The sequence below is a fragment of the Mannheimia indoligenes genome (genome assembly GCF_036880405.1).
In the GTDB taxonomy this organism is placed as follows: domain Bacteria; phylum Pseudomonadota; class Gammaproteobacteria; order Enterobacterales; family Pasteurellaceae; genus Mannheimia; species Mannheimia indoligenes.
Window position 1 is genome coordinate 1 of sequence record NZ_JBAJJM010000002.1, and the last position, 57,671, is coordinate 57,671.

A 57,671-nucleotide genomic window follows, 5' to 3' on the forward strand; every position below is an offset into this window, starting at 1 on the left:
ATCCTAGTACCCCAGCCATATCTCCCTATTCTTTTTTTAATTTCTGTACTGTATGGTTAATTCAGGGCATAATGTAAGCTATTATTAATTTTCAATAAGTAATTAAAATGAAAAAATTTGTTGTGTTAATTTCAGGTAATGGCTCAAATCTCCAAGCGATTATTGATCGTCAAAAATCAGTTAATGCAAGCGGTCAAATTTGTGGTGTAATTTGCAATAAAGCTGATGCGTATGGCTTAGTTAGAGCTAAACAAGAAGGCATTCCAACCTTTGTATTCTCTCGTAAAGATTATGAAAGTAATTTAGCAATGGATTTGGCTATTGCTGAACAAATTGAAAAATTAGGTGCAGAATTAATCGTGCTTGCAGGTTATATGAAGATTTTAACGCCTGAATTTACCCAACGTTTTGAGGGAAAAATTCTAAATATTCATCCTTCATTATTACCAAAATATCCAGGATTAAACACTTACCAAAGAGCGATGGAAGCAGGTGATTCTGAACACGGAACAACTATTCATTTTGTAAATGAAGAAGTTGATGCAGGAGCGATTGTGCTACAAGCAAAAGTGCCTATTTACCCTGATGATGAAGTTGAAGATGTGATGGCTCGTGTTGTTGAACAAGAGCATCAATATTATCCATTAGTTGTTGAGTGGTTTTGCTCAGGGCGTTTAGTTGCCAAAAATAGAAAAGCATATTTAGATGGGAAAGAACTGTCTGCTACAGGGTATGCAGAAGAGTAATTGCATTACCATAAAAAAAGAAGCTGCAATTGCAGCTTCTTTTTTATAGCGTTATTTACAAATTAGAGGCTAAAATTAACCGCTTGGTATAGGCTTGTTGTGGGGTTTCGAAGATCTGCTGTACAGAGCCACTTTCCACAATATCGCCTTGACTCATTACAATCACTCGATCGCTTAATGCTTTAATTACCGCTAAATCGTGGCTGATAAATATATAACTTAAGCCATATTTTTTCTGTAATCGATTGAGCAATTCAATCACGGTAATTTGTGTTGAGCGGTCAAGTGCAGAGGTTGGCTCATCTAAAAGCACAAATTTTGGTTCTAAAATGATTGCTCTTGCAATCGCAATACGCTGACGTTGTCCGCCTGAAAATTCGTGCGGATAGCGATTGATCATTGCAGGATTTAAGTTTACTTCTTCCAAAATTTTCATCACTTTTTCACGGCGTTCTGCTTTGCTCATCTGAGGGTAATGCACAGTTAAACCTTCTGCGATGATTTCGCCTACCGTTAAACGTGGAGAAAGAGAGTTAAATGGATCTTGGAATACCATTTGCATATCTCTTTTTAATGCTTTCTGCTCAGATTTACTTAGTTTTGTCATATCTTGGTCAGCAAAAGTGATGTTGCCACGATAGTCTAAAATCTGCATAATCGCACGCCCAAGTGTTGATTTTCCTGAGCCGGATTCTCCTACAATTCCTAGTGTTTCGCCTGTTTTAAGGTGTAGTGAAATATCTTTTAAGGCATTAAATACTTTTTTCGGTTTGCCAAATAGCGAGCGTTTTAAAATATAGTCTACCTCAATATTATCTGCCTTAATTAAGGTTGGAGCATTGAGTGGCAATTCACCTTTTAAGTTATTTGGAATAGGGGTTAATAGCTCAACAGTGTAAGGATGCTGAGGGTTGGTAAAGACCGTTTCCGTTTCACCACGCTCAATAATTTCCCCATTTTGCATTACACAAACCATATCACTATATTTATGCACTAAGCGTAGATCGTGAGAAATTAAGATAATCGCCATTCCCATTTCACTTTGTAGATCGTGCATTAAATCAAGAATTTCTGCTTGGGTCGTTACGTCTAACGCTGTTGTTGGCTCATCAGCAATTAATAAATCCGGTTTATTGATAATTGCCATCGCAATCATAATACGCTGTAACTGACCGCCTGAGAACTCGTGCGGATAACAAACCATTTTCTTTTCGGCATCTGGAATTTTTACTTTCTGTAAAGTTTCCAATACCAATTTTTCGGCTTGAGCATTGGTAATTTGTGGATTATGCGTTTGGATTGCCTCTGCTACTTGTTTACCAATCGGCATATAAGGATTGAGCGAGGTCATCGGCTCTTGGAAAATCATACCAATACGATCGCCTCGAATAGCCTGCATTTCTTTTTCAGAAAGAGTTAATAGATTTTGCTCTTCAAATATAATCGTAGAATTTTCGCCAAATTTAACGATATTTTTTGGCAATAATTGCATAATCGCCATTGAGGTAACGGATTTACCTGAACCAGATTCCCCAACAATGGCAAGTGTTTGTCCTTTCTCAATCGAAAAAGAGACATTACGAACTGCGTGAACTAATTCTTCGTCCGTTTTTAAATAAACATCGAGATTATTTACTTCTAATAATTTCATCTTAAACCTCTATTTATCTTTTGGATCGAGTGCATCACGCAAGCCATCACCAATAAAGTTAAAGCAAAATAGCGTTAAACATAAGAAAAATGCAGGGAATGCGAGCAACCAAGGGGAAGTTTCCATCTGTGCTGCACCATCGCTTAATAATGCTCCCCAGCTACTCATCGGCTCTTGTGTACCGAGCCCTAAGAAGCTTAAGAAAGATTCAAATAAAATCAGAGAGGGTACTTCAAGGGAAGCATAAACTACTACTAAGCCTAAAACGTTTGGCACAATGTGTCGCCAAATAATTTGGCGGCGAGAAACACCGCATACAATCGCAGCTTCCACAAACTCTTTATTTTTAAGTGAAAGGGTTTGTCCTCGCACAATACGGGCAAGGTTGAGCCACGCCACCATTCCGATTGCGATAAAAATCAAGAAAATATTTTGTCCGAAGAAGGTAACAAGTAAAATAACAAAGAACATAAATGGGAATGAGCTTAAAATTTCTAAAAAACGCATCATTACCATATCCACTTTGCCACCGAAGTAGCCGGAAATTGCACCGTAGATTGTGCCGATAAGCACGGCAATTAATGCACCGGCAATGCCTACCATTAATGAGATACGTCCACCCATCGCAACACGCACCAGCAAATCACGCCCTGATGAATCTGTACCAAAATAGTGTTGAGACTCAAAATCCGGTGGAATACCCATCATATTCCAATCGGTATCTTCATAGCTAAACGGCATTAGCATTGGGGCAAAGATAATAAAAAGGATAATACAGCAAAGAATAATCAAGCTTGCCACAGCCGCTTTGTTTCGGAAAAAACGGCGGCGGGCATCTTGCCATAAACTTCTGCCTTGAATCGTTGAGGTAACATCAACAAGCGGTTGTTTTTTATCAGAATTTTGCATTTCCGCTCCTACTTATGAATAACGAATTTTCGGGTCGATTACCGCATATAAAATATCGACAATCGCATTAAATAAAATAGTTAATGTGCCAACTAAAATGGTAAGACTTAGCACTAAAGAATAATCACGGTTTAACGCACCGTTCACGAAAAGCTGCCCAATACCCGGTAAGCCAAATACGCTTTCAATTACCATTGAACCTGTAATAATTCCTACAAAGGCTGGACCCAAATAAGTAATCACAGGCAGTAAAGCAGGGCGTAAAGCGTGTTTGAAGATAATTTTACTCATCGGTAAGCCTTTCGCTTTAGCGGTACGAATGAAGTTTGAATGTAACACTTCAATCATTGAGCCTCGTGTGATACGGGCAATCCCAGCAACATAGCTGATGGTTAAAGAAAGAACAGGTAGTACCATATAATAGATCTGACCACCATTCCAGCCGCCGGCAGGTAACCATTTGAGATAAATAGCAAAGACGAGAACCAAAAGTGGAGCGAATACAAAGCTTGGCATAATGATCCCGGTCATTGAAAAGCCCATCACCCAATAATCCCATTTACTGTTTTGCTTAAGGGCAGCAACTGTTCCTGCCGTTAAGCCAATAATGACAGCAAAAATAAAAGCAGTAATGCCTAGTTTTATCGAAACAGGAAATGCAGAGGCAATCAAACTGTTTACGGTTTGATCTTTATATTTAAATGAAGGACCAAAATCCCCTTTCGAGAGATTTTCCATATAAAGAAAATACTGTTTATAAAGTGGCTCATTCAGATGATATTTGGCTTCAATATTTGCCATTACTTCTGGTGGATAAGCTTTTTCACTGGTAAACGGGCTGCCGGGAGCAAGCCGCATCAGGAAAAAAGAAAAGGTAATGAGGATAAATAGGGTTGGAATCGCCTCAAGAAGACGTTTAAAAATAAACTTCAGCATAAGTACCACTCTTTTTAGTTATATTGGTAGGCAATTAATAGCGTAAATTAAAGGTTTTGTAAAGATATTGATTAGTTATAGTTATTTTTGTGATCAAATATAATTTACAAGCGGTTATTTTTTGTTGAAGTTTTGCAAGCTTATTAAACAAAAGTAGTACAATTTGCTATCTATCTAGTAAAAGTTAAGTTAAAGTAAAAGCCTTTATATCTAAAAGGAAAATACGATGTCTGAAAATCTTGAAAATAAGATAGAAAATCGCCGCCCGTTAAGTTCTCGCAACAATAAATGGCTTGCAGGGTTTGCGGCTTGGCTTGCCCGTAAAAGCTTCCCAACACCTAATCAAATTTCGTGTTTAAGTATGTTGTTTGCGTTATTTGGGGCAGCCGCTTTATTTTTTAGCCAATCGATTTCAGCACTGATTTTCTGTGCTTTGATGGTGCAACTGCGTCTGTTGTGTAATTTGTTTGATGGAATGGTAGCAGTAGAAGGCGGAAAGAAAACCGCAAATGGAGCAATTTTTAATGAATTTCCAGACAGGGTAGCAGACAGTTTATTTTTAATTGCATTAGGCTATGCTACACCATTTTTCTGGTTAGGCTGGCTGGCAGCATTGTTGGCGGCTTTAACTGCCTATATTCGTATCTTTGGTGGAAGTTTAGGTTTATCGCAACGTTTTCAAGGTCCGATGGCAAAACAACAAAGAATGGCAGCAATCACGGTGGGTTGTTTGCTTGCTGCGGTAGAAATCTATTTTAATTTAACCGCTTATACACTTTCTGCAACCTTAATTATTATCACACTTGGCACAGCTTATACTTGCTATGTTCGTACAATGGCGATTTCAGCCGAACTTAATTCTTTGGAGAAACAGAATGAAAAGGTTACTCGCTAAATTTATTGACCATATTATTTGCTTTTTTGCCTCTTTTATTACAGGTGTTCGTCCTCAACAATTAACTGAAAATAGCGTACCGACGGTTTATTACGCAAACCATCATAGCCACGGTGATTTTATCTTAGTTTGGATTTCATTACCGCAACATTTACGCCTAAAAACCCGACCTGTTGCGGGGGCGGATTATTGGCAGAAAGGAGCTATTCGCCGTTTTATTGCGAATGCTGTTTTTAATGTATTGTTGGTAGAACGTAACAGTGATAATCCGCAACTTGCGATTGAAAATATGGCTAACCGGCTTTCAACAGGCGAAAATCTGATTATTTTCCCGGAAGGTACACGTAATTTAAGTGAAGAAGTACTACAACCTTTTAAAAGTGGGATTTATCATCTCGCCAAACAACAAGCTAATATTCAATTTGTACCGGTCTGGATTGATAATATGAAACAAGTTTTACCAAAAGGAGCAATTTTGCCTATTCCGCTAATGTGCCAAGTTCGTTTTGGTGAAGCAATTTCATTGCAGGAAGGTGAAGAAAAAGCCGATTTTATCGAACGCACACGCCAAGCGTTGCTTGCTCTTTCCCCAACGCATAAAACGCATAAGGAGTAAATAATGACAATAAGTACAATTTTTCTCTCTTTTTTCGGGATTTTAGTTTTGGCATCATTAATTGGCTTTGTGCTTAAAAAACGTAAAAGCAATACGAATACCATTGAGAATTTAAATGCTCGTATCTATGCCTGGTGGGTAATGCTTTTTGTGTTGTTATTCGCTTTTGCATTCGGGCAAAACGGCACAATTTTGCTCTTTTTCCTTATCTCTTTTGCTGCATTGCGAGAGTTTATGACGCTGGTCTATCAAGATAGGCACGACTATTACGCCTTAGTAGTCTGTTTCTATTTACTACTACCGCTACAATACTATTTTGTGTGGACAGAATGGTATGGAATGTTCTCTATTTTTATTCCTGTTTATGGCTTTTTATTATTGCCGATTGTAGGGAGCTTAACAGGCAAAACCGAGCATTTTTTAGGGCGTTCAGCCAAAATTCAATGGGCGGCGATGATCAGCATTTTCTGTCTTTCCCACGTTCCGGCATTGCTTACCTTAAATGTTCAAGGATTAGATAAAAATCAAAATATCCAACTGCTGATTTTCTTAATTGCAATTGTTCAATTAAGTGATGTATTGCAGTACATTTGGGGCAAATTAGTCGGTAAACGTAAAATTATGCCAAGTCTATCGCCATCTAAAACAGTTGCCGGCACAGTAGGTGGTATTTTAAGTGCAACTGCTATTGCAATCTTGCTTGCTCCTATTACACCATTCTCAACGTTACAAGCAGGTGTTATTGGTTTTGTGACTTGTTTAATGGGCTTTTTTGGCGGATTGGTGATGTCTGCAATTAAACGAGATTATGGCGTAAAAGATTGGGGCAGAATGATTAAAGGACACGGCGGAATGTTAGATAGAGTAGATTCAATTTGTTTTTCTGCTCCTGTGTTCTTCCATATTGTGAGGTATTATTGGGCATAGGGAATGCTCAGCAAGCGGTGGTTTTTATCTAAAATTTTGCATTTTGGGATAGTTAACAAAATGCAAAAAATTGATGTGATCTGACCGCTTGTATTGCATCTCAAAAAGAAAACGGGAAAAATCCCGTTATCTTTTTACCATCACTTCTTACTGCCAGTTATATTCTATATGCCACCACAACAACCAGCCAATGTAATCTGTTTATTATGGAAAGGTTGGAGTGTGCAACGATGACCGACACTAATGATAATACTCTGAGGCAATGTTTGCTTAATCATTTGATAGAGTAGGGCTTCGGTGGGTTCATCTAATGCGGAAGTTGTTTCATCAAGGAAAATCAGCTCAGGGCGGCTTAACAGAATCCGTACAAACGCCACTCGTTGCAACTCTCCCGGTGAAAGAATGACTTGCCAATCCAGCTCCTGATGCAGAGCGTGCTGATATTTACTTAAACAGCACTGTGCCATTGCAGCGGAAACCGCTTCATCACTTGCCTCAATATGTGGGTAGCAAATCGCCTCTTTGAGTGTCCCTTGCGGCATATAAGGACGTTGTGGTAAGAATAGAGGTTGTTCTAAGCAAGGTCGTTCAGCAATGCCTACCGTTTCAAACGGATAAATCCCTGCCAATGCTTTCAGTAAAGTGGTTTTGCCTGTACCTGATGCACCTTGAATAAGCAATGCATCACCGCTGTGCAAGGTTACATTGATATTTTCCAGCAATAAATTACCGTTGGCATCTTTCACACCAAACCCGTTCAATAAAAAACCTTTTGTACAAGGATAAGGTTGGTGAATCGGCATATCATCTAATTTATCCAACGTGGTGAAAAAACCGTAAAGACGGTTTAAACGAGCTTGATACAGGGTAAAATCATCATAAAACAGGCGGAAAAACGATAAAGCACGCATCAGTCGGTTAAATGACTGCACGGTCTGGTGCATATCGCCCAGCGTCACTTGCCCAGCGAAAAAGCGGGGAGCTTGTAGCATAAGGGGTAAAATCATCGCAATTTGAGTAACGCCGGTATTAAAGCCATCTAATCCCAACATTTTTCTGACAATTTTCCAGCGGTTTTCAATCACTTGATTGAATTTTGTCTGTAAATTTCCCCGCTCTTTCGCTTCCCCTGAATAGAAGGCTATGCTTTCAGCATTATCTCTGACCCGAATGAGCGAGTAGCGGTAATCCCCCTGTAAACGCTCTTTATTAAAACTTAAGGTAATCAAAGGTTTACCAATCACAACGGAGAGGAAGGTTGCTAAAAGAATAAAGAGATAGATAAAAAACACTACGCCTTTCGGCACGTCTAAGACAAAGATCGTGAGTATGCCTGACAATCCCCAAAGAATAATAGTAAATTCAATGGTTGATACCACCGCATTAATCAGGCCTCTCACTGCTTCCAAGGTGCCTTGCACAAACTCTGTCGCATCTTGTTCAATACGTTGATCGATATTATCCGGCAACTCTTTCTCATACTTGACCAAATAGTAGTTTTTGTTTTCCAACCAGCGATTGAGCATTTCTGTATTGAGTTTTTCCAGCCAACGGATTTCAAACACTTGTTGAATAAAATAGTTGATAATGGAGTGAATAATTTTCACGATCACCAACATCAAATTAATCAGTGCAAAAAACCAGAAAGCATCCATCTCTTTTTTCTGCATTGATGAATACAAGCCGTTGTAGAAAAAGGTGTTAAGTACGCTAATTCGCACTTCCATCAGTACCAACAGCAGCAGTAACAAGATTAAACCTAAGGTTTTCCAACGTTGTGAGGCTTGCCAGCAAGGTTGAGCAATATGCCAAAATTTTCGTCCGAAATCGGTGCGAGAAATAAGGATTGCAAAGAGATAGAGACCCAGCGAGATGCAACATAACGCCATCGCCAGCCAAGTAACGCTGCTATTCAGCTCGGTTTGCCAGTTATTCATAGAAATATCGATTAACTAAAACGTCACAAGCGGCTCACTTTGCAAACTTTTTTACAAAATGAGCCGCTTGTTCTCAGAGATTAAAATGAGAATTCAACTTTCGTCCAGTAAGTACGAGGCATTCCAACCACCGCAAAACTGCGGTCGTACTGGCCTCGTTGAACTTGCCAGTAGTGTTTATTAAACAGATTTTCTACCCCTGCACGCAAGGTAACGTTCTGTTTCCCACTCAACGCTAACTGATATTTTGCACCAAGATCGACTGTGGTATAAGACGGTAACTTATATTGTGCCGCCGTATCTTGGTAGGATTTCCCATAGTGTTGCAAACCGGCATTCAAGCTTAACTGAGGAATAAACGGTGTATCCCATTCCACTGCTGCCTTTAAGATAATACGAGGGCTGGTAACTTGCACGCCATTCACAATCGTATCAGCATAAGTCGGGAAGTCGAAGACTTTACCCTGATTGTAGCTAATGCCGACACTTGGACGCAGAGTTTTATTCAGCAAGTTGGCATAAAGATTGAACTCCACACCTCGATTACGCTCTTTTCCTTGCTCTTTGCCCACCCGCTTTTTCAGCTCGCCTGTATTACCACGAATAATGCCAGGACGGCTTAATTCATACAGGCTCAGCGTCGTTGTTAATGTTTCATTCCAGTTATGACGTACACCCAGCTCGGTTTGTTTAGTCACACGAGGGCTATTCATCTCACCGGTATCTGGATCGGCATTACCCGGCTCTAAATCTTCCAAGTAGTTGGCGTAGAATACTGTGTTCGAGTTTGGCACATATGCCACTGCCACCATTGGGCTGAAACGATCCGCTTTTAATTTTGTATCCGTTGTACGGTTAAGCTGTTCAATCCACTGGAAACGCCCACCTAATGTAAGGCGGATTTGGTCGTCCATTACACCCAGTGTATCGGCAATCGCAACACTTTGTGCAGTAAATTTATTATCTGCCGCTTGGGATAATGCACCGTGTTCAGGCACAGCGACAAAGACAGGGGCAAAGAGATTAGTCGTATATTTTCCGCCACGCTGTTTAGACGGATTATTATCGTGATCACGCTGACGTTGCACCACATCATACGCTACACTCCAATAATGATTGACCGAAGCTGTTGTAAAATCACCCTGTAATTTTAAATTACCGCTGGTTGTGCGAGAGCGGAAATCAATGGCAGTAGCGTTTTCGGCACTGTATTTCCCTTGACTGTCTAGCATTTTTAACTGAGTGAAATTACCGGCATATTTTGATTCCATATGCCCGATACCGCCCGACATTAACATCCCTTTCAGTAGATCATACTCAAAAGTCAGCATAGCGGTTTCGTCATCTGTTGTCTGGGTAGACCACTTAGGCACAAGATTGATTTTACCGCTTGGTGCGGTCGGCATAGCAAAGGTTAAGTTTTGCATATCCTGCACTCTGGCACGCCCACCGTCCGCTCGACGTTTGGTTTTGAAATAATCCACTCCTACACGCAGCTTCTCACCCCGATAATCAGCCCCAATCGCAATCTCTTTCGCTAACTCATCATAGCCTTGACGATCGGTATTACCGTCACGGTACAAGCCATTTACCCGAATACCCCATTCATTATTTGCACCAAAACGGCGGGCAATATCGAAAGACTCCTGCCAACGATTATTACTAAACCAGCCTAAACCGATTTTATTGATCGGCTCATCGGTCGCTCTTTTCGTCTCAATATTGATAGAAGCCCCTGCCGAACCTTCTGGATCCATACCGACAGTTGCCGTTGAAGCACCTTTAATTAACTGAGCAGACCCGACACTGGAAACCGAGGTATTGTAAGCACCATATAGCCCTGCCAAGCCATTCACACTGAATTGGCGAGCATCTAATTGTAAGCCACGCACATAAACGCCACCTAATGTATTGGTTTCGCCACCAAAATTCATAATAGAGGCATCGGTTTTGGCTAAGGCATCAACCACATTACGAGGAGCTTTGTCTGAAAAAGCTTTTTCATCATAATTAATGACTGTAATCGGGGAAGTAAAAGCCAACTGTCTGCCGAGTAGGCTTAAATCCACATCCGCTTTAACATTTTCAGCAGCTTTCAAGGTTTCTAATTGTGCCACCACTTTGACTTCTTCCAACGTAGCAACTTTTTCTTCCGCTGCAATTATAGGAGAAATAAAGAGAGTGGTATAAATCAGGCTATGTTTAAATTTCATTTTAACACCTTAGATAATATCAAGAATAATTCTCAATAATATAATTTATTGCTAAATAAAAATCAAGCTAAACCGGTTTAGCTGTCTTAATTACAGCCGTAGGCATTTATCATATAAACAACAAGCGGTTGGAGTTACTGAAAAATTTGCAAAATTTCGGTAAAATCCTGCCGCTTGTTAGTTTTTAGAATTGTATGAATAAACCTCTTGCTTTCTTTCTAATGGGGCGACTGCATCGGGGAAAGTCTATTTAGACATCAAACTTCTCAAATTTTGCCGGTCAGTAGCTCAAACCGAATGATAGCCAACGTATCAACTGAGCCTTGGGAGTGTTTTATATTTCCGGTAAAACAATGGCAGAAATCACTGCTGAACAGGGCGAGGTAATCCCCTAAGAGATTTTTCAATTTGCGATTGTGCCACAGGACAGAGCGGTGCTACATCAACGTATTGAACAACGCGTTAAAAATATGATGACACAAGCTTTGAATAAGAGGTTTGTAAACTGTTTGAGTACGGGGATTTATCCTGCTCTACCTTCAATCCGTTGTGTCGGCTATCGCCAGATGTGGGAGTATTTAGCGGTAGAAATCAGCTTGGAGAAGGCGAAGTTGTGCAACACGCCAGCTGACGAAACGACCAATCACTTGGTTAAGAGGTTGGAGCAGTGAGCTGACTTGGCTTGACTTGACATCTCGGATCCGGAAGGGGAATACCAAAAATTGCGTGAGAACGCGGCACAAAAGGTTAAAAATTTAAACAAAAGCAACCGCTTGTGAGTTAGCCAATTTTAGTAATACCAAGATGGGCATAGGTTCTATTGGTTGCAATTCTTCCTCTTGGCGTGCGTTGTAGGAAGCCTTGTTGAATGAGATAAGGCTCTAGTACGTCTTCTATTGTATCTCGCTCTTCGCCAATCGCTGCTGCAAGGTTATCCAAACCAACAGGTCCGCCGTCAAAACGCTCTACAATCGCTTGTAAGAGTTTGATATCCATAAAATCAAAACCTTCAGAATCTACATCAAGCATTGCTAAGGCTTGCTTTGCAATATCAGACGTAATAATGCCGTTATTGCGAACATCCGCGTAATCTCGCACACGGCGAAGTAGGCGGTTAGCAATACGAGGTGTACCACGTGAGCGGCGAGCTACTTCATAAGCTCCATCTGCGGATAAATTAAGATTGAGACAGGCCGCACTGCGTTTTACAATTAACGTGAGATCGTCCACTGAATAAAATTCTAACCGCTGTACAATGCCAAAGCGATCCCGTAATGGTGAGGTGAGTGATCCAGCACGAGTAGTTGCCCCCACTAAGGTAAAGGGAGGTAGATCAAGTTTAATTGATCGTGCGGCAGGACCTTCACCAATCATAATATCGAGTTGATAATCTTCCATTGCAGGATAAAGCACTTCCTCGATAGCGGGAGATAAGCGATGAATTTCATCAATGAAAAGTACATCATAAGGCTCAAGGTTAGTGAGCATTGCGGCTAAATCGCCAGCTTTTTCTAATACAGGTCCGGAAGTCGTGCGGATATTCACGCCCATTTCATTTGCCACAATATTGGCAAGGGTGGTTTTACCTAAACCGGGAGGACCAAAAATCAGTAAATGATCGAGAGCCTCATCACGCAATTTGGCGGCTTTGATGAAGATCTCCATTTGATCACGCACAGATGGCTGTCCAACGTAATCGGTAAGTAATTTAGGGCGAATTGCTCGGTCGATGACTTCTTCCTCACGCTTTGGCGAGGCACTGATGATTCTATCTGCTTCAATCATAATTTAATATTTATAAGGAATTTTTTAATGCCTCACGAATGAGTTGCTCGCTCGTTGCTCCTGCTTTATTGACCTTCTTGATCATTTTCTCTGCATCATTTGGTTTGTAACCTAAAGCAATTAGAGCATCAAGAGCTTCATTTGCCGGGTCTGGTGTGCTGCTTGCCACAATTTGATCGTGTGAAACTTCAACAAAGAAATCGCTTTGGGCAATGCCTTTGAATTTACCTTTTAGCTCAACAAGCAAACGTTCTGCGGTTTTTCTACCAATACCCGGAATTTTCGTGAGTTTTGCTAACTCTTCATTTTCAATTGCTGTCGCAAATTGTGAAACCGACATTGCAGAAAGAATGGCAAGAGCAAGTTTTGGACCAACACCATTGGTTTTAATTAACTCACGAAATAAGGTTCTATCTTGTTTTTGAGCAAAACCAAAGAGCAAGTGAGCATCTTCTCGCACAACTAAATGCGTGAAAATAGTCGTTTCATCGCCTATTTGTGGTAGGCTGTAGAAACTTGTCATTGGGAGTAGCAGCTCATAGCCTACACCTTGTACGTCCAGTAAAATTTCCGGTGGCTGCTTTTCAATAATCTTGCCGTGTAATCGTCCTATCATTGTTTTATCCGAAAGTTAAAATTGGCAGTAGCATAGCAGAAACTGTATAAAATAACACTGTTGAATTTATGTTAAATATGCAAAATTTTGTAAAAAAACGACCGCTTGTTAGCTGATGAGATGAGTAAATCCTTCATAAATCAACATCAAACCAAACAGGATAAAAATCACACCTGAGATGTTATCAATATAGCGACTATGCTTTGAGTAAAATTGTCTGATAGGCTTACGAGAAAAGAGTAGGGCTACCACACAGAAATAAGCTAATGTGCTTATCACAAATAAAAAGAGTAGCTCAAACATTTGTGATGTTTGAGTGAAATTACTTAAATAAGCAGAAACAACGCTGGTAAAGTAAACGCCTGCTTTCGCATTGAAAATATTGATTAATAAGCCTTTTCTAATTTCTTCACAGTTATTGAGCGGCATTAGTTTGGTTTTATGTTCTTTAAATGTAACACTTTCAGTTACTCTTACCATTTTTGAGCCGATATATACAAGGTAGCAACCACCAATTAACATAACACTATATTGGAAAATTTCACCCATACTTTTGCTTAACCAAGCCAGCCCGAAAATAGCGAAACTTGCCCAAAAGATAATGCCAATAGAAATACCGATTGCCGCTAAAATGCCTTTTTTAATTGAGTGGCTTGCGGATTGTCTTACTACATAAAAGAAATCGGGACCGGGAGTTATTAGCCCGGCTAAGTGGATAAATAAAATTGTCAGCATAATGTTTAAATAAAATAGTACAAAAGATGAAGTGAAATAAGAGCAAAAATGGCTGCAAGAATATCATCAAACATAATGCCTAAACCACTTTCTAATTTTTCGTCAAAATAGCGGATTGGGAATGGTTTGAGAATATCAAAAATGCGGAAGCTGATAAAAGCTAATACATAACCTAATAAATTATATTCAGGTAGATAAGTAAACATTAAAAAGATAGCAACGATTTCGTCCCAAACAATTCGCCCATCATCGTGAACATTCAGATCTTGGCTGGTTTTGTTGCAGATATAGCACCCTGAAATAAAGCTAATTAGGGTAAGAATCGCAAAGAAAATACTGGACTGGGTTACTGTCCATAAAATAATAGCAAGCATTAAACCTACTAGGCTTCCCCAAGTGCCGGGGGCTGGTCTTAATAAACCGGAACCAAAGCCTACTGCTAAAAAATGAATTGGATTTTTAAGATTAATTGGTTTCATAATCGTTATTTTTTGAAATGATCGAAGCCTCTTTGAGCGGGTAATGTTACGATTTCATTATTGCGTAGTACGGTTAAGCCTTCTTTGGCAGAGCGAATTTGCCCTATACAAGTATAGCTTACGCCAATGTTGGCGAGGGCTTTTTCTAGTTTGTGTTTATTATCGTTATGAACGGTAAAACAAAGCTCGTAATCTTCCCCGCCACTTAATGCAAAATGTTCGGCATCTTCTTTTGAATAGCAGTTTAGTAGAGATTCAGAAAGTGGTAAATCATCAAGATTTAAGACCGCACCGCAGTTACTGCGTTTTAAAATATGCCCTAAATCAGAAAGTAAACCGTCTGAAATATCAATAGCAGCATTAGCAATAGTAGCAATCGTTAAGCCAAGCAATACACGGGGTGTCGGACGTAAATGGCGTTGAATAAGATAGCTTTCATCTTTATTCCAACTTATATTATCGGTTTTCCGGTTAAGCAGTAATTGCAAACCGGCGGAACTATCGCCCAGTGTGCCGGAAACATAGATCCAATCGCCTACTTTGGCATTGTGGCGGAATAGTCCTTTATCTTGAGGCACAATACCTTGTGCCGTAATGGTTAAAGATAAATGCCCTTTGGTAGTATCGCCACCAATGAGATCAACATTGTAGTGGTCTAAAATATCAAAGAAATGTTCGCTAAACTCAGCCAACCAATCGTGATCGATTTCAGGTAAGGTTAAAGCTAAGGAGAGCCAAGCAGGCTCAGCTCCCATTGAGGCGAGATCGCTTAAGTTTACCGCCACACTTTTATATGCCAAATCAGCAGGTGAAATAGTGGGAAGAAAGTGAGCACCACAAACTAATGTATCTGTTGTAATAGCAAGTTGTTGATTTGGTTTCAGTGAGGTAACTGCACAATCATCGCCAATAGCCAGCACAACATCTCTGCGAGCCGGACGTTGAGAGGCATTGAAATAACGTTCGATAATATCAAATTCACCCATAAAATATCCTTAAACCTTATGATCAACAAAATCCCCAATTTCATACAAAATTGGGGAATATTTTATTTCTTACCGAGTGCCGGAGCCAGTTTATCTAAAATACCGTTGATGTATTTGTGGCTGTCATCAGAACCAAACACTTTTGCGACTTCAATACCTTCATTTATTACAACACGGAAAGGCACATCATTTTCAAATTTTAGTTCATAGCCTGATAAGCGAAGAATAGAACGCTCGATAGGATCGATATCGTCTTCAGCTCGATCTAAATAAGGGCGTAATGCTTCATCAATGGCTTCAACATTATCTACAACGCCACGAAAAAGTTTGCGGAAATAAGGCATATCCACGCCTTTCATATCTTGATCGGCAATAAATGCTAATTCCACTTCTTCAACCGTATTTTTGGAGATATACCAAGAATAAATGGCTTGAACCGCACACTCTCTTGCACGGCGACGTGGGGAAACTTTCATAAAACCTCTAATTCTATAACACAAAAAATGACGGCTGATTCTAGCATACTTCCCCTATTTTTGCTTGCGTTTATCTTCGCTATTTTGATTTTTTCGTACTGCTTACTTTTTCGTTCGATTGAAGAATGTAGGGAGTAACGAAAATGACAAGTTCTCGTTTGCTGATTTTATCTCTAGTTTGGCTGAATAAACGCTTAATAAAGGGAATTGAACCTAAAACAGGCACTTTATCTTCCCCTTTTTGGGCTAAATGTTGAAAAATTCCACCTAATACAATAGTTTCCCCGTGTTTAGCAAAAACTTGTGTGTTGAGTTCTTGCTTATCAATAGTAATTAAACCGCTACTACCGGATTGAGAGTTCGGCGAGTTTTGGGTTACGACTAAATCCAGTAAAATTTGATTTTGAGTAGAAAGATGAGGAACAACTTCCAATCCTAACACCGCTTCTTTAAATTCGACATCGGTTGCTTCTGATTTGGTGTTATACATTACATAAGGAATTTCTGTACCTTGCTTGATGCTTGCAGGTTTTTTATTCGTGGTTAAAAGACGAGGACTGGCAATAATTTCCACACTGTTTTCCTGCTCTAATGCACTAAGTTCCAAATCTAGCACACGGCTATTAATGGAAGCCACTTGTAAAACGGCGGAAGCTCCATTCGCAACAGGGAAATTCACATTGAGATTATTGGCTACATTACTTAATCCATTACCTTCAAGTCGTCCGCCAAATTTATAGTGATCAGCTCCTCTGGAAAACATTCCCCAACGCACTCCCAGTTCTTGCAAATGTTCGCTACTGATAGTAACGATGCGAGCTTCAATCGCAATTTGTTCTGTAGGTTGGTCTAGTTTTTTGACTAATCGCTCAATATTTTGCAGTGATTTCGCACTATCTTTAATAATTAAGCTATTACTTCGCTCATCAAAATGGATATAGCCATTCTCAGATAAAAACGTACCACTACCTTTAGTTAAAGATTCAATCACTTCTGAGGCTTTCGCATAATTGAGCTTTATCGTTTTAGTCATCAACTTTGGAGTGGTTACAAGCGGTGGATTTTGTCCGTTATTTTGCAAATGGGTAATAGGTATTGTATTCAAATCAGCTATTTTTTCTTCTTTCTTATTAATATAAACAATATCACCTTCATAAGTGAGCGATAATTTATTCACTTTGCTGAGTGTTTTAAATATCTCTTCAATAGATTTGTTTTCTAATCTTAATGTAGATTTAGTTTGAATATCATCCTCTAATACTATATTTTTCCCTGTTTCTTCGGATAAATAAGTAAGCAGAAGTGAAGTTGGTGCATTTTTTACTGCAAGAGAAATAGTATCAGCCAACGCTAGTGAAGAGCTAAATAATAAATAAAGAAAAACTCTGAACATACTAACCCCTATAGTTTTATGGTGATCTCATACGGAAAATGACAATCTTTTGTGAGTTTCCAATTAATATAAGTGAGTGATTTTAAATTAATGTTTTTTATCTCAATTTCTTGATTTTGAATGAACTGGTTTTCCTTGAAATCAAGTAATTGTTCTTTTTCATCGATAAACAAGGCTGTAGAATGTTCATTAATTTTAACTAAGCCAATAAGTTTTAATTTCTCAAATTCAGTAAGTAAATTGAGAGATTTTTTATGCTCCAAAGTCTTGCAAGCGGTTAAATTTTCCGAATTTTTTGCAATTTCAGGTAGAACTTCAACAGTATTCTGTTCATTTTTCATCTGAGGCTGTTCACCAAAAAATGGATCGATAGCCGTAGCGTTAAAACTAATGAATAAAAAAGAGAAAAAATAGTTACGCATATTATTCCTTATTGGCTAAAACCACTAATGTAGTAGTGAGTTCTACTTTTCTATCTTCTGCAGATTTAGTTAAAGTAAGCAAGTGATATTTTAAATAGTCAATTTGGTTAAGATCGTTAATAAAATTAAACAATGAATGGCTATCAGCAGTTATTTTTAATTCAATGCTTTTACCTTGTTCTAAATTCCAATTTAGATTATCAATATTAAGATGATGTTTCTGGGCTATTTTTTGTATTGTAGTATTAATATTTGTTAAGTTATTTTCTGTTTTTTTAGATTTAACCTTGTCAAATAATTGGTTGTAGAAATTTTTCTGATGAGTAAGGTTTACATTTTGATTGCCTATCTTTTCTACGAGCTGATTAATATCTAAGTGAATTTTGATTATATAAAGTATAGGTAAAAGAATAAGAGTGAAGAACATAAAAGCTTGTATTGTTTTTTGGTTTTTTCTAATGAAATTAACCACTTTGAAGATAGTGCTATTCGGATTTAAATATAAATTTTCTAGCTTATTTTTAATTAAAATCATCTTAATTTCCTTTATGTTTTATGCTGAATGTAAAAGATATTTCATTTTTATAATTAACACTTACTTGCTCTGTTTTTGTTTCAATAAATTCTTTTTGATATAAATATTGCTCTAGCTTTTTGAAATCTTCCTCTATACTTAAATTGCCACCTATTCTTAAATAAAGCTCTTTTTCTTGATATAACTGTATTGTATCTATGCCTCCATTTTTTAAAGGTATATTCTTGATCATTGTAAATAATTGTTCGGTTTTCTTATTCTCAGCAAAAGGTAAAGTAATATTATTTCCATTTTGAAGGAGTAAAATTTTATTTTCAAAATCAAAGGTGTCTGTTTGCAGTTTTTCTAATTGCTGTGTAAGAGACTTAATTTCATTATTTTTCTGAACACTATAAAAGAGTAAATAGAAGCTAATAAGGCTCATTAATAAAAAAATACAAGCGATATTTTTAATGCTTTTATAGTGAGTAAATACCCATTTGCTTTTTATATTATCACTTAAATCAATGCCTTGCCATTCCATAAACTTGCTCCGAGTGCGAGACAATAAAGTTGTTTTGCTTCATCAGATGGTATATTAATATCGGTAATCATAATATTAGCTAAATGGGTGCAATCTTTAGGTTCAATTTGAGGAAATAGTAATTCACTTTTCGTAAATTGAACTATTTTTTGCTTAAAAGAAAAACAGGGAAAGTTATTATCAAGTTGAGGATTTAAATGAAAAACACCTCGAATATAACAATGTAGCTCGCAATCTAATATATTGTTAAATTGGTTTAAACTTTCAGCATAGTTTTTATTTAATGCATAAATTGTTATTTTATCAAGATTGGTATTACTACTCGGCAATCGTTGATAATCAAAATTGAGTAATTCAATTGCAAGTGGCTGCTCATTTTTTAAAATTTGGATAACTTGCTGATGTAATTGGATTTCATCAAGTTTTTTAGAGATAAAAATTGTTTTTCGCCAGATATATTGGTAAGGAATAGTGCGAACAAGGGTAAAAGGTTCATTCACTATTTCTTTTGCGATGATCTTTTGAATATCCATTTCTAACCCTTCACTCTTTTTTTGCCAAAAAGTACTGAATTTTTCAGCTTGATTTTTGACTAAGCAATAATATTGCTCATCTTCACTTAAGCCTAAAACTATGGGCGATAGAGGCTTTTTCACTGATGGTTTAAGTAATTTCATAATAAGTTCAATAAGTAAAATTTATAGCAATTTAGTTAGGCTAAATGGGCGTTTTCGCTTATACTTAGCAACTTAATATTGGCTTTAAATTTACATTTCGTCATTAACCAAAAGAGATTTTTTCGATGCGGATCGCAAAAATAATATTTAGTGCTTTACTTTCACTGTTAATTTTAGGTGGAGTAATTGGCGGTTTACTTTATATGCATATCAAGTCTGACTTACCTGATGTTGCAACGCTTAAAAATGTTGAGCTACAACAACCAATGCAGATTTTTACCTTAGACGGTAAATTAATTGGTGAGGTGGGCGAAGAACGTCGTATTCCGGTTAAACTTGAAGATGTTCCCCCAATGCTTATAAAAGCAATTTTAGCAACGGAAGATGCTCGCTTTTATGAGCATAAAGGAATTGACCCTAAAGGGATTATGCGGGCATTGTGGCGTACCAGTCAGGGCGATACACAAGGGGCAAGTACTATTACTCAGCAATTAGCAAAAAACTTTTTCTTAACACCTGAGCGTAGTATTGAGCGTAAAGCTAAAGAAGCTATCTTAGCGTTAGAAATTGAACAAGTTCTGACGAAAAATGAAATTTTAGAGCTTTATTTAAACAAAATTTATTTGGGGTATCGCTCACACGGTGTAGCTGCAGCGGCAAAAACCTATTTTAATAAAGCATTAAACGATTTAACCCTTTCGGAAATTGCGATTATTGCGGGGCTTCCAAAAGCACCATCAACGATGAACCCACTCTATTCGGTAAAACGAGCAGAAGATCGCCGTAATGTAGTTTTGGGAAGGATGCTTGAAACTAAGGATATTACTCAAGAAGAGTACGAAAAAGCAAAAGCTGAGCCAATTGTGGCTAATTACTATGGTGCAACCTTAGAATTTAGAGCCGATTATGTTACAGAGATGGTTCGCCAAGAAATTGTAAAACGTTATGGTGAAAATATTGCTTATAACAAAGGTTTAAAAGTCTATGCAACGGTACTTTCTGCAGACCAAAAAGCTGCACAAGATGCATTGCGTGAAAATTTGATTGATTATGATCGCAGACGTGGTTGGCGTGGAGCTGAAAAATTATGGGCAGGAAATGATGCTTGGGATGATGAAAAAATTATCGACCATTTAAGTAAATTACCAAAATCAGAGCCTTTTACACCTGCGGTAGTAATGCAAGCAGACAAATCAAAATATACGATTTTGTTAGCAAACGGAGAAGCTTCTATATTAAAGCGTGTTAATGCTTCTTTTGCTCCTAAAGGCTTAAAAGTAGGTGAGCAAATTTGGGTAAGGCAAAATAAAAGTAAAGATTGGGCTTTAGGACAAATTCCTGAAGTAAATTCAGGGTTAGTCTCTATTAATAGTGAAAATGGGGCGATTGAAGCTATTGTAGGGGGATTTAGCTTTGAGCAAAGTCGTTTTAATCGTGCGACACAATCGGTAGTACAGGTTGGCTCTGCAATTAAACCTTTTATTTATGCAGCGGCAATGAATAAGGGATTAAGTCTTTCAACTACTATTAGTGATGGTCCAATTGTAATTAAAAAGCCAGGGCAAAAAGAGTGGAAGCCGAAAAATGCTGATGGGGTTTATGGTGGTCCAACTCGAGCAAGGGTTGCTTTAGGTAAATCCAGAAATATGGTGGCAATTCGTGTGCTACAAATGGCTGGTATTGATTATACTGCCGATTATTTACAACGTTTCGGATTTAACCGTAACCAATATGTGGCAACAGAATCTTTAGCCTTAGGTGCAGCTTCATTCACACCATTAGAAATGGCTCGTGCTTATGCTGTATTTAATAATGGAGGTTACTTAATTGAGCCATATATTATTGATCGCATTATTGATGCTCAAGGTTACGAACTATACCAAGCAAACCCTGTAGTAGCTTGTTCTGTTTGTGATAATCCGGTTATTTATCCTGAGCCTAAATATTTTGACTCTGTTAAAATTCACGATGAAACACAGGTTGGTACAACACCTGCAACCACCTCTAATAATGAGGAAGTTGTTGAAGAAACGGATGAAATTGAAACAGAATTACCGGAAAATAACGTAGAAAAGGGTTCACCAAGCTTAATGGCGGAATCTTCTCATCACGTTAAAGGGCTACGTTATGCACCACACGTTATCAGTAATGAATTAGCATTTTTAATGCGTAGTGCGTTAGCAACAGCGGTTACCGGTGAGCCTGAATATGGCTGGCGAGGTACGAGTTATAAGATGTTAAATACGATTAAGCGTGCTGATGTAGGTGGTAAAACCGGTACAACGAATAATTCCAAAGCAACTTGGTATGCCGGCTTTGGTGCAGATATTTCGACTGTTGTTTATGTTGGATTTGATGATAATAAAAAAGAGCTAGGTAAAGGAGCAACGGGCTCAAGTACTGCTTTACCTGCTTGGATAAATTATATGAAAGTTGCATTAGCAGATAAGCAAGTTGAAAAGCAAGTCGTGCCTAAAAATATCATTGAAGTAAAAATTGATCCAAACAGCGGTTTCTTGGGCGATGGGAGTAAAGAGTTCTTTATCAAAGGTACTGAACCAACAAAACGTTATGTGGTTGAAAGAGGTTATACTGAAAAATCTCCAGCACAAACTGCCCCCGCCCGGTTAGGGCTTCCACCGCCGGGAGTATTGCAAAGTGGAGAGTTATTCTAAAAATTGTGAGGAATATGCTCTTAAAAGTTGAAAAATAGGGGCATTTCTTGCGATAATAACGACCAATTTTATTTTGGGCGATTTGTGAGTTATTTATATATCTTTAGTCAATAAACGGATTTTATTGCAATTTTTATAAGAAATCAGACCGCTTGTAGAACAAGCGGTCATTTTTTCTTTTAATTTCACAAATCAAATGTTTATAAATTTTAATAATAGAAGAAGAAATAATGGCTGAAAAACGTAATATTTTTCTAATTGGACCGATGGGGGCTGGAAAGAGCACAATTGGTCGCCAACTGGCTCAAACATTAGGAATGGAATTTTTGGATTCCGACAGCGTGATTGAAGAAAGAGCCGGTGCAGATATTGATTGGATCTTTGATGTTGAAGGTGAAGCGGGTTTTCGCAAGCGTGAAGAGCGTATCCTGAACGAATTAACGCAAAATCACGGTATTGTGCTTTCAACGGGCGGTGGCTCTATTTTGTCAAAAGATAACCGCAATGTATTATCGGCTCGTGGTATCGTGATCTACTTAGAAACAACGGTAGATAAGCAATTTGAGCGTACGCAACGTGATAAAAAACGCCCTCTGTTACAAACAGAAGATCCACGTAAAACATTAGAAGAATTAGCGAAAATCCGCAATCCGCTTTATGAAGAAATTGCGGATATCACTATCCATACTGATGAACAAAGTGCAAAAGTGGTTGCAAATCAAATCATTGATATGATGGATAATTTAGTCGCATAGGAAACCTAAATTAAGCTAAGGAGCGAGATATGTTACAGGTTAATGTGGAATTAAAAGAACGCCGCTATCCGATTATTATTGGAGAGGGAATACTTGCTCAGGCTGCAAGCTATTCGCCGTTAAAAGCAGGCGATAAAGTGATGATTGTATCCAATCCAACCGTTGCCTTTCATTATCTCGAAACTGTTACCCGTACTTTGACTGAATTAGGTTGCCAAGTAGATTCGGTGCTAATTCCTGATGGCGAAGAGCATAAAAATCTGGATTCGTTAAATTTGATTTTTACTGCGTTATTAGAAAAAAATCATAATCGTGATAGCACCTTAATTGCTTTAGGGGGCGGTGTAATTGGCGATGTGGCAGGTTATGCCGCCGCTTCTTACCAACGTGGTATTCGTTTTATCCAAATCCCAACTACGTTATTGGCACAGGTGGATTCTTCCGTTGGTGGTAAAACCGCAGTTAATCACCCGCTTGGCAAAAATATGATCGGGGCTTTTTATCAGCCTATTTCTGTTATTGTGGATACTAAAACGCTTGCGACTTTGCCAAAAAGAGAAGTGAGTGCCGGCTTGGCAGAAGTAATCAAATACGGAGCGATTTTTGATATTGCTTTTTTTGAATGGCTTGAAAAGCATATTGATGGTTTAGTTTCTCTCAAACAAGATGAGCTGGAATATTGCATTCAACGTTGTTGCCAATTAAAAGCAGATGTTGTTGCCCGTGATGAAACGGAAAAAGGCGATCGTGCGTTGCTTAATTTGGGGCATACTTTTGGACACGCAATTGAAGCTCGTATGGGCTATGGCGTATGGCTACACGGTGAAGCTGTTGCGGTTGGTATGCTTGAAGCGGCTGCTTTGTCGCAAATTTTAGGTGATTTGAATGTGGAAGATGTAGCTCGTTTAGAAAAATTACTGGCGAGAGCAAACCTACCTACTATTTCTCCGGATGGTATGGAGCCTTTGGAATACTTGCCGTATATGTGGCGAGATAAAAAAGTATTAGGTGGGCAATTACGTTTGATTTTACTGAAATCACTTGGTCAAGCTTATGTCTCAGCAAGAGCAACCGAAGAACAAGTGCTGGCATCTATAGAACGTTTTACCCAGCGTTAAAAATTTAAATGAGTCATTCTAAACACCGAGCCTTTTTAAAATGGGCGGGCGGTAAATATCGCCTTATTTCAGATATTCAAACCCATTTGCCGAAAAAGGCTTGTCTAGTTGAGCCTTTTGTCGGTGCGGGTTCGGTGTTTCTGAATACTGACTTTGAACACTATATCCTTGCCGATATTAACCCTGATTTAATTAATCTTTTCAATACGGTAAAAGCAGATGTTGAGCATTATATCGCTCAAACAAAATTGCTTTTTCTACACCCAAAAGCAAATACTGAAACCTTTTATAAAGCACGCCGTGCGGAATTTAATCGTTCAAAAGATATTTTTCGCCGTTCGGTTATTTTTCTCTATTTAAATCGTTTTGGTTATAACGGGTTATGTCGTTATAACCAAAAAAAAGGTTATAATGTGCCGTTTGGGCGTTATAAAACCCATTATTTCCCTGAAAATGAGTTGCGGTTTTTTGCAGAAAAAGCTCAAAAAGCGACTTTTATTTGTGCGGATTTTGAACAGGTGTTTGAGCTGGTAAAAAATAGTGCGATAGATTGTGTTATCTATTGCGATCCTCCTTATGCCCCGTTATTGCAAGAGACTAACTTTACTCAATACGCAGGAGGGGGATTTAGTTTGTTACAGCAAGCTCGCTTGGCAAATCTTGCCCTAGAGATGAAAGAGCAGGGCATTCCTGTATTAATTTCAAATCACGACACTGATTTTACTCGGCTGATTTATCAATCCGCTCAAATCACATCAGTGCAAGTGCAGCGTTCAATTGGGCAGAAAGCGGATTCCCGAATTAAAGTTGGCGAACTATTTGCGTTATTTTCCTAATCATTTGCAAATTTTTCTAAAAATTTCACCGCTTGTGTTTATTATTTAATCGTTATTTTTTATTTTTATGCCTATGGAGTATCAAATGGCAAATCAAAATGAAGAGCGTCAATCGTGGTCTAGCAGATTGGCATATATTATGACTGTTGCAGGAGCAACTGTAGGGTTTGGAGCGACGTGGCGTTTCCCATATTTAGTGGGGGAAAACGGTGGCGGTGCTTATGTATTCCTATTCTGCATTGCAATGATTGTGATCGGCATTCCAATGATTTTAGTCGAAAATGTGATTGGCAGAAGAATGCGGGTGAATGCCGTTGATGCCTTCGGTGGTTCGGCAAATGGTAAAAAAATCTCCCCTGCTTGGAAAATACTAGGCTATATGGGGTTACTCGGTGCATTTGGTATTCTGGCATATTATATGGTGCTCGGTGGTTGGGTACTCAATTATATTGGTAGCCTAATTACGGGCAACCTTGATCTTTCAACGCCTGTTACGGTAGAAACCACGTATCAATTTTTCCAACAAAGTATTTTTAATAGTCCGGCGATTATTATTACTTATACTGCTATTTTTGTGCTGGTAAATTATTTTATTTTAGTGAAAGGAATCGTTGATGGTATTGAGCGTTCAGTTAAATACTTGATGCCGATCCTATTTGTGTTTTTACTGGTAATGGTTATCCGCAATGTAACTTTACCGGGAGCGGTTGAGGGAATTAAATTTTATCTGATGCCTGATTTCTCTAAAATCACGCCAAAACTTTTTGTGTTTGTATTAGGGCAGGTGTTCTTTGCATTAAGTCTAGGGTTTGGTGTGTTAATTACGCTTTCAAGCTATTTAGATAAAAATGAAAACCTCGTTAAAACGGCGACTATTACAGGCGTGATGAATACGATTATTGCGGTTCTTGCCGGTTTTATGATCTTCCCATCGCTATTCAGCTTTGGTGTTGCACCAAATTCCGGTCCGACATTAGTTTTCCAAAGTTTGCCGATTGTTTTCTCAAATATGTGGGGCGGTACGATTTTTGCGATTATTTTCTTTGCTTTGTTGGTTGTTGCGGCTTTAACCACCTCATTAACAATTTATGAAGTGATTATTACTGCTCTTCAAGAAAAAGCAAATATCAGCCGTAAGAAAGCAATTTTTATTACCTTAGCAACCATTTTTATACTAGGCAATATCCCGTCAGCATTAAGTGATAATGTGCTAAAAGATGTGCAAATTATGGGCAAAAGCATTTTTGATGCCTTCGATTATATCAGCGGAAATATTCTCTTCATTTTAACCGCATTAGGTAGTGCTATTTTTGTCGGTTTTGTATTAAAAGATGAAGCAAAAGAAGAGCTTGGAGCGGGTAAAACATTGACTAATATTTGGTTTAATTACGTTCGCTTTGTGATCCCTGTGATTATTTTAGTGATTTTCTTTAATTCACTGTAGAGTGAAACATATAAATAAAGCTGTTTGAATGCGTATTCAAACAGCTTTTTACTTTTACAAGCGGTTAAAAAAGCATAATTTTTTTACGATTAATGCCAAGTCATCCAGAAGAAATAAGACAAGCAACCAATAATGGTTACACAGAAAATATTTAGTATAAGACCGACTTTTACCATCTCGCTTTGCTTGATGTAACCTGTTGCAAATACAATTGCATTTGGAGGGGTTGCAATAGGCAACATAAAGGCACAAGAAGCACCACAAGCAATGATTGCCGCTAACGAAATTGGCGGTAAACCGAGCGAATTTGCAACCGTAATAAAGATTGGTAACATCAAGGCTGCACTTGCGGTATTTGAAGTAAACTCAGTTAAAAATACAATGAAGCCTGTCATTACTAAGGTCATAATCAGCCAATGCTTCGTACCGATATAATTAACGATAGTATCTGCTAGAATCTTACTCGCACCTGTTTCTCGTAACACAATACTTAATACTAATCCGCCACCAAATAGCATTAACACTCCCCATTCGGTACGTCCTTGAATTTCAGACCAAGTAGCGGTGTTACAAATACAAAGTGCGACAACTGCGACCATTGCAATTACTGCATCAAAATTTTTAATTGATTCTTTTAACATTAAGGCATTGCGGATAAAAGGCTCAATATAGCTACTAAAAGTCAATAAAATTGCAGTAATGATAAAAATGATGAGAGTAGCAAGTTGTTTTCCGTTGAGTTTCGAATCTTCAATTTCAACATTAAACGGCACGTTAAAGTTTGGCTTTAGAATAACGAGTAAGCTGATAACCATTGCAATCATCAGCAAAATTGCAACCGGCATACCGTATGGTAGCCACTCAGAGAATGAGATTTTAATCTGAGAAGCCAATAACGCATTTGGTGCAGAGCCAACTAGTGTGCCAATACCGCCGATACTGGAGCTAAAGGCAATTCCTAGTAATACGAAAACATAAAGGTTACGATTAGTTTTAAGATCTACTTTGTGTAGAATACCAAGTGTGAGTGGCAACATCATTGCGGCTACAGCGGTATTATTAATAAAAAGGGAGAGTAGAGCGGTTACCGCAAATAGATAAATAACGGTACGTTTTAAATTACCTTTGGCTAAGCGGATAACGTGATTAGCAATCCAAAGATCGATTTTTTGGATATTTAACACCGCTGCAATCACAAACCCTCCGAAGAACATAAAAATAATTGGCTCTGAGAATGGAGCAAAAGCGGCTTTGGTGGGTAGTACGTTAAGCCCGATAGCAAATATTGGCACCATCAAGGCAGTTACGGTAATATTGAAGGCTTCAGTAAGCCAAAGAATACCAATAAAAACAAGCAGGGCTAAGCCTCTATTTTCTTGTTCACTGAAAGGAAGATATTGCAGTAATAGAAAGAAAATCACAATATCAACAGCAAGTATAATTAACCCTCTTAAAGGATTTTTAGCTGTGCTAGACATATAAACTCCTAATCATTTTGTTATCTTAAATCGAAGGTTTTTTCACTATACCAGAACTTTTTATTTAAAAAAGGTTAAAAAATTGTTAAAGAGAAATATTTTCAGAAAATTTATAAAAATTATCACTTTATTTGATCTAGGTTAGCTCAAAATGATTAGAAGCTGATATAATCAAGCTGTTATCACTTTTTAAATTCTAATCAAAAGAGGAACAAACTATGTCTGTTATTAAAATGACTGACCTTGATTTAGCAGGTAAACGCTTATTTATTCGTGCTGACCTTAACGTGCCGGTAAAAGATGGTAAAGTAACATCGGATGCTCGTATTGTGGCAACTATTCCAACGTTAAAATTAGCCTTACAAAAAGGGGCTAAAGTAATGGTAACTTCTCACTTAGGTCGCCCGACTGAAGGTGTATTTGAAGAAGAAAATTCGTTACAACCTGTGGTAGATTACTTAAATGCTTCAGACTTAGGTGTTCCGGTTCGTTTAGTGCGTGATTACTTAGACGGCGTTGATGTAAAAGAAAACGAAATTGTTGTGCTTGAAAACGTGCGTATCAACAAAGGTGAAAAGAAAAACGATCCTGAATTAGCGAAAAAATATGCAGCACTTTGTGATGTATTTGTTATGGATGCTTTCGGTACGGCTCACCGTGCAGAAGGTTCAACTTATGGTGTAGCAGAATATGCTCCTGTTGCTTGTGCAGGTCCGTTATTAGCAGCGGAATTAGATGCGTTAGGCAAAGCATTAAAAGAGCCACAACGTCCAATGTTGGCAATCGTAGGTGGTTCAAAAGTTTCTACTAAATTAACGGTTTTAGACAGCTTATCAAAAATTGCTGACCAATTAATCGTGGGTGGCGGTATCGCAAATACCTTTATTGCAGCAGAAGGTAACGCGGTAGGTAAATCATTATATGAAGAAGATTTAATCCCTGAAGCAAAACGTTTAGCACAAGTAACGAACATTCCTGTGCCTGTTGATGTGCGTGTAGGCACCGAATTCTCTGAAACTGCACCGGCAACTGAAAAAGCGGTGAACGAAGTACAAGCAGACGAATCTATTTTCGATATCGGTGATAAATCAGCCGAGCAATTAGCTGAAATTATCCGCAATTCAAAAACGATTCTTTGGAATGGTCCGGTAGGCGTGTTTGAATTCCCTAACTTCCGTAAAGGTACGGAAATCATTTCAAATGCGATTGCTGAAGCAACTGCAAACGGGGCATTCTCTATCGCAGGCGGTGGTGATACATTAGCGGCTATTGATTTATTCGGCATCAAAGATAAAATTTCTTACATTTCAACCGGTGGTGGTGCGTTCTTAGAATTCGTTGAAGGTAAAGTATTACCGGCAGTGGAAATTTTAGAGAAGCGTGCAAACGGTTAATTAATTACAAGCGGTCAAATTTCAATGAAATATTGCAAATTTGACCGCGTATTTTAACAATGTGCATTTGCACATTTCATATATAAAGGAAGCAAAAATGTCATTATTAAACATCGTAAAACCGGGTGTGGTAACAGGCGACGACGTACAAAAAGTTTTCGCTTACGCTAAAGAACACAACTTCGCAATTCCTGCAGTAAACTGTGTAGGTTCTGACTCTGTAAACGCAGTATTAGAAACTGCAGCTCGTGTGAAATCACCGGTAATCGTACAATTCTCAAACGGTGGTGCACAATTCTACGCAGGTAAAGGTATCAAACCAACTTCAGGCGCTCGCCCGGATGTATTAGGTGCGATTGCTGGTGCAAAACACGTTCATCAATTAGCGGTTGAATACGGTGTGCCTGTTATTCTTCACACAGACCACGCTGCGAAAAACTTACTTCCTTGGATTGATGGCTTACTAGAAGCGGGCGAAAAACACTTCGCAGAAACCGGTCGTCCATTGTTCTCATCACATATGATCGATTTATCTGAAGAGCCAATCGAAGAAAATATGGAAATCTGCCGTGAGTACTTAGCTCGTATGGACAAAATCGGTATGACCCTTGAAATTGAAATCGGTGTAACCGGTGGTGAAGAAGACGGCGTTGATAACTCAGATGTGGATGAGTCTAAACTTTACACTCAACCGTCTGAAGTATTATACGTTTACGACCAATTAAGCCCAATCAGCCCTCGTTTCACTATTGCGGCGGCATTTGGTAACGTACACGGTGTTTATAAACCAGGTAACGTGAAATTAAAACCGTCTATTTTAGGTGCATCACAAGAGTATGTGTCTAAAGAGCGTGGTTTACCGGCAAAATCATTAGACTTCGTATTCCACGGTGGTTCAGGTTCTTCTCGTGAAGAGATCCGTGAAGCGATCAGCTACGGTGCAATCAAAATGAACATCGACACCGACACCCAATGGGCTGCGTGGGACGGTATCCTTCAATTCTACAAAGCAAATGAAGCATACTTACAAGGTCAATTAGGCAACCCAACAGGCCCAGACGCACCAAACAAAAAATACTACGACCCACGTGTTTGGTTACGCAAAATGGAAGAGTCTATGTCTAAACGCTTAGAGCAATCTTTCGAAGACTTAAACTGCGTGAACGTATTATAATTTGCAAAGTTTTTAGCAAATTCGACCGCTTGATCTGCACCCCAAAAGTTGAACAATTAAACCAACTGATTAAGGTGCAGATTTTTTATTGTTGTTAATTTTCTACATTGTTGATTTGAAACAGGCGTTATACAGGTATATTCGTTATTATAGAATGAATAAACTAAGCTTAAAAAAATAGAGCTCTGTACAGTACAGAGCTCAATATTTAAGTTAATTTATGAACTGTCAGTTTATGGGCAGATAAAAAATGTTTACGGGCGGTCTTTTTTGCATCTATTTTTTGCAAATTAGATAGCCAAACCAAAGGCATAGAATGCTACTAAAATAATAGCAATAATAACTGTACCTAAGTTTAACTTGCTTGCTTCGCCTGAAATTAAGCGACCAATCACGAGTGTTGCAAAACCTAACATAATACCTGTTACGATGTTTGCGGTTAGTACAATAAATACCGCACATACAAGACCTGCCATTGCACCAACGAAATCGCTAAAATCTAATCTTGAAACATTACTTAACATCAATAATCCCACATACATTAACGCAGGGGCAGTAGCATAGCTTGGTACTAAGAATGCAAGGGGTTGAAAGAACAGCATAAATAAGAAGCCGATACCCACCACTACCGCCGTTAAACCGGTTTTACCGCCAACGGCTGTACCTGCTGCTGATTCAATATAAACTGCTGCGGGGGCTGTGCCGAATAAGCCTGATAGAATTGAGCCGAAAGAGTCGGAGGTTAAGGCTTTATCACCATTAATAATCTGACCGTCTTTATCTAATAAATTAGCTTGACCTGCTACGGCACGAATTGTGCCTGTTGCATCAAAAATTGCAGTCATCACTAAGGCAAATACTACAGGCAAAATGGCTGTATTTAATGCCCCCATAATATCAAGACTTAAAAACAGTGAATTTTCTCCAAAGCTTGGCATTTTGAAAAAGCCTGCGTATTTTACGTTAGGATCAAAAATTAGCCCAACAATGGTAATTGCGATGATTACCCATAAAATACTGCCTTTTATTTTCAGCTTTTCTAAACCAATAATAGCGGCTAAACCAATTAAAGACATTAATACGGGGAATGAGGTAAAATCGCCTAATTTTACCGGGATATCCATACCACTATTTACGACTAATTTAACGTTAGTTGCTGCAATAATGAGTAGGAATAAACCGATACCGATACCGGCACCGTGTGCAATGCTGCTTGGTAAATTACGCAAAATCCAAGTGCGGATACCTGTTGCAGAAATAATGGTAAACACCACACCCATTAAGAAAATTGCCCCTAGGGCAACAGGAACAGAAACTTGTTGCCCAAGCACTAAGCTAAAGGCGGTAAAAGCAGTTAGAGAAATTGCACAACCAATTGCCATTGGTGCATTTGCCCATAAGCCAATTAAAATTGAACCTAAACCTGAAACTAAACAGGTAGCAATAAATACGGATTCCGCAGGAAAGCCTGCTTGGCTTAACATTCCAGGCACAACAATCACAGAATAAACCATTGCGAGAAATGTAGTTAAACCTGCGATCACTTCTTGACGAACGTTTGAACCACGTTCTTCAAATTTAAATAAGGACATAAAAACCTCAAAGAAAAAATAAAATGGGAAATTTTGTGGGCGAATTCTACAGAAATTTAAATTAATTGGCAAACGTTTGCGTAAGTAAAAAAAGAAAAGCAGGAATAAATCCTGCTTTTGTCTTACCGTTAATCAGTAATCAATAAAGGCTTCTTGATCTGCACCTTCTTTTTCAACTTTAGGCTGAACCATATGTTCACGTTTCAAGCCAAGTTGTAGTGCTACACCGATTGCAATATAAATTGATGAATAAGTACCAAAAGCAATACCAATCAATAATGCAAGCGAGAAGCTATGAAGTGTTGGACCACCTAAATAGAATAGGGCTAACACCACAAAGAGGGTGGTAACAGAGGTCATTAAGGTACGAGAAAGCGTTTGGCTTAATGAAATATCCACTACTTCGATTGAACTTAGACGGCGAATTTTCGAGAAGTTTTCTCGCACACGGTCAAACACAACAATTGAGTCGTTCAGTGAGTAGCCGACTACCGATAAAATCGCTGCTACGAAGGTAAGGTCAAGCTCAATCTGTAAGAAAGAGAATACCCCGAGCGTAACTAATACATCGTGGAATAAAGCAACAATACCACCTACCGCTAAACGCCATTCAAATCGTGTACCTACATAAATAAGTAACATCGCAAGTGTGGCAAGAGTGGCATAAATTGCCCCTTGTGTAAGCTCTTCACCTACGTTAGGTCCAACGAACTCAATACTTTTAATCGTTGCATTTGGATCTAATTTTTGATGGATCATCTCCATCACTTTATTTCCCACGCTCATATCGCCGGCATTAGCAGACAAGCGGATCATTAAATCTTTTTGACTGCCTGTTGTTTGCACTAAAGCACTGCCATAGCCGCTATTTTCAAGCTCGCTACGCAGTTTTGACAAATCTGCTGGTTGAGAGAATTGGGTTTCAATTACCGTACCGCCTGTGAAATCCAAGCCCCAGTTAAATCCTTTCGTTGCAATTGTGAAAATACATAATGCAGACACAATCATCGAAAAAATGAAACCGATGAAGCGGTATTTCATAAACGGAATTAATTTATAAGGCAGTTTAATGTCTGCTACATCTTGTTTTACATTTTCAATAGCCATTTATTCCACCTTAAATCCAAAGTTTCTTCACGCGTTTGCCACCATAAACCCAGTTTACCAGCATTCGAGTACCTGTAATTGCGGTAAACATAGAAATAATTACCCCTAAAGCAAGCGTTACCGCAAAGCCTTTTACCGGACCTGTTCCTACCGCATACAGCACAAGAGAGGTTAAAATGGTGGTGAGGTTCGAGTCAAAAATACTTGAGAATGCACCACTATAGCCTTCGTGAATAGCTTGTTGAATAGAGCGACCGTTACGAATTTCTTCTTTAATACGCTCATAGATCAACACATTCGCATCTACCGACATACCCACTGCCAGTACAATACCCGCAATACCCGGCATTGTAAGTGTTGCCCCAATTAATGACATTAAGCCGATGGTTAAAATCATATTGGCAATAAGAGCAAGTGAAGCGAATATCCCAAACATTTTATAAAATGCTAAACAGAATAAAATGGTTAAGCCTAAGCCTAACATACTTGCTTCCATACCTTGTTTAACATTATCTGCACCAAGTGATGCCCCGATAGTACGTTCTTCCACAATCACGATTGGAGCAATTAATGCACCTGAACGTAGTAAAACAGCAAGATTTTGAGCTTCAGCCGGTGAGTTAATACCTGTGATTTGGAATTGGTTGCCTAAACGGGTTTGGATAGTTGCTACGTTAATTACTTCTTGGTGTTTTTCAAGAATGACTTTGCCGTTTGCATCTTTACGACCTGAATCTTTGAATTCGGTATAAAGGGTTGCCATTGGCTTTTTAATTGCCATTTTAGTAATTTCGCCCATCATATCGCCACCTTCAGTATCTAATTTGATACTTACTTGCGGTAATCCGCGATCATCTTTACCGGCAGTCGCATCAATAATATGCTCGCCACCTAAAGACGGCTTACGACGTAATACAACAGGTTCACCATCACGCGTGTTTTGTACTTCAGAATCGGCTGGTACAATCCCTTTAGCTGCAGAAGCTAAATTTGCTTCTGTATTTACTAAACGGAACTCAAGGGTTGCAGTTGCTCCTAAAAGTTCTTTTGCACGAGCAGTATCTTGCACGCCCGGTAATTCCACAACAATGCGGTCAGCACCTTGACGCTGAATGGTTGGCTCTGAAACCCCTAATTCTTCTACACGCTTACGCAAAATTGAAAGATTTTGCTCAATTGCCATACTACGAGAATCAGAAAGAGCTTGCTCTGACGGGGTTAACGTTACGTTATTATCTTTAACTAAAATATCAAGCGTTGGGTGAGAGCGGCGAATTAAACGAACCGCATTTTCAGCTGTTTCGTTATCAACAAACTCAATCTCAGTTGCAAAATTTTCACCTTTTTTGACCGCTTTATATTGCAGTTTTTCTTTGCGGAAATCATTACGCAAGCTGTCTTGTAAGGTGTCTTGCTGTTTTGCAAGAGCCGTGTTCATATCCACTTCCATTAAGAAGCGAACGCCACCTAACAAGTCCAAACCACGTTTCATCGGGCTTCCGCCAATATCAGATAGCCATTTTGGTGTTGCCGGTGCTAGGTTTAATGCAACAGAATAGTTATTACCCAATGCTTCGGAGATTTTTTCCTTGGCGGGAAGTTGTTGTTCAGTACTCTCTAAACGAACCAAGATCGAACCATTTTCTAACACGGCTGACTTTGGCTGAATATTCATTGATGAAAGTGTAGATTGAACTTGAGTAAGAGTTTCAGGTGTAGCTTGTTGTCCACGAGTACCGGAAATTTGTACAGATGGATCATCGCCATATAAATTTGGAAGGGCGTATAAAGCGCCAATGGCGATCACGAAGATCACCATTAAATTCTTCCATAGAGGGAAACGGTTTAACACAATAAATCCCCAAATGTTAAGGTTTGATTAGAGGCATTAAAGTGATTTTAATGAGCCTTTAGGTAATACAGCAACCACGAAATCACGCTTAATGGTTACTTCAGTTGTGTCGTTTAATGCGATAACAATGTTGTCATTATCTGCAGTTACTTTCGTAATTTTACCGATTAAACCACCGCTGGTTAATACTTCTTCGCCTTTTGCGAGGCTTGCCAGTAATTCACGTTGTTGTTTTTGGCGTTTTGCCTGTGGACGATAAATCATAAAATAAAAAATTGCACCGAAAACAATCAGAATAAAGATCATTTCCATTCCGCCACCTTGTTGCATAAAAACTCCTTAAATTGTGTTAAGTGGTATAAAAAATTGATGTTATAAAAACGCCTGTTAAAATACCACAAATTCAATGAATTAACGAGTAGAAAAATTCATCGAATGCTTTTCTTTTAAACAAAAATTTGGGTAAAATCGTTTCGTTTGTTTACAAAGTTATGTCGGTTTTTATAAAAACGAGGAGAAAAAATGAGAAAAGTTGGAAAACTAGCGGTTATTTTTGGACTATTTTTTGCAAATATGAGTTTTGCTCATAATGTAAAATTAAATCAATCTTTGCCAGCCGTTTCGGTGGCAAAAGATGGCGAATTAGTGATTCAATCAGGCAAAATTGCTTATAAAAGTTGGAATTCATCAGCCGTTGCCGGAAAAGTGCGAGTAGTGCTTCATTTTGCAGCAAGAAGTTCAGTAAAGAGTAAAAATGACGCATTAATTAACGCATTAAAAAATGCAGCTTTTGATCCTATCAAATATCAAACATTAACCATTGTAAATGCGGATGATGCGATTGTGGGAACCGGGCTTTTTGTGAAAAATAATGTTGAAGACGGTAAATTAGAAAATCCACGCAGCCAAGTCGTGTTAGATCAACAAGGCAATGTTAGAAAAGCGTGGAATCTAAAAGAAAAAGAGAGTTTTATTGCGGTATTGGATAAATCGGGCAAAGTTAGATTTGCGACTGAAGGAGCTCTTTCGTCAAAACAGATTGAAGAAGTGATAAGCTTAGTTAAAACGTTAATGCAGTAAATAATGATAGGCAGGTTTTACCTGCCTATTTTTTCTCAAATTACAAACCGATAACTTATCGTATGATGATAATTTTCTCCGGCTTTGGTTATGCCGCCAAATTGTAATAATTCAGGTTGATTCACGGAATTCGGGAAAAATTCAGGCTCTAACGCCACGCCTGCATAATCCCCATATTCGCCATTAGTCAAATTCGGTTGCCCTTTTAGCCAGTTGCCAGTATAAACCTGCAAGGCAGGCATTGAGGTGCGGAGTTCCATTTTTAAATCTTCCACAGTTAAACAAGCGGTCAGATTTTCACTATTTTTTGCAAGATGAAAGGCGTGATCGTAACCTTTTACCGCTTTTTGGTCGTCATCAGCCAATAAGTCTTGCCCGATTTTTTTAGCCGTGCGGAAGTCAAAACCTGTGCCTTCCACCTTTTTAAGCGGAGCATTCGGAATACCGCTTGAATCCACCGGCAAATACGCCTCAGCATTAATCATCAACTGGTGAGCTAAGATATTTTCTGAACCTTGCAGATTAAAATAAGCGTGGTTGGTTAAACAAAGTGGTGTATCTTGATTTGTTGTTGCATCAAAGCTGATTTGCAGTTCATTATCGGTTAAACGATATTCTACAAAGGCTTTCACTTCACCACCAAAGCCTTCCTCATTATCTGCAAAAATATAACTAAATTTGACCGCTTGTTCGCTCTGGCTTTCCATCTTCCAAACTACTTTATCACCGCCGAGCGTGCCGCCGTGCAAATTATGATTGCCATTATTTTTGGCAAGCCGATAGGTTTTGCCGTTAAGTGAATATTCCGCATTGGCAATGCGGTTGGCGTAACGCCCAATGCTTGCCCCAAAGAAAGCGGTCTGTTTTTGCCAATCTTTTGCAGAAGTGGTTACTAATACTTCACGCTCTTCACTAGGCATTTTTACCACACAAGAGAGCCAAGTAGCCCCTAGATCTGACAAGGTAATTTTTAAAAATGAGTTTTCGATGGTGAATAGGTTCATAATATACCTCTTTGCCCCATACGAGCCGTATGGGGTTAGAAATCTGAGCCACGCTGTGGCTCTTATTTTTCAGCTCCGAAGGAGCTAGGATAATTTAACCTAGCACGGCTTGTGCTAGGTCGGGAGATTTTAGACCTCACGCACTCCATCACAAGCCGTACATAAATGGAAGGTTTCTTTAATTCCTGTTTGCTTTTCATAATTTTCAGCAACGGCTTGGCGAAGATCTTCCACTTTATCATTTGACACTAAGCATACTACACAGCCTCCAAAGCCACCGCCTGTCATTCTTGCTCCGCCATTTTTACCGATTGCTTGTTGGGCGATTTCAGCCAAGCAATCGACTTCAGGGCAGGTAATCTCAAAATCATCACGCATAGAGTCGTGCGAAGCTGCCATTAATTCGCCCAATTTAACCATATTATTCGCTTTTAGGGCTTCTGCAGCTTCTAACACACGCTGATTTTCGCTGATGATATGTTTTGCACGTTTATAGGCAAGTTCATTAGCATCACGCAGTTCTGCGGCTTGTTCAATAAATTGCTCTGCACTTACATCACGCAATTTTGCTTTACCGAAGAAGTGAGCGGCAAATTCGCACTGCTCACGACGACTGTTGTATTCACCCGTTACTAAGTCGTGCTTCACATTGGAGTTAATAATGGCGATTGAATAACCTTGTGGTTCAGGCGTTGGACTAATCTCAAGGCTACGGCAATCTATCATTAAAAAATGATCTTTTTGTCCTAAAGCTGAGGTGAGTTGATCCATATTTCCGCAATTACAGCCGACAAATTTATTCTCTGCTTCTTGTCCAATTAATGCGATTTGAGTATGAGAAAGCGGCAAATCTCCCAACAATTGAGCTGTTTTACCAATTGATACCTCAAGAGCTGCGGAAGAACTTAGTCCCGACGACATCGGTACATCGCTGGTAATCACTAAATCAGCCCCTTGTTTGAAATCAGGGCATTTTACTTGCACAAATTTCACCACACCACGCACATAGTTCGCCCATTTGTGTTTACTTGGCTCAATTGGTTGGCTTAGGTCAAATTCATCTTGTTCGTTAATATCAAGGGCGAACACTCGCCATTTGTTGTCATCACGTTTAGCAAAGCTTACCGCCGTGCCGTAATTAATCGCACAAGGCATAACAAATCCGTCGTTATAATCAGTGTGTTCGCCAATAATATTCACTCTGCCCGGAGCAAATACCGTGCGTTCTGCTTTATAACCAAAATGTTCTTCAAATTTTTGAACAGCAATTTCTTGTGGTTTCATTCAAATTCCTTATTTTTCGATTTGTGGTTTCTTATCTTTATAGTGTTCAGTATCACTTACCGCATTTAAACGTTCTGCCGCTTGTTCCGGGGTTAAATCACGCTGGGTTTCTGCCATCATTTCATAGCCGACCATAAATTTACGTACGGTAGCAGAACGCAACAACGGCGGATAAAAATGGGCGTGCAGTTGCCAATGTGTATTTTCTTTGCCGTTAAACGGAGCAAAGTGGAAGCCCATCGAATAAGGGAAGCTGATGTTAAACAGATTGTCGTAGCGAGTTGTGAGTTGTTTCAACGCCAAGGCTAAATCAGCTTTTTCCGCTTCGTTCAGATCGGTAATCGACTTAAATTGCTTCGCTTTCGGCAGTAACAATGTTTCAAACGGCCAGCTCGCCCAGTAAGGCACAACGGCAAGCCAATCTTCCGTTTCCACTACAATTCGCTCTTTTTTCTCTAGTTCACGCTTAGCGTAATCTAATAAAAGTGGTGAGCTATATTTTGCAAAATAATCGGCTTGGCATTCATCTTCAATGGTGATTTCATTCGGCAGAAAATTACTCGCCCAAATTTGCCCGTGTGGGTGAGGGTTAGAGCAGCCCATCATCGAGCCTTTATTCTCAAAAATTTGTACCCATTGATAACGCTCTTTCAGCTCATTTGCCTGTTCTTGCCAAACTGTTACTACATCGGTAATTTCATCAACCGAGAGTTGTGGCAAGGTTTTGCTGTGATCGGGCGAAAAGCAGATCACACGGCTTTCACCTTGTGTGTGTGAGATTTGGAACAGCGGATCTTGGTTCGGCTCTGGGGCAGGTGTGTCCGGCAGTAGGGCAGAAAAGTCGTTTTTAAACACAAACGGCTTGGTGTAATTTGGATTCTGTTCACCGGTAATGCGTTTATTGCCGGGGCATAGATAGCAGGTCGGATCGTAGCTCAGCTTATCGTCTTGCACGACTTCTTCTTGTTGCCCCTGCCACGGACGTTTTGCCCGATGTGGAGAAACTAAAATCCACTGATTTTTCAGCGGATTAAAACGGCGGTGTGGATGATCGTTGAGGACAAACTCGCTCATATAAAACTCCTCGAAATTAACTATATGAAAAGTATAGCGAAAGTGAGGAAAAATGACTGTGATATAGATCACAAAATAATGATGTCAAGCGGTCAGATTTGCGGAAAATTTTGCAAGCAGTTCTCCATTTTTGTCAGCTTGTTTTTTGGTGATGTTTGTTGATATTGGTGGCTTGCCCTACTAATTATTTCAATTTATATCGCAATAGCGGGCAAGTTTCACCCTATGATTAAAAATCTTTCCCTTCTACATCAATAATCATCACTTCAGATTGCGAGCCTAACCGCATCGGGACACCCCAGAAACCGTAGCCTGAGGTTACAAAATAATGCCCCAACCCGATTTTTTCATAGCCGTAATGCAGTCTATATATTATTTTGGTAATAATACTGGCAGGGAAAACTTGCCCTTTGTGAGCGTGCCCTGAAACTTGAATATCAATCGGTAATTTGGCGTGTTTTTCAATTTCAGTTGGGCGGTGGTCGAGCAAGAACACAGGCAATTTGGTATTTACTGATTGCAATAATTGCTCGGCAGAAGGGCGATTTTTCACTAAATCATCATTACGCCCAACAATTGCAAATTTTCCATTAATTTCGACCGCTTGATCCCATAAAACAGTAATTCCGGCGTTACGAATAGCTTGTGCAATACTTTCCTGAGCCCCAAAGAAATCGTGGTTGCCTAGTGTGGCATAAACGCCTAATGGTGCTTTGAGTTTAGAAAATGAATCTTGCATATTTTCTGAACGATAAAATTCGAGGTTATCGTCCATAATATCGCCGGGTAGCAAAATCAAATCGACTTTTTCTTGATTAAAAATCTCTGCCAGTTGGTCAAGTTGTTTAGCCCCAAATAATTTTCCTAAATGGAGATCGCTTGCCATACCAATGCGGAGTGGTTTGTCTAACGGTTTATCTATTTTAATGGAATAATGAACTACCGTTGGCACATAGGCATTGTAAAAGCCAAGCCCGATTAAGCCTAAGAAGGCAAAAGGGTAGATGAATTTCAAGCTACGATTAACGGAAGGATTTCCTTTGGTTAGTTTGTAAATGAAAGCGGTCAAAAAACTCACAAAAAATGCAAATAGCAAAAGTACCAATACAAATGCCATTACCCGAAATAGGGTAAATGTACGAGTAACGTGCAAAATAACCATTGTGTTAATGGCTAAAAATGTGATGAAGTGAACAATTTTTCGACTTTTTGCTGATAAATTAAAAAACCAGCCGATTGTTTTTGCAAAGCTGTATAAAAATAGTTGTAGTACCACAACCACAATGGCGGTGGTGATGTAGTAACGATATTCCAAGAGCATTCCTTAAATGAGAGGCTAAACCCAGCCTAGTTGTCTTAATAAAAATAGCCCGATGCTGGCACTGAACATTGAGCCAAGAGTAGTGATGCCGATTAAATTTGCTGCGGCTTCACCATCTCCACCGTAGCTTCTCGTCATTGCATAAGTAGCTGCTGCTACAGGAGCAGAGGCAGCAACAAAGGCTATGCCAAGCTCCATCGGTGGCAGTTTAAATACAAATTTACCGAGCAGGAGAAAGAAAATCGGGGCAAAAATTAACCGAATGGAAGCAGAAAACAGCACAATTTTATTAATGGTACTTTCTGTTCCTTGATTAAATTGCTTCAATTGTTTGAAATTAATGCTTGCTCCTGTACAAATTAAAGCGAGTGGGAGTGTTAAGCTTGCCATTAATTTGCCAGCGGATTCAAGCGGTTTGGGAATTGAAACAGCTAATTCAAAATAGTTAAAAATTAAGCCTGCAATTACGGCTAAAATCAATGGATTTTTCAAAATCGAAAGGAGCAATCTACCCACATTGATTTTTTTCTCGCTCAATGATGAAGTTAGCGTAATCACCGCCAGCACATTAAAGGTAATCACTAAGCAGGAAATATAGACCGATGCAGCCGCTAAGGCTTTATCACCATAGGCATTGAGGATTAAAGCAATGCCTAAAATTGCGGCATTTGTACGAAATGTCCCTTGCGTGAAAATACAGCGATAACGGCGGTTTTCAATGTGCTTTGCAGCCCACCATTCCGCCCATAAATAAATTAATATCGACCCTCCCACACCGGTGGAAATTAAGCTAATTTGGCTTGAGAAATCCAACGGGCTTTTTAGCATATTGAAGAAAATCATTGGCGGTAGCGTAAAGTTAAACACCACCTTTGATGCCATATTGCAAAAGGCATCATCAATGAATTTTCGCTTGCGTAGAAAAATCCCGAATAACATTAATAAAATGGTGGGTAATGTTACGCTAATGCTAAATTGAAGAGAGTCGAAAATATTCATTTGATTACCTAAGATGATATTCCTCCTTAAATAGGAGGAATATAAGCGGTTATTTTTACTCGAAAGTTTGTAAATTAAAGCCCTGCTTTCAAACTCGCCTCGACAAATTTATCCAAATCACCGTCTAACACTTGTTGCGTGGTGCGGTGTTCCACGCCGGTGCGGTGGTCTTTAATGCGAGAGTCGTCCAACACATAAGAGCGGATTTGGCTGCCCCAACCGATGTCGGATTTATTGTCTTCCATCGCCTGTTTTTCGGCATTTTTCTTGCTCATTTCCAGCTCATAAAGTTTTGCTTTAAGCTGTTTCATCGCCTGATCTTTGTTTTGATGTTGTGAACGCCCGTTCTGACACTGCACTACAATCCCACTCGGCATATGGGTAATACGCACCGCCGATTCGGTTTTATTAACGTGCTGACCGCCCGCACCGGAGGCACGGTAAACATCAATGCGAAGATCGGCAGGGTTGATCTCAATATCAATATCGTCATCGACTTCAGGGTAAACGAAGGCAGCTGAGAACGAAGTATGGCGGCCGTTGTTCGCATCAAACGGGCTTTTACGCACCAAGCGGTGAATACCGGTTTCGGTTCTAAACCAACCGTAGGCATATTCGCCGGAAATTTTTACCGTAGCAGATTTAATTCCAGCCACATCACCGTCGGAGGCTTCCATCAACTCTGCCTTAAAGCCTTTGCTTTCTGCCCAACGTAAATACATTCGAAGCAACATTTCCGTCCAATCTTGTGCCTCTGTACCACCCGAACCGGCTTGCAGATCCAAATAGCAATCGGCACTGTCGTGTGGGCCGCTGAACATCCGTTTAAATTCTAAATCTGCCAGTTTTTTCTCTAATTCATCGGCCTCGGCTTGGGCTTCGTTGAAGGTATCTTGATCTTCGGCCTCCACCGCCAATTCAATCAAACCTTCCACATCTTCAATTCCTTGCTCTAACTGGCGAATAGTATTGACGATCTGCTCCAACATCGCTCTTTCTTTACCGAGAGCTTGAGCTTTTTCCGGCTTGTTCCACACATCAGGCTGTTCTAGCTCGGCATTCACTTCTTCTAAACGCTCGACTTTGGTATCAAAGTCAAAGATACCCCCGAATTACCTCAGTTCGTTGAGATAAATCCGCAAGTTGGTTTTTAATTGGGTTCAATTCAAACATTATTTCTTCCTTTTTTCAGTTTTGGGCTTGTAAAATAAGGTGTGATTATACCGCAAGCGGTTAAATTTTCAGAATGTTTTGCAAAAAATTTCCCAAATTTGACCGCTTGTTCTTGCTATAATTCCAAGCATATTTTATGGAGAATATTATGGCAAAAAGACCTAGTGATATTGATGCAACGCTACTGCAACTTGAGATTTTACGTCGTATTCCCAAGCTACCGCAGAAAATTGATGCGAGAACCTTACACCAGCAGATATTGGATGCCGGCTTTGAGCGAGATTTAAGAAGCATTCAACGCACGCTAAAAGTGCTGTGTGAGCATTTTGATATTGAGTGTGATGAAAGAAGTAAGCCCTACGGATATAGCTGGAAACTTCGCTCGGAAGGGTTGGCTTTGCCGATTCTCAATGAACAACAATCGCTTTTGCTGAAATTGGCAGAACAGCAGTTAAAATACCTCCTTCCGGCAAATTTAATGGCATCCATGAAACCCTTTTTTGAGCAGGCAGATAAAATGGTGTCTGGTAGTAAAGACAAGCCCGAATATCAATGGCTAAATAAAGTCTGTTCGACGCCAACCAGCTTGCCACTTGTGCCGGCAAAAATCAAAGATGAGATTTTTTCCGCCGTTAGCCAAGCTCTGTTTCAAAACAGCTTTCTGAAAATTGAATATCAAAACCAATTTGGTAAAAAACACTCGGCAACTGTTATGCCTTTGGCGATTGCTCAACAAGGGGCAAGTATTTATCTGGTCTGTCGTTATGAAGGATTTGAAGATAATCGGCTGCTTGCTCTGCATCGTATTCGCAAAGCAGAAATTTCCACTTTTACCTTTGAACGCCCGAAAGATTTTGATTTGAAAGCGTACCAAAATGACGGGCATCTCGGTTTTGGTAGCGGAGAAAAAGTCCGTTTGACTTTCTCAATTAGTAGAGATGCAGGCTTCCATTTAACAGAGACACCGATCAGTAAAGATCAAAAAATCCTTGAAGAATCGGAAGCACATTACCGTTTCCAAACCACTGTTGCTGATAACGAGATGCTCAAGTGGTGGCTACGCAAGTTTGGCGAAGATATTTGGGATATAGAAAAAGAGCGTATTTAGATAAAGTAAGCGGTGCATTTTGCATTATTTTTTGCAAAATACACTGCTTGCATTAGTTTTGAATATAGGTAGTTTCTTCCAAAAAACGATTAAAATCACTTTTAAAGGTTTTATCTTGAATAACACGGAATTTCTCATATTCCGTTTCGGCTTTAATTTTTGCCATTTCAGCACTGATTTTGCCGCTATCTTGCAAAATCGGGTAGTTAGAAAGCATCAAGAAATTATTTAAAAACGTTTCCCATTCAGCCATATTCATCAGAATTTGCCGTCTAGCACGGTTTTCTGCCAAATCTAAATAGGCAGAGACCAAGCGATTAAGTTCGCTGATATGAGCCTCTTCCAAATAGTTTTTAGCCACAGAAACATCGCTTTTTAAAATTTTACCGTCAGGGGTATTTCGCCAACTGGTCAGCCCCATATTAGGTACTTGGCTGTCAGCCTTGTGATAAATCATCTCTGCGGCAGTTTGTCCTGTAATTGCCCAATGCAATTTATTTTGCACGCTGGCAAAAAATTGGCGAGTCAGTGGCGATTTTGGATCGTAATCGGAAGATAAAGCATATAAATCAGTAATTTTCTCGTAAAAACGGCGTTCAGATGCCCGAATTTCCCGAATTTTTTCAACCAGTTGCTCGAAATAATCTTGCCCAAACTGATTGCCTTGTTTTAAACGTTGTTCGTCAATCACAAAACCCTTGATGATAAATTCACGCAAAGTATTGGTCGCCCAAATGCGGAATTGGGTCGCCTCACGGCTATTCACACGGTAGCCGACAGCGATAATGGCATCTAGGCTATAAAAATCGACTTTTCGTTTCACCATTCGGGAGCCTTCTTGGCGAACTATTTCCATTTTGGAAATGGTTGCATTTTGAACAAGTTCTCCGGAACTATAAATGTTATCGAGGTGCTTCGATATTGCCGGTACTTCAACCCCAAACAATTCCGCCATACTTTTTTGCGTCAGCCAAAAGGTTTCATCTAAGTATTGCACTTCAATTTGCACATCTTGCTGAGCGGAATAGAACAGAATGTTGGCACTGGTGGGTATGGATAAATCTCGCATAAGGTTCTCCTTTATTTGAGCCATACCTTACCACAAAACAAATACGGATTTCGGGCTAATTTTGTGATCTTGATCGAGAAATTTGATTTTCTCGACTTTTAATTCCCTTTATTTGCCTGTTTTAAAAAAACGGGAGCAATTAAATGACTTTTCAACTTACCTTCTGCCAAAAAGTCGGCAATAAGCACAAGAAAAATCAGGATGCACTTTTCAACGGCAAAGCTGTTTATCAATGGCAATATAAAAATGCCGAAAGTGATATTTTGGATGAAAACAAAGTAATTTTCGGGGTAGCGGACGGCGTTTCACATAGTCCTCAATCTCAACTTGCCAGCCGTTTCTTAATGGAGCAGTTGAGCAAATGCCAAGCATTAAATTCAACGTGGTTGCGAACCACACAATTTGCACTTTGTGAAAAATACGCAGCTTCTCATTTTGGCATAAGTAGCACCTTTGTTGGTTGTGAATTGCACGTTAATGGTAAAGGCAAAATTCTAAATGTGGGAGACAGCAGAGCTTACAAAATTACGGCAAATGGGGAGTGGCAGCAGCTAAGTGAGGATCACACTGTGTTGAATGAAATGAAAATGCAGGGATTGGCACAGGATACAGCGGAATACGCCTCCATTTACCGAGCTTTGTCAGACTGCATTATTGCTGATGTTGAGGCGGCTGATTTCCGTATTTATTTTGCCGAATTTCAACTTGAAAAAGGCGAGAGTATTTTGCTCTGTTCGGACGGATTATATGACTATCTCAAACCAAAAGAGCTCGAAATGATTTGGCAACGCTACTCCAGCAATGCGGAACGGCTGCAAATTTGCAGAAAAAGCGTGAAAAAGCACCGCTTGTATGATGATTTTTCTGCTGTGATTTGTGAAATTTTATAATTTTGCGACACAAAGTGTCGTTTGCTTGCGTAAAATCATAAAAAACGAAGGAGCTCAATATGAAAAACGATCTTAACTACGCCGCCGGCCTTATCCGCCAAGCAGACGGCATTTTAATTACAGCAGGGGCTGGGATGTCGGTGGATAGTGGTTTGCCTGATTTCCGCAGTGTAGGCGGACTTTGGAACGCCTATCCACCGCTCAAAAAATTTAATTTGCATTTTATGGAGCTGGCGACACCGCTTGCCTATCAACAACATACTGAGCTGGCAAAATGGTTTTTCGCTCATCGCCTTAACCAATATCGCCAAGCCGAACCGCATGAGGGATATGCGATTCTCAAACGTTGGGCAGAAAGCAAGAAACACGGCTATTTTGTGTTTACCAGCAATGTGGATGGTCATTTCCGCAAAGCCGGTTTTTCAGAAGCCCGAATTTACGAATGTCACGGCACATTAGACCGCTTGCAATGTGTGGCAAATTGCCAAAGTAAATCGTGGTGGTCATACGATTATCAACCGATTACCGATGATGAAAACTGCACCGTATTAAATGATGCACCACGTTGCCCTGATTGCGGAGGCTTGGTTCGACAAAATGTACTGATGTTCAACGATTGGAGCTATGCTGAGGGATATCAACTCGGCAAGCAAGCACTACTTGATGAATGGCTACGCAAGACCCAATGCCCAGTGGTGATTGAAATCGGTGCAGGCAAAGCCGTACCAACAGTCCGCAATTTCTCCGAACGCACCGCTAAACAGAAAAAAGGCGGTTTAATCCGCATTAACCCGATAGATGCCGGCGTACCCAAAATGCACTTTTTGAGTTTGGAAATGGGGGGATTAGAGGCGTTGAGGAAGATTGATGAGGTATTACAAGCGGGTTGAATTCGGCGAAAATTTGCAAATCTTTGATACAATGAAAACATTGAAATAGTGTAATAAAGGAGCAGAAATGAGCCAAACGAATACTGAAAAAGAAATTGCTGAAATTAGAAAAATTAAAGATATTGTAACGAAGGAATTATCTATTCCTGATTATCAACGGCCTTATAAATGGTCAGTAAAAAATATTACGCAACTACTCAACGATCTCTATTTTCATTTTGAAAATGGTAAGAAAGTTTATCGAGTAGGATCCGTTGTAATTCATAAAGATGATAAAAATAAGTTAAATATTGTTGATGGACAACAACGTTTGATTAGTCTTTCTCTAATTTTGTATCTATTGGAGAAAGATGCTAATTCATCAAGTGAGATTTATCCTTTATTAAAGGGAAAATTATCTCATACTATTAGTGCTGATAATCTTGTAATGAACAAAAATGCTTCTGAACAATTTATTCAGGATAGAGTTAAGGACAAAAAAGCATTTGCTAAATATATTTTAGAAGATTGTGAGTTTGTTTATATTGAGTTAAATGATATTGATGAGGCATTCCAATTTTTTGATGCTCAAAATGCAAGAGGGAAATCTCTAGCCCCTTATGATTTGCTAAAAGCCTATCATTTGAGAGAATTAGATGCAGATAAAGAGACGATTTATCAATGTGTCGAAAATTGGGAAAAAGCCGTAGATGCAGACATTGCGGATTTAAAAGAAATCATCAGTGAAACTTTATTCAGATTACGTCGTTGGCAGAAATATCAGACAGCGGAGAAATTTACGAATAAAGAACTGGATACATTCAAAGGTGCTAGCTCGGATAAAAATTATCCTTATATTACACAACAACTTGCTAGTTTTAACTTATATAAAATGTATCAGGCTTTCCCTATGTTAATGGATAGTCGATTTAATCAAATTCATTTTCAATCGACTCAACCGATTGTGAATGGAGAACTCTTTTTTCGTTATATTGAGCATTATAGAGAAAGCTATATTTTCTTATTTGATAAGCAGAAAGGGTTTTTGACAGGAACTGAAATTTTCTCTGGGAAATTAGGTGATTATGATAATAATCTATTAAGATATATTGATGAATATCCTGGATCTTATCGTGATGGTGATAAATATATCAAGAATTTATTTAAATGTTTGGTCATGCTCTACTACGATAAATTTGGTAAGGAACATCTTGTTCAAGCCGTAGAAAAATGCTTTAAATGGTGCTATCGGATTCGTTTAATGCAAAGCAGAGTATTGTATCGAACCATAGAAAGCGAAGTATATTCTATACATAGTCTATTTTCTCATCTGATCAGAAGTGATAATTCGCGAGAATTTCTAGAATTTATGATAGGCAGATTTAAGTTTGAGTATTATCAAGAACAGAAAATTGGACTAAATAATTTGCTAGAAGATTTGGAGAAAAAAGATGAACAAAAAACAAGTTAAAACGCTATATGTAAAAGAACTATGTAATATTGACAAATATATTGTTCCTATTTACCAGCGTAATTATGCTTGGGGAAAAGATGAAATTGAATTATTGATTCAAGATATTGAGGAAGCTCAGAAAACAGCAAAAGATAAAAATTACTATATCGGTAGTTTAGTTGTAGCAAAACGCCTTGATGCCTATGAAGTTATTGATGGACAGCAACGCTTAACGACTTTAAAACTATTGTTAAGTTATTACAATCAAAAATATCAAGAACAAAAGGATATCCATCTGACTTTTGAACATCGTGAAGCATCTAACTATAGCTTATCAAACCTCACAAATAGTTCGAAAGAGAGTGATAGTATCAGGTTGGGTTATCAAATTATCTCTAATATACTGGAACAGAAATCTAACCTATCTGGAAAAGAAAATTTAGATATTAAAGAGTTTTTCACATTCTTGCTAAATAATGTTGTTATTCTCAGAACAGAGGTACCAGAATATACTGATCTTAATCATTATTTTGAAATTATGAATAATCGTGGTGAACAGTTAGAACATCACGAGGTTTTAAAAGCAAAATTAATGTCTTCATTGAAGGATGATAAAGAAAAGAAACTGTTTGCTTTAATTTGGGATGCCTGTTCTGATATGAGCGTTTATGCGATTAAACGCTTTCCTAGTGATATCAGAACAAGCGATGAATTTTTTGGAGAGAACTGCCATAAAATACCATCATCCTTTGATAGTATGAAAAATAAACTATCGGAGGTTTTAGGAAAAAAATCTGATGAGGCTAATGGAGAAAATACGAGTGAAGATGCAGATGGCAAGAATGGAAAAATGATTATTTCCTTACTAAATGAAGAGTATATTGAAAGTAAAAATAAAGATAATAAAAAAGGTTATGATGAAATTAAAGATGGAAAATTTAACTCTATTATTGACTTTCCTAATTTTCTAATGATTGTTTTAAAGATTTATAAGAAAGGAAGTGATGTAAAGCTTAATGATAAAGAGATGATAAGTGAGTTTGTAAGTCTAAATAAAAATGAAATAATTGAATTTTCTTTATGCTTGCTAAGATGTCGTTTGCTCTTCGATAGATATATCATCAAGACTAAGGATGATGAAGACGATTGGCTATTATTAGGTTTAAAAAAATATGATGATGGAAACTTTAAAGAAATAAATTCTTTCAGTAGAGCATTTAGCAACGATGATGGTTCGGATAATGATGAACCTGCAAGTGATGTAAAAGAATATAAGTTAGATAATTATTATCAACATATCATTCATATTTTGTCTATGTTTCATACTTCGTTTAGGTCAAAAATTTATAAAAATTGGCTTTTTGATGTATTGTATAAGATCAGTGAACACTCATCTCTCAAAGATAAAGATAGTTATAATTTAAAGGATGATGTGTATTTAACTATTTTAGAGGAAATAGCTGATCAACATTATCAAAAGAGTAAATCTGATTCTCCTAACTTTTTTGAGAATGGTCAATCAACCCCTCACTATATTTTTAACTACTTAGATTATCTTTTATGGAAAAATTGGGATAAATATCTGGAGAAAGAGAATCGATTTATAACAAAGAATCAGTTTAGGTTTTCTTTATCACGAACATCAATAGAGCATTATCTTGCTCAAAATCTTGCACCAGAGGGTTCAAAAGTTCATAATTTTGGTAATCTTTGTTTGATTTCTCCGCATCAAAATTCAGCATTAAGTGATTATGAGACGACGACAAAGAGAAGTTTTTATGAGGGCGCAAGTAAACGTTTCGATTGTATGAGTTTAAAACAAGCTATTATGCTTTCAAAAGAAAATTGGACAGAGACGGATATAGAAGAACATTGCGAAGATATGAAAAAACTTTTAGATACTAAGCCTTCTCAGAATAAATAAATTTTCACAAGCGGTGCAATTTTGCAAAAACTCTGCAAAATTGCACCACTCTTTTTTTACCTTTCTCCGACTTTTAACTCTCCCGATTAGCCTGTTTTAAAGGGCGTTATTTTTGTTCATTTCTGCAAAAGCATATCGAAAAAAATTTTTTCCTACGACACAAAATATCGCAATTTTACATAAAATAGAGGTATCCAATAAAACAGGAGTGGCAAATGAAAAAATACTGTCTAATAGAAAGTGATCGTGGTGATGAGGAGCAAAAACTTTATCAAATCAAAGCATTAAAGACTTTTACAACCAGCAATGGCACAGAAGTTAAAGAAGGCGATTTAGGTGGTTTTATTAGTGGTGAGCATAATCTTTCTCACGAAGGAAATTGCTGGGTGGCGAATAGTGCGGAAGTATGGGATCAGGCTTGTGTTTCTGAAAATGGTTATTTAGGTGGCATTTCTTGGCTATATGATCAGGCACAGTTATATGGAAATGCACAGGTCAGAAGAGGTTATATCGGTGGTAATGTCAAAATTTATGATAATGCCGAAGTTTCGGTGAAGGGCGATATTTCAGGTGATGTTGAAATTTATGAAAATGCGGTTGTTGCAAGCAAAGAGACGGATATTTCTGGCTCCGCTAAGATTTTTGGAAATGCTCATATCGGTGGATTTTATCGAGGTGATATAAAGATTTCCGAACAGGCTAAAATTTATGGTAACGCCCAAATTGGCGGAACTTGCCATATAAAAGGAAATACTGAAATTTGGGGTGATACGGTAATTGCCGGTAGCAATATTCGGATTAAAGATAATGTCAAAATTTGTGGAGCGGAAATAAGCGGTAGGAATGATTTTTTCGGCAATACTCGGATTATTGGTGAAAATATCGTGATTAATGACGATGTTGATCTGGGTAGTAATGCCTTTATTCAGTCTCAAAATGATTTTTTGCAAACAAAAATGTTTTCGGATTTTATGGAGTATCTTACCGCATATAAAACAGAAAATGGATTTGAAATTCGTTATAACAATCGGGTTTTTTCTACGGAACAAATCCGAAATGCGTTAAAGGCATTTTCGGAATATGAAACAGCGATTGAAGTTGCAAAATCCCGTATTTTAGGAGGTTTTTAATGAAATATCGTTTAACAGAAAATACTGTGGAATATAAGGGAAAAACGCTTTATCAAATTGAAGCTTTAAAAGATTTTGAAGTTAAGCGAGAACATTGGGTGTTGAGCGTTAAAAAAGGTGATTTAGGTGGCTATATTGAGAAAGAAAGTAATCTTTCACAGCAAGGAAATTGCTGGATTACACCGAATGTTTATGTGTTTGATAATGCAAAAGTAGAAAACGATGCGTTCATTAATTGTATTTGTAAAGTGAGGGAGAATAGCCGTGTATTTGGACGTGTTTGGCTGCTTGATGATCATATTAAAACATATGAATCCGATATTTCAGGGCAAGCAAAAGTTTATGGTAACGCCCATATTTGTAAAGCAGCTTTAACTATGGAGGGGAATACGAAAATATATGGTGATGCAGAGGTAATATACACTCAACTTTCTCTTTCTGATAATGCAATATTTTGTGGTGGAGATATTAGTGGAATAGATAAAGGGCATATCTATTTACGGGATAATGCAGAAATGCGTGGCGGTTGGTTGAATGATAGTTGCTCAGTATATGGTAATGCAATTATCTATGGTGGAGGTATTCACGATAATGCTGAAATTTACGGCAATGCTAAAATTTATGATTCAGACATTTGTGGTGATGCAAAAGTGGAAGGCAATACCGAAGTGAAGTTTGATACCAATATCGGTGGCAACGCTTATCTTTGTGGTAATGCGATTGTGGAACGAGATGAAGATGTAATGACATTCTCAAATATCGGCACACTGGCACTGTTACAAAATGAAGAAATAGAAGATATGAAACATCTCACATTTTTCCGAGCCGGCGATAAAATGCAGATGACGATTGGAAATCGTTTTTACGATGATCCGGAAAAGTTTTTACAGCATACCAAACTCTTTTGCCAAAATTTACAGGCAATGCTCGAAATGGCGGAAAAGCGGTTTGGTTATTCGGAGAAATTTTAATGAAAGATGATTTCACTCAATGGGTCATTAATGGTTTTATCGCCTTTCCAGAGGTACAAAAACAGCAGCCGATTGTGGAATATAAAGGTAACAGCATCATTATTACATCAAAATTATGGGATAAACATTTAAGTTTACAATTTATCAAGCATTCCAATACCCATTTTGAAGGTAGTTATTGCTATCAATTTACCTTAGAAAATGGCGAGAGGTTTTTTGATATGCCGATAAGTGTTGATTGTTTAATGTGCAAAGAAAACGGTCAGTTTTATGATCTCGGTTGGATAAATCAAACCCGATTTGACGATCCTAAAACCTTATTCTGTGAAAGTTTGCTTGTGCCACTATTAGTTCCGATTTATCGCCAGCTGACCTTAAAGAAAATTATTTGGGGAGCCGGTGGTGATAATTCATATCAATATGCGATGTTTGATCATACACTCAATACTGATGAAATTGACCCAGAACAGACTATGGAAGCGTACTTCTCCATTGAAAAATGGAGCTATCAAGATTTTTTAAATAACGAGAGTGTAAAGAGTAAGGAGAATTAAAATGGAAAAATTACCGAGAATTGTGGTTTTAACCGGTGCAGGCATTTCAGCCGAGTCAGGTATCCGCACATTCCGAGCCGAGGACGGCTTGTGGGAAAATCATCGGGTGGAAGATGTCGCCACGCCGGAAGGCTATAAACGGGATCGGGAATTAGTCCAACGCTTTTATAACGAACGCCGCCGTAAGCTCTTTGACCCCGAAGTACAACCCAATGCCGCCCATTTGGCGTTGGCAAAATTAGAAGAGAAACTCGGCGAAAATCTGCTGATTGTGACGCAAAATGTCGATAACTTGCACGAACGTGCCGGTTCGAAAAATGTGATTCATATGCACGGTGAATTGCTGAAAGTTCGTTGTCCGAACAAAGGAACAGTGTATGAATGGCAAGGCGATGTTACCGAGAATGACCGCTGCACTTGCTGTACCCAATCGGCACGGCTGCGTCCGCATATTGTCTGGTTTGGCGAAATTCCGTTCCAAATGCTAGAAATTGATGAGGCGATTTACGATTGCGATATTTTCGTTTCCATTGGCACATCGGGCAATGTGTATCCTGCCGCCGGTTTCGTGGAAAAGGCAAACCGTTGGAAATCACATACCGTTGAACTCAATTTAGAACCGAGCAAGGTCAAAACGGCGTTTAAAGAAACTCGCTATGGTAAGGCAACGGAGATTGTACCGCAGTTTGTGGAGGAGATTTTGGCAAGTATTGAAGGCTAGTTGCAAGCGGTCGGTTTTGCAGAATTTTTTGCAAAATTGACCGCTTGTTGTTTTTATGCGACACAAAATATCGCTTGCTTGCATATACTATATTTAAGTTAGAGATATGAAGGCAAGGGTAAATAATGAGCAAATTAGGGATAATTTTAAATCCTGCACTTTATGAAGCATACCATTGTGCGATATTAAGTGCAGAACAAGATCAAGGTATTTCACATTTTAGCTTGGCACAAATAAACCAATTTCTTGGTTTAGAGGCAAAGGATTTTGGCGATATTTGCCATTATTTAATAAGTTATTGGGGAGATATTGGGCGTTTAGACGGTATTGAAATCAGTTGCCGATTAGAATTGGAAAATCAGAAGAGAATGCTCTATTTAATATTTGATAATAATTTAGAACGATTAGAAACTAGAGTAACTCGATTAGGCTATCTGTTAAATCAACGTGCAATATTAATTTTACCCTGTGGCGGTAAGAAATTAAGACGTTATTTATTAAATACAGATAAGTTAATATTCTCTCCAAAATATAAAGAGCGGGAATATAGTGAAATCTATGAGGCGATATATTATTACTTTCGTTATATTTATCAAAAGACAATTTTGAGTCGTGTGGAATATAAAGAAAATTGCCGTTTTTGTGATAGTGGAATAATGAATAAATCTGGAATGCATCTTTTAGGTCAGAAGATGGATAAACATTTTACCCAAATTAAAATTGGACAACGTTTTGAAATAAAAGAGGAAAATTAAAATGAAAAAAATCGTTTATATTGATATGGATAATGTGCTGGTCGATTTCCCAACGGGCATTGCTAAGTTAGATGAACAAACACGGCGGGAATATGAAGGCCGCTACGATGATGTGAAAGGCATTTTTAGCTTAATGGATCCGATGCCTGGGGCGATTGATGCGGTCTATAAACTGGCGGAAAAATATGATGTTTATGTGCTTTCCACCGCTCCTTGGTGGAATTCCTCGGCTTGGATTGATAAGGTTGAGTGGATTCAAAAGCATTTCGGCATTGATGAAGATTCTGTACTTTATAAACGCCTGATTTTATCCCACCATAAAAATCTGAATCAGGGGGATTATTTAATTGATGACCGCACCCGAAACGGAACGGATAAATTTGGTGGTGAGCATATCCATTTCGGACAGCCACAATTTCCAGATTGGAAAGCGGTATTAGATTATCTACTATAAAAACGGTAAGCCTTCGCAAGCGGTCAGTTTTTTGTAAAAATTTGCAGAAAATGGGCTGCTTGTTATTTTATACGACACAAAATATCGTTGTTCCGTTTTATACTCAGAAAAAATAAGGAGTATCTATGGAAAATCACACTAACACCATGCACCCTATTATTGAATTTTATCAGGGCAAACGTAAAACCCGACAGTTTGATCTAAGCCTAGAAGAAGTATGGGGGCTGAATAAACATCTGATGAACCAAGGTTATTTTTGGATTGCGTGGCTATTTCCTGTTGAAAAGCCGTCTAAACGGAATAATTTAGCCCCTGCATTTCGACCGCAAGATACCGAGTTTTTCCGAAATTCACCTGAAATTCAACAAAGATTTATTGGCTCTTTCGAGCATATTATTCGCTATTGGGGGATTTACCTTGAAGAGGGTGAATTAAAAGTGACGGAAGAAGTCCAAAATCGTCATTATTGGATTCGGCGTATTGGTCACGAAGATAAAAAAATTTCTCGCATTATCGTGAGTTTAGATTTATGCGGCCAGCCTGAATTAGCAAGAAAGTTACAAAAAATTGCGGTTCAGATGGGGTTGGAAAAAGGCACGCCGAATCCTGAAACGGTGGAGATTTGGCGGAATTTGATCTGATTTTTTGATAGTAATTGTTTTTTTTTTGAGCAGTTTGTTATACTTGTCGCATTGTCAATTTGAGATATCGTATTTCGATAAGAACAGGGGATAAAGATGAATATTGAAATATTAGATTCATTTTTTCAGCATTGGGGGAAAATTTCTTTAGAGAAAGAAAGTGAAGTAAAAGAAGTCATTGTGCCAAATATAATATCAATGCAGAAGTTTTTTGATGGATATAAACCGGTTTATCAAAAAATTGAGATGCAAAAGCAAGATGGATTAATGCTGAATATTTGGGAAGCTGCTAATTTAGGTAGAAATGAGGTTCGCAACAGTAAAACATTAAGATGGTTTTTAGATATGTATGCGGATCATGGTCAAAAAACGCTCTTTTTGAGAGAGTTTCTGAAGTGTTTACCTGAGCCATGGTATTCTATTTCTATCGGAAATTATTGGGCAACAGAAGAATGTTGTCCATTAGGTTATGAGACGGAACGTGTTGATATTGAAATTGATGCAGAGAATTTTTTACTTTTTATTGAAGTAAAAATAGATGCGTTTGAGGGAGATAGACAGCTAGAACGTTACTATGATACAGCAGTACTGAAAGCCAAAGAGCGACCTTTTGGTATTGTTTATTTAACAAAGGATGGAATATTACCAAAGGAACATCAGAATAAAATTGAGTTTATGGGGATATCTTGGAAAATGCTTGCATATAATTGGCAAAAATTTACAAATAAAACATTGAAAGAAAACCCTAATAATCGTGCTGTTTGGTTAGCTGAACAATTTATTGAGCATATTTCGTCTTTTTAGACTAAGGAAAATACTATGAGTAAAACACAAGCGGTTAAATTAATTTTAGAAAATTTATCAATGATTGAAGAAGTTTACAATTTTGTTGATAAAGAATTATCTCCCTCATTATTTAATGCTATTGATAATACTATAAAAGATGAGTTAGGTGATTGGGTTGGTTTTTTTGATTTCTATGAAAATGATACAACATTTTGCCCGAAGCATTTTTTGACAGCTGAGTTAAACAAAACTTTGGATTATAGAAATAGCATCGCAAGATATACTTTCTATCAAGTAGATGATATTAATTATTACTGGATTTCGAATCTATTTAATATCAATGGAAATTTGATGAAATTTACATTTGTAGGACATTGGGGGAATGAGAATTTTAATTTCACTAACGGAAAATGGAAAAAGTTTTGTCAGCAAGAGAATGAAAAATATCCTCAAATTCAGAAAGCTGGTTTTAAATTTAATGAAAAAGAAGGTAACTGGTATTTACCAATCCAGCCATTAAATATTCATAAAGTCATTGAATGTTACGAGAGTGATTTAGACGAAGCAATGGATCCGATTCGTGATGCTTGCAGAATACTTTTAGAGACTCATATTTATTTTGAGAAAATTATGGAAGATGCTAAATCTTATAAAGGATAAATAAACTCTGGCTAAGTTTATTACAGCCCTAATAGGATATTACGAGCCTATTAGGGCTTTTCAATTTCCGACAGCTTTTCTACCGCTATAATCCGCTCGTCCGTTCAAACATATACCATAAAGCACTAAATGCGACATAAATTGTCGTATTAATAAGTAAAATTACTGATGTGAAATCAGCAAAAGGAATGTTTTATGAGTAACTATCAATTAAACCCTTCAACTTTTTCGCTTTATAGTGAAAAAATCGTGTTAGAAATTATGTGTGAGCATAATGGTTTTAATAAATTCTTAAATCTTCGAGGTTGGGCAGACGATAGATTAGCTTATTCATTAGGTCTAAAGTCTGAGTGGGATAATGAAGAGAGTAATGAAATTGTTAAGTCTCTATTGAAAGCTCGGTATCAAGCGATTAAAAATGTTGAGTTATATCCTTCGCCTGAATTAGATATCGCCTACCGAAATATCCAAAAATTAGCGGAATATATTGATCTAAATGCCACAGAAAAAGCGATTTTTACGCTAGTTACACATATTAAAGCGGAAGAAATGTTAGAAAATGGTCTTGAATATTTAGGGCAATTTAATTCGTCATCATCAATGAAATTTATTGCTAAATTGCTTGATTTAGACGAGCAAGAAGTGAAGTGTGCTTTATCTAAAAGTCAGAAATTAAAACGTTATGGTTTAATCGAACAATCCCGACATAATACTGATTTAGAGGGCTTTTTAGAGTGGGGAAATACGCTTGATTTTAATGAGTTTATTAGTGAACCATTAGATCAAGAATCCCTATTAAAACAATGTTTAAAAATTGCCGAATCGCCTAAATTATCACTTTTTCATTTTGAGTATATTCAAGAAAACGT

53 protein-coding genes and 3 pseudogenes (1 of these 56 running past the window's edge) are annotated in these 57,671 nt (G+C 38.3%); 28 read left to right on the plus strand and 28 right to left on the minus strand.

The features are described from left to right. The first annotated feature begins 107 nt into the window (after positions 1-107). On the plus strand, positions 108-746 hold the full coding sequence (gene purN / locus V6W77_RS01765) for a phosphoribosylglycinamide formyltransferase (RefSeq protein ID WP_283386200.1): 639 nt from the start codon (positions 108-110) through the stop codon (positions 744-746). Positions 747-801: 55 nt separating this feature from the next. On the opposite strand, the gene V6W77_RS01770 is transcribed toward purN, so the two are convergent. The 3 genes and pseudogenes from V6W77_RS01770 to oppB all read right to left on the minus strand — a co-directional run bounded on the left by V6W77_RS01770 (position 802) and on the right by oppB (position 4,242). After that, positions 802-2,397 carry an ABC transporter ATP-binding protein gene (locus tag V6W77_RS01770; protein ID WP_334253610.1) on the minus strand — a complete coding sequence of 532 codons (1,596 nt, stop codon included), beginning with the start codon at positions 2,395-2,397 and terminating at the stop codon, positions 802-804. 9 nt (positions 2,398-2,406) lie between these two features. Beyond that, a pseudogene (oppC, locus tag V6W77_RS01775) lies at positions 2,407-3,255 on the minus strand (oligopeptide ABC transporter permease OppC); the annotation flags it as partial. A 63-nt stretch (positions 3,256-3,318) separates the two neighbouring features. After that, a complete protein-coding gene (oppB, locus tag V6W77_RS01780) occupies positions 3,319-4,242 on the minus strand; it encodes an oligopeptide ABC transporter permease OppB (RefSeq protein WP_025236426.1) in 924 nt (307 codons plus the stop codon). Positions 4,243-4,468: 226 nt separating this feature from the next. Here oppB and V6W77_RS01785 point away from each other — a divergent pair, with 226 nt between their 5' ends. The 3 genes from V6W77_RS01785 to V6W77_RS01795 are packed head-to-tail and all read left to right on the plus strand — an operon-like array spanning position 4,469 to position 6,680. Further along, positions 4,469-5,137 carry a CDP-alcohol phosphatidyltransferase family protein gene (locus tag V6W77_RS01785; protein ID WP_334253611.1) on the plus strand — a complete coding sequence of 223 codons (669 nt, stop codon included), beginning with the start codon at positions 4,469-4,471 and terminating at the stop codon, positions 5,135-5,137. Beyond that, a complete protein-coding gene (locus V6W77_RS01790; protein WP_334253612.1) occupies positions 5,118-5,753 on the plus strand; it encodes a lysophospholipid acyltransferase family protein in 636 nt (211 codons plus the stop codon). The genes V6W77_RS01785 and V6W77_RS01790 overlap by 20 nt, the downstream gene beginning before the upstream one ends. A 3-nt stretch (positions 5,754-5,756) precedes the next feature. Then, entirely contained in the window at positions 5,757-6,680 is a 924-nt protein-coding gene (locus V6W77_RS01795) for a phosphatidate cytidylyltransferase (protein ID WP_334253613.1), read from the plus strand. 164 nt (positions 6,681-6,844) lie between these two features. On the opposite strand, the gene V6W77_RS01800 is transcribed toward V6W77_RS01795, so the two are convergent. Beyond that, complete coding sequence (locus V6W77_RS01800) at positions 6,845-8,617, minus strand: ABC transporter ATP-binding protein/permease (protein WP_334253614.1); 1,773 nt, start codon at positions 8,615-8,617, stop codon at positions 6,845-6,847. Positions 8,618-8,697: 80 nt separating this feature from the next. Then, positions 8,698-10,830 (minus strand): TonB-dependent receptor, encoded by a 2,133-nt coding sequence (locus V6W77_RS01805; protein WP_334253615.1) that lies wholly within the window; start codon positions 10,828-10,830, stop codon positions 8,698-8,700. A 287-nt stretch (positions 10,831-11,117) separates the two neighbouring features. Here V6W77_RS01805 and V6W77_RS01810 point away from each other — a divergent pair. Beyond that, positions 11,118-11,589, plus strand: a pseudogene (locus V6W77_RS01810) (P-loop NTPase family protein); the annotation flags it as partial. Positions 11,590-11,610: 21 nt separating this feature from the next. Here the strand turns inward: V6W77_RS01810 and ruvB are convergent. The 11 genes from ruvB to V6W77_RS01865 all read right to left on the minus strand — a co-directional run bounded on the left by ruvB (position 11,611) and on the right by V6W77_RS01865 (position 19,457). After that, complete coding sequence (gene ruvB / locus V6W77_RS01815) at positions 11,611-12,615, minus strand: Holliday junction branch migration DNA helicase RuvB (RefSeq protein ID WP_334253616.1); 1,005 nt, start codon at positions 12,613-12,615, stop codon at positions 11,611-11,613. 10 nt (positions 12,616-12,625) lie between these two features. Beyond that, positions 12,626-13,231: a Holliday junction branch migration protein RuvA gene (gene ruvA / locus V6W77_RS01820; RefSeq protein ID WP_025236421.1), complete on the minus strand. Its 606-nt coding sequence runs from the start codon at positions 13,229-13,231 to the stop codon at positions 12,626-12,628. A gap of 108 nt (positions 13,232-13,339) precedes the next feature. After that, entirely contained in the window at positions 13,340-13,966 is a 627-nt protein-coding gene (locus V6W77_RS01825) for a LysE family transporter (protein WP_334234325.1), read from the minus strand. Positions 13,967-13,971: 5 nt separating this feature from the next. Continuing rightward, the gene (locus V6W77_RS01830; RefSeq protein ID WP_334235908.1) at positions 13,972-14,445 is read right to left on the minus strand and encodes a phosphatidylglycerophosphatase A family protein; all 474 of its coding nucleotides are present in this window, start codon (positions 14,443-14,445) and stop codon (positions 13,972-13,974) included. Between the two features lie 5 nt (positions 14,446-14,450). Continuing rightward, positions 14,451-15,431 carry a thiamine-phosphate kinase gene (gene thiL, locus V6W77_RS01835; RefSeq protein WP_334253617.1) on the minus strand — a complete coding sequence of 327 codons (981 nt, stop codon included), beginning with the start codon at positions 15,429-15,431 and terminating at the stop codon, positions 14,451-14,453. Between the two features lie 62 nt (positions 15,432-15,493). Then, entirely contained in the window at positions 15,494-15,907 is a 414-nt protein-coding gene (gene nusB, locus V6W77_RS01840) for a transcription antitermination factor NusB (protein WP_025236417.1), read from the minus strand. 79 nt (positions 15,908-15,986) lie between these two features. Then, positions 15,987-17,300: a type IV pilus secretin PilQ gene (gene pilQ / locus V6W77_RS01845; protein ID WP_334253618.1), complete on the minus strand. Its 1,314-nt coding sequence runs from the start codon at positions 17,298-17,300 to the stop codon at positions 15,987-15,989. A gap of 8 nt (positions 17,301-17,308) precedes the next feature. After that, positions 17,309-17,722 carry a hypothetical protein gene (locus V6W77_RS01850; protein ID WP_334253619.1) on the minus strand — a complete coding sequence of 138 codons (414 nt, stop codon included), beginning with the start codon at positions 17,720-17,722 and terminating at the stop codon, positions 17,309-17,311. Between the two features lies 1 nt (position 17,723). After that, on the minus strand, positions 17,724-18,257 hold the full coding sequence (locus V6W77_RS01855) for a hypothetical protein (RefSeq protein WP_334253620.1): 534 nt from the start codon (positions 18,255-18,257) through the stop codon (positions 17,724-17,726). 1 nt (position 18,258) lies between these two features. After that, a complete protein-coding gene (locus V6W77_RS01860) occupies positions 18,259-18,780 on the minus strand; it encodes a hypothetical protein (protein ID WP_334253621.1) in 522 nt (173 codons plus the stop codon). Continuing rightward, on the minus strand, positions 18,756-19,457 hold the full coding sequence (locus V6W77_RS01865) for a competence protein ComA (protein WP_334253622.1): 702 nt from the start codon (positions 19,455-19,457) through the stop codon (positions 18,756-18,758). Before V6W77_RS01865 ends, V6W77_RS01860 begins: the two co-directional genes overlap by 25 nt. A gap of 125 nt (positions 19,458-19,582) precedes the next feature. Between V6W77_RS01865 and V6W77_RS01870 the strand changes: the two genes are divergently transcribed. From V6W77_RS01870 to V6W77_RS01890, 5 genes are all read left to right on the plus strand, one after another. After that, positions 19,583-22,132, plus strand: a complete 2,550-nt coding sequence (locus V6W77_RS01870) for a penicillin-binding protein 1A (protein ID WP_334253623.1) — start codon at positions 19,583-19,585, stop codon at positions 22,130-22,132. Positions 22,133-22,362: 230 nt separating this feature from the next. After that, complete coding sequence (aroK, locus tag V6W77_RS01875) at positions 22,363-22,887, plus strand: shikimate kinase AroK (protein WP_025236410.1); 525 nt, start codon at positions 22,363-22,365, stop codon at positions 22,885-22,887. Positions 22,888-22,916: 29 nt separating this feature from the next. Next, the gene (gene aroB, locus V6W77_RS01880; protein ID WP_334253624.1) at positions 22,917-24,005 is read left to right on the plus strand and encodes a 3-dehydroquinate synthase; all 1,089 of its coding nucleotides are present in this window, start codon (positions 22,917-22,919) and stop codon (positions 24,003-24,005) included. A gap of 8 nt (positions 24,006-24,013) precedes the next feature. Next, positions 24,014-24,841 carry a Dam family site-specific DNA-(adenine-N6)-methyltransferase gene (locus V6W77_RS01885; RefSeq protein WP_283386186.1) on the plus strand — a complete coding sequence of 276 codons (828 nt, stop codon included), beginning with the start codon at positions 24,014-24,016 and terminating at the stop codon, positions 24,839-24,841. 85 nt (positions 24,842-24,926) lie between these two features. Beyond that, entirely contained in the window at positions 24,927-26,285 is a 1,359-nt protein-coding gene (locus tag V6W77_RS01890; RefSeq protein WP_334229695.1) for a sodium-dependent transporter, read from the plus strand. Positions 26,286-26,374: 89 nt separating this feature from the next. Here the strand turns inward: V6W77_RS01890 and V6W77_RS01895 are convergent, their stop codons facing one another. Then, complete coding sequence (locus V6W77_RS01895) at positions 26,375-27,763, minus strand: SLC13 family permease (RefSeq protein ID WP_334253625.1); 1,389 nt, start codon at positions 27,761-27,763, stop codon at positions 26,375-26,377. Positions 27,764-27,981: 218 nt separating this feature from the next. Here V6W77_RS01895 and V6W77_RS01900 point away from each other — a divergent pair, with 218 nt between their 5' ends. Together V6W77_RS01900 and fbaA are read left to right on the plus strand one after the other, a co-directional pair. Next, entirely contained in the window at positions 27,982-29,157 is a 1,176-nt protein-coding gene (locus V6W77_RS01900) for a phosphoglycerate kinase (protein ID WP_025236405.1), read from the plus strand. Positions 29,158-29,254: 97 nt separating this feature from the next. Beyond that, positions 29,255-30,331 carry a class II fructose-bisphosphate aldolase gene (gene fbaA, locus V6W77_RS01905; RefSeq protein ID WP_027074148.1) on the plus strand — a complete coding sequence of 359 codons (1,077 nt, stop codon included), beginning with the start codon at positions 29,255-29,257 and terminating at the stop codon, positions 30,329-30,331. A gap of 290 nt (positions 30,332-30,621) precedes the next feature. Here fbaA and V6W77_RS01910 read toward each other — a convergent pair whose 3' ends face one another. The 4 genes from V6W77_RS01910 to yajC form a co-directional block, all read right to left on the minus strand. Further along, positions 30,622-31,923 (minus strand): NCS2 family permease, encoded by a 1,302-nt coding sequence (locus tag V6W77_RS01910; RefSeq protein WP_334229698.1) that lies wholly within the window; start codon positions 31,921-31,923, stop codon positions 30,622-30,624. 132 nt (positions 31,924-32,055) lie between these two features. Then, the gene (gene secF / locus V6W77_RS01915) at positions 32,056-33,030 is read right to left on the minus strand and encodes a protein translocase subunit SecF (RefSeq protein ID WP_334234339.1); all 975 of its coding nucleotides are present in this window, start codon (positions 33,028-33,030) and stop codon (positions 32,056-32,058) included. 10 nt (positions 33,031-33,040) lie between these two features. Next, entirely contained in the window at positions 33,041-34,882 is a 1,842-nt protein-coding gene (gene secD / locus V6W77_RS01920) for a protein translocase subunit SecD (protein ID WP_334253626.1), read from the minus strand. Positions 34,883-34,918: 36 nt separating this feature from the next. Beyond that, positions 34,919-35,212, minus strand: a complete 294-nt coding sequence (gene yajC, locus V6W77_RS01925) for a preprotein translocase subunit YajC (RefSeq protein ID WP_025216924.1) — start codon at positions 35,210-35,212, stop codon at positions 34,919-34,921. Between the two features lie 192 nt (positions 35,213-35,404). On the opposite strand from yajC, the gene V6W77_RS01930 reads away from it, so the two are divergent. Continuing rightward, a complete protein-coding gene (locus V6W77_RS01930; protein WP_334235923.1) occupies positions 35,405-35,962 on the plus strand; it encodes a YtfJ family protein in 558 nt (185 codons plus the stop codon). A gap of 35 nt (positions 35,963-35,997) precedes the next feature. Here V6W77_RS01930 and V6W77_RS01935 read toward each other — a convergent pair whose 3' ends face one another. From V6W77_RS01935 to prfB, 6 genes are all read right to left on the minus strand, one after another. After that, on the minus strand, positions 35,998-36,966 hold the full coding sequence (locus tag V6W77_RS01935) for a galactose-1-epimerase (RefSeq protein ID WP_334253627.1): 969 nt from the start codon (positions 36,964-36,966) through the stop codon (positions 35,998-36,000). A 129-nt stretch (positions 36,967-37,095) separates the two neighbouring features. Next, positions 37,096-38,250: a galactokinase gene (gene galK / locus V6W77_RS01940; RefSeq protein WP_334253628.1), complete on the minus strand. Its 1,155-nt coding sequence runs from the start codon at positions 38,248-38,250 to the stop codon at positions 37,096-37,098. Between the two features lie 9 nt (positions 38,251-38,259). Continuing rightward, positions 38,260-39,324: a galactose-1-phosphate uridylyltransferase gene (galT, locus tag V6W77_RS01945; protein ID WP_334253629.1), complete on the minus strand. Its 1,065-nt coding sequence runs from the start codon at positions 39,322-39,324 to the stop codon at positions 38,260-38,262. A 229-nt stretch (positions 39,325-39,553) separates the two neighbouring features. After that, entirely contained in the window at positions 39,554-40,639 is a 1,086-nt protein-coding gene (locus tag V6W77_RS01950) for a metallophosphoesterase (protein ID WP_334253630.1), read from the minus strand. A 21-nt stretch (positions 40,640-40,660) separates the two neighbouring features. After that, complete coding sequence (locus V6W77_RS01955) at positions 40,661-41,644, minus strand: AEC family transporter (protein ID WP_334253631.1); 984 nt, start codon at positions 41,642-41,644, stop codon at positions 40,661-40,663. 74 nt (positions 41,645-41,718) lie between these two features. Continuing rightward, a protein-coding gene (prfB, locus tag V6W77_RS01960; RefSeq protein ID WP_334253632.1) for a peptide chain release factor 2 occupies positions 41,719-42,817 on the minus strand; the annotation gives its coding sequence in 2 pieces (ribosomal slippage) (positions 41,719-42,741 and positions 42,743-42,817; 1,098 coding nt in all). A gap of 148 nt (positions 42,818-42,965) precedes the next feature. On the opposite strand from prfB, the gene V6W77_RS01965 reads away from it, so the two are divergent. Continuing rightward, positions 42,966-43,925, plus strand: a complete 960-nt coding sequence (locus tag V6W77_RS01965) for a helix-turn-helix transcriptional regulator (RefSeq protein WP_334253633.1) — start codon at positions 42,966-42,968, stop codon at positions 43,923-43,925. 52 nt (positions 43,926-43,977) lie between these two features. Here the strand turns inward: V6W77_RS01965 and V6W77_RS01970 are convergent, their stop codons facing one another. Then, positions 43,978-44,994: a virulence RhuM family protein gene (locus tag V6W77_RS01970; protein WP_334253634.1), complete on the minus strand. Its 1,017-nt coding sequence runs from the start codon at positions 44,992-44,994 to the stop codon at positions 43,978-43,980. Positions 44,995-45,137: 143 nt separating this feature from the next. On the opposite strand from V6W77_RS01970, the gene V6W77_RS01975 reads away from it, so the two are divergent. The 14 genes and pseudogenes from V6W77_RS01975 to V6W77_RS02040 form a co-directional block, all read left to right on the plus strand. Continuing rightward, entirely contained in the window at positions 45,138-45,884 is a 747-nt protein-coding gene (locus tag V6W77_RS01975) for a PP2C family protein-serine/threonine phosphatase (RefSeq protein WP_334253635.1), read from the plus strand. A 59-nt stretch (positions 45,885-45,943) separates the two neighbouring features. Beyond that, complete coding sequence (locus V6W77_RS01980) at positions 45,944-46,774, plus strand: SIR2 family NAD-dependent protein deacylase (RefSeq protein ID WP_334253636.1); 831 nt, start codon at positions 45,944-45,946, stop codon at positions 46,772-46,774. Positions 46,775-46,841: 67 nt separating this feature from the next. Next, positions 46,842-48,224: a DUF262 domain-containing protein gene (locus V6W77_RS01985; protein ID WP_334235935.1), complete on the plus strand. Its 1,383-nt coding sequence runs from the start codon at positions 46,842-46,844 to the stop codon at positions 48,222-48,224. Further along, the gene (locus tag V6W77_RS01990) at positions 48,205-50,130 is read left to right on the plus strand and encodes a DUF262 domain-containing protein (protein ID WP_334253637.1); all 1,926 of its coding nucleotides are present in this window, start codon (positions 48,205-48,207) and stop codon (positions 50,128-50,130) included. Before V6W77_RS01985 ends, V6W77_RS01990 begins: the two co-directional genes overlap by 20 nt. 215 nt (positions 50,131-50,345) lie before the next feature. After that, on the plus strand, positions 50,346-51,260 hold the full coding sequence (locus V6W77_RS01995) for a hypothetical protein (RefSeq protein WP_334253638.1): 915 nt from the start codon (positions 50,346-50,348) through the stop codon (positions 51,258-51,260). Then, on the plus strand, positions 51,260-52,231 hold the full coding sequence (locus V6W77_RS02000; RefSeq protein ID WP_334253639.1) for a hypothetical protein: 972 nt from the start codon (positions 51,260-51,262) through the stop codon (positions 52,229-52,231). Before V6W77_RS01995 ends, V6W77_RS02000 begins: the two co-directional genes overlap by 1 nt. Then, complete coding sequence (locus tag V6W77_RS02005; protein ID WP_334253640.1) at positions 52,231-52,785, plus strand: hypothetical protein; 555 nt, start codon at positions 52,231-52,233, stop codon at positions 52,783-52,785. Before V6W77_RS02000 ends, V6W77_RS02005 begins: the two co-directional genes overlap by 1 nt. A 1-nt stretch (position 52,786) precedes the next feature. After that, a complete protein-coding gene (cobB, locus tag V6W77_RS02010) occupies positions 52,787-53,506 on the plus strand; it encodes a Sir2 family NAD+-dependent deacetylase (RefSeq protein ID WP_334253641.1) in 720 nt (239 codons plus the stop codon). Between the two features lie 125 nt (positions 53,507-53,631). Continuing rightward, positions 53,632-54,261 carry a hypothetical protein gene (locus V6W77_RS02015; protein ID WP_334253642.1) on the plus strand — a complete coding sequence of 210 codons (630 nt, stop codon included), beginning with the start codon at positions 53,632-53,634 and terminating at the stop codon, positions 54,259-54,261. A 1-nt stretch (position 54,262) separates the two neighbouring features. Beyond that, positions 54,263-54,709: pseudogene (locus V6W77_RS02020) on the plus strand (5' nucleotidase, NT5C type); the annotation flags it as partial. 131 nt (positions 54,710-54,840) lie between these two features. Then, the gene (locus tag V6W77_RS02025) at positions 54,841-55,356 is read left to right on the plus strand and encodes an opioid growth factor receptor-related protein (protein ID WP_334253643.1); all 516 of its coding nucleotides are present in this window, start codon (positions 54,841-54,843) and stop codon (positions 55,354-55,356) included. A 96-nt stretch (positions 55,357-55,452) separates the two neighbouring features. Beyond that, positions 55,453-56,160 (plus strand): PD-(D/E)XK nuclease family protein, encoded by a 708-nt coding sequence (locus tag V6W77_RS02030; RefSeq protein WP_334253644.1) that lies wholly within the window; start codon positions 55,453-55,455, stop codon positions 56,158-56,160. A gap of 15 nt (positions 56,161-56,175) precedes the next feature. Beyond that, entirely contained in the window at positions 56,176-56,802 is a 627-nt protein-coding gene (locus V6W77_RS02035; RefSeq protein WP_334253645.1) for a hypothetical protein, read from the plus strand. A gap of 195 nt (positions 56,803-56,997) precedes the next feature. After that, on the plus strand, positions 56,998-57,671 hold the start of the coding sequence (locus V6W77_RS02040) for an AAA family ATPase (RefSeq protein WP_334253646.1). 1,384 nt of this gene lie beyond the right edge of the window; the window shows 674 of its 2,058 coding nt (coding positions 1-674); it begins with the start codon at positions 56,998-57,000; its stop codon lies beyond the right edge, outside the window.

Bases quoted from the DNA above. Each gene is read 5' to 3' on its own strand.
- purN (WP_283386200.1), top strand. From the start codon at position 108: ATGAAAAAATTTGTTGTGTTAATTTCAGGTAATGGCTCAAATCTCCAA.
- V6W77_RS01770 (WP_334253610.1), bottom strand. From the start codon at position 2,397: ATGAAATTATTAGAAGTAAATAATCTCGATGTTTATTTAAAAACGGAC.
- oppB (WP_025236426.1), bottom strand. From the start codon at position 4,242: ATGCTGAAGTTTATTTTTAAACGTCTTCTTGAGGCGATTCCAACCCTA.
- V6W77_RS01785 (WP_334253611.1), top strand. From the start codon at position 4,469: ATGTCTGAAAATCTTGAAAATAAGATAGAAAATCGCCGCCCGTTAAGT.
- V6W77_RS01790 (WP_334253612.1), top strand. From the start codon at position 5,118: ATGAAAAGGTTACTCGCTAAATTTATTGACCATATTATTTGCTTTTTT.
- V6W77_RS01795 (WP_334253613.1), top strand. From the start codon at position 5,757: ATGACAATAAGTACAATTTTTCTCTCTTTTTTCGGGATTTTAGTTTTG.
- V6W77_RS01800 (WP_334253614.1), bottom strand. From the start codon at position 8,617: ATGAATAACTGGCAAACCGAGCTGAATAGCAGCGTTACTTGGCTGGCG.
- V6W77_RS01805 (WP_334253615.1), bottom strand. From the start codon at position 10,830: ATGAAATTTAAACATAGCCTGATTTATACCACTCTCTTTATTTCTCCT.
- ruvB (WP_334253616.1), bottom strand. From the start codon at position 12,615: ATGATTGAAGCAGATAGAATCATCAGTGCCTCGCCAAAGCGTGAGGAA.
- ruvA (WP_025236421.1), bottom strand. From the start codon at position 13,231: ATGATAGGACGATTACACGGCAAGATTATTGAAAAGCAGCCACCGGAA.
- V6W77_RS01825 (WP_334234325.1), bottom strand. From the start codon at position 13,966: ATGCTGACAATTTTATTTATCCACTTAGCCGGGCTAATAACTCCCGGT.
- V6W77_RS01830 (WP_334235908.1), bottom strand. From the start codon at position 14,445: ATGAAACCAATTAATCTTAAAAATCCAATTCATTTTTTAGCAGTAGGC.
- thiL (WP_334253617.1), bottom strand. From the start codon at position 15,431: ATGGGTGAATTTGATATTATCGAACGTTATTTCAATGCCTCTCAACGT.
- nusB (WP_025236417.1), bottom strand. From the start codon at position 15,907: ATGAAAGTTTCCCCACGTCGCCGTGCAAGAGAGTGTGCGGTTCAAGCC.
- pilQ (WP_334253618.1), bottom strand. From the start codon at position 17,300: ATGTTCAGAGTTTTTCTTTATTTATTATTTAGCTCTTCACTAGCGTTG.
- V6W77_RS01850 (WP_334253619.1), bottom strand. From the start codon at position 17,722: ATGCGTAACTATTTTTTCTCTTTTTTATTCATTAGTTTTAACGCTACG.
- V6W77_RS01855 (WP_334253620.1), bottom strand. From the start codon at position 18,257: ATGATTTTAATTAAAAATAAGCTAGAAAATTTATATTTAAATCCGAAT.
- V6W77_RS01860 (WP_334253621.1), bottom strand. From the start codon at position 18,780: ATGGAATGGCAAGGCATTGATTTAAGTGATAATATAAAAAGCAAATGG.
- V6W77_RS01865 (WP_334253622.1), bottom strand. From the start codon at position 19,457: ATGAAATTACTTAAACCATCAGTGAAAAAGCCTCTATCGCCCATAGTT.
- V6W77_RS01870 (WP_334253623.1), top strand. From the start codon at position 19,583: ATGCGGATCGCAAAAATAATATTTAGTGCTTTACTTTCACTGTTAATT.
- aroK (WP_025236410.1), top strand. From the start codon at position 22,363: ATGGCTGAAAAACGTAATATTTTTCTAATTGGACCGATGGGGGCTGGA.
- aroB (WP_334253624.1), top strand. From the start codon at position 22,917: ATGTTACAGGTTAATGTGGAATTAAAAGAACGCCGCTATCCGATTATT.
- V6W77_RS01885 (WP_283386186.1), top strand. From the start codon at position 24,014: ATGAGTCATTCTAAACACCGAGCCTTTTTAAAATGGGCGGGCGGTAAA.
- V6W77_RS01890 (WP_334229695.1), top strand. From the start codon at position 24,927: ATGGCAAATCAAAATGAAGAGCGTCAATCGTGGTCTAGCAGATTGGCA.
- V6W77_RS01895 (WP_334253625.1), bottom strand. From the start codon at position 27,763: ATGTCTAGCACAGCTAAAAATCCTTTAAGAGGGTTAATTATACTTGCT.
- V6W77_RS01900 (WP_025236405.1), top strand. From the start codon at position 27,982: ATGTCTGTTATTAAAATGACTGACCTTGATTTAGCAGGTAAACGCTTA.
- fbaA (WP_027074148.1), top strand. From the start codon at position 29,255: ATGTCATTATTAAACATCGTAAAACCGGGTGTGGTAACAGGCGACGAC.
- V6W77_RS01910 (WP_334229698.1), bottom strand. From the start codon at position 31,923: ATGTCCTTATTTAAATTTGAAGAACGTGGTTCAAACGTTCGTCAAGAA.
- secF (WP_334234339.1), bottom strand. From the start codon at position 33,030: ATGGCTATTGAAAATGTAAAACAAGATGTAGCAGACATTAAACTGCCT.
- yajC (WP_025216924.1), bottom strand. From the start codon at position 35,212: ATGCAACAAGGTGGCGGAATGGAAATGATCTTTATTCTGATTGTTTTC.
- V6W77_RS01930 (WP_334235923.1), top strand. From the start codon at position 35,405: ATGAGAAAAGTTGGAAAACTAGCGGTTATTTTTGGACTATTTTTTGCA.
- V6W77_RS01935 (WP_334253627.1), bottom strand. From the start codon at position 36,966: ATGAACCTATTCACCATCGAAAACTCATTTTTAAAAATTACCTTGTCA.
- galK (WP_334253628.1), bottom strand. From the start codon at position 38,250: ATGAAACCACAAGAAATTGCTGTTCAAAAATTTGAAGAACATTTTGGT.
- galT (WP_334253629.1), bottom strand. From the start codon at position 39,324: ATGAGCGAGTTTGTCCTCAACGATCATCCACACCGCCGTTTTAATCCG.
- V6W77_RS01955 (WP_334253631.1), bottom strand. From the start codon at position 41,644: ATGAATATTTTCGACTCTCTTCAATTTAGCATTAGCGTAACATTACCC.
- V6W77_RS01965 (WP_334253633.1), top strand. From the start codon at position 42,966: ATGGCAAAAAGACCTAGTGATATTGATGCAACGCTACTGCAACTTGAG.
- V6W77_RS01970 (WP_334253634.1), bottom strand. From the start codon at position 44,994: ATGCGAGATTTATCCATACCCACCAGTGCCAACATTCTGTTCTATTCC.
- V6W77_RS01975 (WP_334253635.1), top strand. From the start codon at position 45,138: ATGACTTTTCAACTTACCTTCTGCCAAAAAGTCGGCAATAAGCACAAG.
- V6W77_RS01980 (WP_334253636.1), top strand. From the start codon at position 45,944: ATGAAAAACGATCTTAACTACGCCGCCGGCCTTATCCGCCAAGCAGAC.
- V6W77_RS01985 (WP_334235935.1), top strand. From the start codon at position 46,842: ATGAGCCAAACGAATACTGAAAAAGAAATTGCTGAAATTAGAAAAATT.
- V6W77_RS01990 (WP_334253637.1), top strand. From the start codon at position 48,205: ATGAACAAAAAACAAGTTAAAACGCTATATGTAAAAGAACTATGTAAT.
- V6W77_RS01995 (WP_334253638.1), top strand. From the start codon at position 50,346: ATGAAAAAATACTGTCTAATAGAAAGTGATCGTGGTGATGAGGAGCAA.
- V6W77_RS02000 (WP_334253639.1), top strand. From the start codon at position 51,260: ATGAAATATCGTTTAACAGAAAATACTGTGGAATATAAGGGAAAAACG.
- V6W77_RS02005 (WP_334253640.1), top strand. From the start codon at position 52,231: ATGAAAGATGATTTCACTCAATGGGTCATTAATGGTTTTATCGCCTTT.
- cobB (WP_334253641.1), top strand. From the start codon at position 52,787: ATGGAAAAATTACCGAGAATTGTGGTTTTAACCGGTGCAGGCATTTCA.
- V6W77_RS02015 (WP_334253642.1), top strand. From the start codon at position 53,632: ATGAGCAAATTAGGGATAATTTTAAATCCTGCACTTTATGAAGCATAC.
- V6W77_RS02025 (WP_334253643.1), top strand. From the start codon at position 54,841: ATGGAAAATCACACTAACACCATGCACCCTATTATTGAATTTTATCAG.
- V6W77_RS02030 (WP_334253644.1), top strand. From the start codon at position 55,453: ATGAATATTGAAATATTAGATTCATTTTTTCAGCATTGGGGGAAAATT.
- V6W77_RS02035 (WP_334253645.1), top strand. From the start codon at position 56,176: ATGAGTAAAACACAAGCGGTTAAATTAATTTTAGAAAATTTATCAATG.